General features: G+C 70.2%; 50 protein-coding genes and 2 pseudogenes (2 of these 52 running past the window's edge). 24 read left to right on the top strand and 28 right to left on the bottom strand.

Annotated features, from left to right (window positions below; all coding sequences use genetic code 11):
• Positions 1-1,052: pseudogene (locus JW613_RS09565) on the top strand (MFS transporter) (it extends 288 nt beyond the left edge of the window).
• Between the two features lie 23 nt (positions 1,053-1,075).
• Here JW613_RS09565 and JW613_RS09560 read toward each other — a convergent pair.
• Both JW613_RS09560 and JW613_RS09555 read right to left on the bottom strand, forming a co-directional pair.
• Positions 1,076-1,228, bottom strand: coding sequence for a hypothetical protein (locus JW613_RS09560; protein WP_209210271.1), 153 nt, complete (start codon positions 1,226-1,228; stop codon positions 1,076-1,078).
• 287 nt (positions 1,229-1,515) lie between these two features.
• Complete coding sequence (locus tag JW613_RS09555; protein WP_209210270.1) at positions 1,516-2,010, bottom strand: DUF6314 family protein; 495 nt, start codon at positions 2,008-2,010, stop codon at positions 1,516-1,518.
• Between the two features lie 281 nt (positions 2,011-2,291).
• Here JW613_RS09555 and JW613_RS09550 point away from each other — a divergent pair, with 281 nt between their 5' ends.
• The 10 genes from JW613_RS09550 to JW613_RS09505 all read left to right on the top strand — a co-directional run bounded on the left by JW613_RS09550 (position 2,292) and on the right by JW613_RS09505 (position 13,320).
• Positions 2,292-2,678, top strand: a complete 387-nt coding sequence (locus JW613_RS09550) for a chorismate mutase (RefSeq protein WP_209210269.1) — start codon at positions 2,292-2,294, stop codon at positions 2,676-2,678.
• Entirely contained in the window at positions 2,675-3,925 is a 1,251-nt protein-coding gene (locus tag JW613_RS09545) for a 3-deoxy-7-phosphoheptulonate synthase (protein WP_307865846.1), read from the top strand. The genes JW613_RS09550 and JW613_RS09545 overlap by 4 nt, the downstream gene beginning before the upstream one ends.
• A gap of 115 nt (positions 3,926-4,040) precedes the next feature.
• On the top strand, positions 4,041-5,243 hold the full coding sequence (locus JW613_RS09540; protein WP_209210268.1) for a histidine decarboxylase: 1,203 nt from the start codon (positions 4,041-4,043) through the stop codon (positions 5,241-5,243).
• A 246-nt stretch (positions 5,244-5,489) separates the two neighbouring features.
• Positions 5,490-6,284, top strand: coding sequence for a hypothetical protein (locus JW613_RS09535; RefSeq protein WP_209210267.1), 795 nt, complete (start codon positions 5,490-5,492; stop codon positions 6,282-6,284).
• A 463-nt stretch (positions 6,285-6,747) separates the two neighbouring features.
• Complete coding sequence (locus tag JW613_RS09530) at positions 6,748-7,134, top strand: ectoine synthase (RefSeq protein WP_209210266.1); 387 nt, start codon at positions 6,748-6,750, stop codon at positions 7,132-7,134.
• Positions 7,134-8,717, top strand: a complete 1,584-nt coding sequence (locus JW613_RS09525) for a class I adenylate-forming enzyme family protein (protein WP_209210265.1) — start codon at positions 7,134-7,136, stop codon at positions 8,715-8,717. The genes JW613_RS09530 and JW613_RS09525 overlap by 1 nt, the downstream gene beginning before the upstream one ends.
• Positions 8,714-9,814 carry a hypothetical protein gene (locus tag JW613_RS09520; protein ID WP_209210264.1) on the top strand — a complete coding sequence of 367 codons (1,101 nt, stop codon included), beginning with the start codon at positions 8,714-8,716 and terminating at the stop codon, positions 9,812-9,814. The genes JW613_RS09525 and JW613_RS09520 overlap by 4 nt, the downstream gene beginning before the upstream one ends.
• Positions 9,811-11,115, top strand: coding sequence for an acyl-CoA dehydrogenase family protein (locus JW613_RS09515; RefSeq protein WP_209210263.1), 1,305 nt, complete (start codon positions 9,811-9,813; stop codon positions 11,113-11,115). The genes JW613_RS09520 and JW613_RS09515 overlap by 4 nt, the downstream gene beginning before the upstream one ends.
• A gap of 52 nt (positions 11,116-11,167) precedes the next feature.
• Positions 11,168-12,454 (top strand): MFS transporter, encoded by a 1,287-nt coding sequence (locus tag JW613_RS09510; protein WP_209210262.1) that lies wholly within the window; start codon positions 11,168-11,170, stop codon positions 12,452-12,454.
• Positions 12,455-12,873: 419 nt separating this feature from the next.
• On the top strand, positions 12,874-13,320 hold the full coding sequence (locus JW613_RS09505) for a PLL family lectin (protein WP_209210261.1): 447 nt from the start codon (positions 12,874-12,876) through the stop codon (positions 13,318-13,320).
• 459 nt (positions 13,321-13,779) lie between these two features.
• On the opposite strand, the gene JW613_RS09500 is transcribed toward JW613_RS09505, so the two are convergent.
• From JW613_RS09500 to JW613_RS09485, 4 genes are all read right to left on the bottom strand, one after another.
• Complete coding sequence (locus JW613_RS09500; RefSeq protein ID WP_209210260.1) at positions 13,780-14,892, bottom strand: cattleyene synthase; 1,113 nt, start codon at positions 14,890-14,892, stop codon at positions 13,780-13,782.
• Between the two features lie 118 nt (positions 14,893-15,010).
• The gene (locus JW613_RS09495) at positions 15,011-16,414 is read right to left on the bottom strand and encodes a cytochrome P450 (protein WP_280635121.1); all 1,404 of its coding nucleotides are present in this window, start codon (positions 16,412-16,414) and stop codon (positions 15,011-15,013) included.
• Between the two features lie 449 nt (positions 16,415-16,863).
• Positions 16,864-18,579 carry an ABC transporter ATP-binding protein gene (locus tag JW613_RS09490; RefSeq protein WP_209210258.1) on the bottom strand — a complete coding sequence of 572 codons (1,716 nt, stop codon included), beginning with the start codon at positions 18,577-18,579 and terminating at the stop codon, positions 16,864-16,866.
• Positions 18,576-20,336 (bottom strand): ABC transporter ATP-binding protein, encoded by a 1,761-nt coding sequence (locus JW613_RS09485; protein ID WP_209210257.1) that lies wholly within the window; start codon positions 20,334-20,336, stop codon positions 18,576-18,578. Before JW613_RS09485 ends, JW613_RS09490 begins: the two co-directional genes overlap by 4 nt.
• 77 nt (positions 20,337-20,413) lie before the next feature.
• On the opposite strand from JW613_RS09485, the gene JW613_RS09480 reads away from it, so the two are divergent.
• The gene (locus JW613_RS09480) at positions 20,414-21,277 is read left to right on the top strand and encodes a helix-turn-helix domain-containing protein (protein WP_209210256.1); all 864 of its coding nucleotides are present in this window, start codon (positions 20,414-20,416) and stop codon (positions 21,275-21,277) included.
• Between the two features lie 56 nt (positions 21,278-21,333).
• Here JW613_RS09480 and JW613_RS09475 read toward each other — a convergent pair whose 3' ends face one another.
• Positions 21,334-22,317: an SDR family NAD(P)-dependent oxidoreductase gene (locus tag JW613_RS09475; protein WP_209210255.1), complete on the bottom strand. Its 984-nt coding sequence runs from the start codon at positions 22,315-22,317 to the stop codon at positions 21,334-21,336.
• A 64-nt stretch (positions 22,318-22,381) separates the two neighbouring features.
• Positions 22,382-23,353 (bottom strand): alpha/beta hydrolase family protein, encoded by a 972-nt coding sequence (locus tag JW613_RS09470; protein ID WP_209210254.1) that lies wholly within the window; start codon positions 23,351-23,353, stop codon positions 22,382-22,384.
• A 237-nt stretch (positions 23,354-23,590) separates the two neighbouring features.
• On the opposite strand from JW613_RS09470, the gene JW613_RS09465 reads away from it, so the two are divergent.
• Positions 23,591-24,460 (top strand): MBL fold metallo-hydrolase, encoded by an 870-nt coding sequence (locus JW613_RS09465; protein WP_209210253.1) that lies wholly within the window; start codon positions 23,591-23,593, stop codon positions 24,458-24,460.
• Between the two features lie 186 nt (positions 24,461-24,646).
• Here the strand turns inward: JW613_RS09465 and JW613_RS09460 are convergent, their stop codons facing one another.
• Complete coding sequence (locus JW613_RS09460) at positions 24,647-25,306, bottom strand: TetR/AcrR family transcriptional regulator (protein ID WP_209210252.1); 660 nt, start codon at positions 25,304-25,306, stop codon at positions 24,647-24,649.
• Positions 25,307-25,486: 180 nt separating this feature from the next.
• On the opposite strand from JW613_RS09460, the gene JW613_RS09455 reads away from it, so the two are divergent.
• Together JW613_RS09455 and JW613_RS09450 are read left to right on the top strand one after the other, a co-directional pair.
• Complete coding sequence (locus tag JW613_RS09455; RefSeq protein WP_307865845.1) at positions 25,487-26,629, top strand: serine hydrolase domain-containing protein; 1,143 nt, start codon at positions 25,487-25,489, stop codon at positions 26,627-26,629.
• A gap of 195 nt (positions 26,630-26,824) precedes the next feature.
• The gene (locus tag JW613_RS09450) at positions 26,825-27,445 is read left to right on the top strand and encodes a LysE family translocator (protein WP_209210250.1); all 621 of its coding nucleotides are present in this window, start codon (positions 26,825-26,827) and stop codon (positions 27,443-27,445) included.
• Between the two features lie 171 nt (positions 27,446-27,616).
• Here the strand turns inward: JW613_RS09450 and JW613_RS09445 are convergent, their stop codons facing one another.
• The 5 genes from JW613_RS09445 to JW613_RS09425 are packed head-to-tail and all read right to left on the bottom strand — an operon-like array spanning position 27,617 to position 34,043.
• A complete protein-coding gene (locus JW613_RS09445) occupies positions 27,617-28,612 on the bottom strand; it encodes an ROK family protein (RefSeq protein ID WP_209210249.1) in 996 nt (331 codons plus the stop codon).
• Positions 28,609-30,321 (bottom strand): dipeptide ABC transporter ATP-binding protein, encoded by a 1,713-nt coding sequence (locus JW613_RS09440; protein ID WP_209210248.1) that lies wholly within the window; start codon positions 30,319-30,321, stop codon positions 28,609-28,611. Before JW613_RS09440 ends, JW613_RS09445 begins: the two co-directional genes overlap by 4 nt.
• Positions 30,318-31,223: an ABC transporter permease gene (locus JW613_RS09435; RefSeq protein ID WP_209210247.1), complete on the bottom strand. Its 906-nt coding sequence runs from the start codon at positions 31,221-31,223 to the stop codon at positions 30,318-30,320. The genes JW613_RS09440 and JW613_RS09435 overlap by 4 nt, the downstream gene beginning before the upstream one ends.
• Positions 31,220-32,179 carry an ABC transporter permease gene (locus JW613_RS09430; protein WP_209210246.1) on the bottom strand — a complete coding sequence of 320 codons (960 nt, stop codon included), beginning with the start codon at positions 32,177-32,179 and terminating at the stop codon, positions 31,220-31,222. Before JW613_RS09430 ends, JW613_RS09435 begins: the two co-directional genes overlap by 4 nt.
• 49 nt (positions 32,180-32,228) lie before the next feature.
• Positions 32,229-34,043, bottom strand: coding sequence for a peptide ABC transporter substrate-binding protein (locus tag JW613_RS09425; RefSeq protein ID WP_209210245.1), 1,815 nt, complete (start codon positions 34,041-34,043; stop codon positions 32,229-32,231).
• Between the two features lie 307 nt (positions 34,044-34,350).
• Between JW613_RS09425 and JW613_RS09420 the strand changes: the two genes are divergently transcribed.
• From JW613_RS09420 to JW613_RS09410, 3 genes are read left to right on the top strand one after another with little or no spacing between them, the layout of a single operon-like run.
• On the top strand, positions 34,351-35,640 hold the full coding sequence (locus JW613_RS09420) for an ROK family transcriptional regulator (RefSeq protein ID WP_209210244.1): 1,290 nt from the start codon (positions 34,351-34,353) through the stop codon (positions 35,638-35,640).
• Positions 35,604-37,127, top strand: coding sequence for a M81 family metallopeptidase (locus tag JW613_RS09415; RefSeq protein ID WP_209210243.1), 1,524 nt, complete (start codon positions 35,604-35,606; stop codon positions 37,125-37,127). The genes JW613_RS09420 and JW613_RS09415 overlap by 37 nt, the downstream gene beginning before the upstream one ends.
• Positions 37,124-37,879 carry a copper homeostasis protein CutC gene (locus JW613_RS09410; protein ID WP_209210242.1) on the top strand — a complete coding sequence of 252 codons (756 nt, stop codon included), beginning with the start codon at positions 37,124-37,126 and terminating at the stop codon, positions 37,877-37,879. The genes JW613_RS09415 and JW613_RS09410 overlap by 4 nt, the downstream gene beginning before the upstream one ends.
• A 143-nt stretch (positions 37,880-38,022) precedes the next feature.
• Here JW613_RS09410 and JW613_RS09405 read toward each other — a convergent pair whose 3' ends face one another.
• Both JW613_RS09405 and JW613_RS09400 read right to left on the bottom strand, forming a co-directional pair.
• Positions 38,023-38,361, bottom strand: a complete 339-nt coding sequence (locus tag JW613_RS09405) for a cyclic-phosphate processing receiver domain-containing protein (RefSeq protein WP_209210241.1) — start codon at positions 38,359-38,361, stop codon at positions 38,023-38,025.
• 23 nt (positions 38,362-38,384) lie between these two features.
• Positions 38,385-38,579: pseudogene (locus tag JW613_RS09400) on the bottom strand (inositol monophosphatase family protein); the annotation flags it as partial.
• Positions 38,580-38,720: 141 nt separating this feature from the next.
• Here JW613_RS09400 and JW613_RS09395 point away from each other — a divergent pair.
• Together JW613_RS09395 and JW613_RS09390 are read left to right on the top strand one after the other, a co-directional pair.
• The gene (locus JW613_RS09395; protein WP_209210240.1) at positions 38,721-39,008 is read left to right on the top strand and encodes a hypothetical protein; all 288 of its coding nucleotides are present in this window, start codon (positions 38,721-38,723) and stop codon (positions 39,006-39,008) included.
• Positions 39,009-39,198: 190 nt separating this feature from the next.
• Complete coding sequence (locus JW613_RS09390; RefSeq protein ID WP_209210239.1) at positions 39,199-39,678, top strand: pyridoxamine 5'-phosphate oxidase family protein; 480 nt, start codon at positions 39,199-39,201, stop codon at positions 39,676-39,678.
• Between the two features lie 138 nt (positions 39,679-39,816).
• Here JW613_RS09390 and JW613_RS09385 read toward each other — a convergent pair whose 3' ends face one another.
• The 8 genes from JW613_RS09385 to JW613_RS09350 form a co-directional block, all read right to left on the bottom strand.
• Complete coding sequence (locus tag JW613_RS09385; RefSeq protein WP_209210238.1) at positions 39,817-40,323, bottom strand: metallophosphoesterase family protein; 507 nt, start codon at positions 40,321-40,323, stop codon at positions 39,817-39,819.
• A 74-nt stretch (positions 40,324-40,397) separates the two neighbouring features.
• Positions 40,398-42,215: a bifunctional sugar phosphate isomerase/epimerase/4-hydroxyphenylpyruvate dioxygenase family protein gene (locus tag JW613_RS09380; protein WP_209210237.1), complete on the bottom strand. Its 1,818-nt coding sequence runs from the start codon at positions 42,213-42,215 to the stop codon at positions 40,398-40,400.
• Between the two features lie 89 nt (positions 42,216-42,304).
• Positions 42,305-43,186: a shikimate dehydrogenase gene (locus JW613_RS09375; RefSeq protein WP_209210236.1), complete on the bottom strand. Its 882-nt coding sequence runs from the start codon at positions 43,184-43,186 to the stop codon at positions 42,305-42,307.
• 152 nt (positions 43,187-43,338) lie between these two features.
• Positions 43,339-44,778, bottom strand: coding sequence for an MFS transporter (locus tag JW613_RS09370; protein WP_209210235.1), 1,440 nt, complete (start codon positions 44,776-44,778; stop codon positions 43,339-43,341).
• A 319-nt stretch (positions 44,779-45,097) separates the two neighbouring features.
• The gene (locus JW613_RS09365; protein ID WP_209210234.1) at positions 45,098-45,766 is read right to left on the bottom strand and encodes a TetR/AcrR family transcriptional regulator; all 669 of its coding nucleotides are present in this window, start codon (positions 45,764-45,766) and stop codon (positions 45,098-45,100) included.
• 371 nt (positions 45,767-46,137) lie between these two features.
• Entirely contained in the window at positions 46,138-46,692 is a 555-nt protein-coding gene (locus JW613_RS09360) for an RICIN domain-containing protein (RefSeq protein ID WP_245225250.1), read from the bottom strand.
• 8 nt (positions 46,693-46,700) lie between these two features.
• Complete coding sequence (locus JW613_RS09355) at positions 46,701-47,342, bottom strand: RICIN domain-containing protein (RefSeq protein ID WP_209210232.1); 642 nt, start codon at positions 47,340-47,342, stop codon at positions 46,701-46,703.
• Between the two features lie 256 nt (positions 47,343-47,598).
• Positions 47,599-48,114: a hypothetical protein gene (locus tag JW613_RS09350; protein ID WP_209210231.1), complete on the bottom strand. Its 516-nt coding sequence runs from the start codon at positions 48,112-48,114 to the stop codon at positions 47,599-47,601.
• A gap of 305 nt (positions 48,115-48,419) precedes the next feature.
• Between JW613_RS09350 and JW613_RS09345 the strand changes: the two genes are divergently transcribed.
• The gene (locus JW613_RS09345) at positions 48,420-48,827 is read left to right on the top strand and encodes a YciI family protein (protein WP_209210230.1); all 408 of its coding nucleotides are present in this window, start codon (positions 48,420-48,422) and stop codon (positions 48,825-48,827) included.
• 348 nt (positions 48,828-49,175) lie between these two features.
• On the opposite strand, the gene JW613_RS09340 is transcribed toward JW613_RS09345, so the two are convergent.
• Positions 49,176-50,312 (bottom strand): Rieske 2Fe-2S domain-containing protein, encoded by a 1,137-nt coding sequence (locus tag JW613_RS09340; RefSeq protein ID WP_209210229.1) that lies wholly within the window; start codon positions 50,310-50,312, stop codon positions 49,176-49,178.
• Positions 50,313-51,029: 717 nt separating this feature from the next.
• Here JW613_RS09340 and JW613_RS09335 point away from each other — a divergent pair.
• Positions 51,030-51,542 (top strand): DNA-directed RNA polymerase subunit beta family protein, encoded by a 513-nt coding sequence (locus JW613_RS09335; RefSeq protein WP_209210228.1) that lies wholly within the window; start codon positions 51,030-51,032, stop codon positions 51,540-51,542.
• 362 nt (positions 51,543-51,904) lie between these two features.
• On the opposite strand, the gene JW613_RS09330 is transcribed toward JW613_RS09335, so the two are convergent.
• Together JW613_RS09330 and JW613_RS09325 are read right to left on the bottom strand one after the other, a co-directional pair.
• Complete coding sequence (locus JW613_RS09330; RefSeq protein WP_209210227.1) at positions 51,905-52,441, bottom strand: hypothetical protein; 537 nt, start codon at positions 52,439-52,441, stop codon at positions 51,905-51,907.
• Positions 52,442-52,778: 337 nt separating this feature from the next.
• Positions 52,779-53,558 carry a DUF1963 domain-containing protein gene (locus tag JW613_RS09325; protein WP_209210226.1) on the bottom strand — a complete coding sequence of 260 codons (780 nt, stop codon included), beginning with the start codon at positions 53,556-53,558 and terminating at the stop codon, positions 52,779-52,781.
• A gap of 227 nt (positions 53,559-53,785) precedes the next feature.
• On the opposite strand from JW613_RS09325, the gene JW613_RS35695 reads away from it, so the two are divergent.
• A complete protein-coding gene (locus JW613_RS35695; protein WP_245225249.1) occupies positions 53,786-54,202 on the top strand; it encodes a hypothetical protein in 417 nt (138 codons plus the stop codon).
• Positions 54,124-55,656, top strand: coding sequence for a CASTOR/POLLUX-related putative ion channel (locus tag JW613_RS09320; RefSeq protein ID WP_245225248.1), 1,533 nt, complete (start codon positions 54,124-54,126; stop codon positions 55,654-55,656). Before JW613_RS35695 ends, JW613_RS09320 begins: the two co-directional genes overlap by 79 nt.
• Before the next feature lie 199 nt (positions 55,657-55,855).
• Here JW613_RS09320 and JW613_RS09315 read toward each other — a convergent pair whose 3' ends face one another.
• A protein-coding gene (locus tag JW613_RS09315) for an FG-GAP repeat domain-containing protein (RefSeq protein ID WP_245225247.1) crosses the window boundary here: on the bottom strand, positions 55,856-56,525 show its 3' portion. Its footprint extends 593 nt past the window's final position; only the last 670 of its 1,263 coding nucleotides appear in the window; its start codon lies off the right edge, out of view; it ends in the stop codon at positions 55,856-55,858.

Below are 56,525 nucleotides of genomic sequence, written 5' to 3'. Positions count from 1 at the left end.
CTGTTGGGGGCGGTCGCCGACCGGGCCGGACGGCGCTCCGCGCTGACGCTGACGATCCTGCTCATGGGCGGCAGCAGCCTGCTGGTCGCGGTCACCCCCAGCTACGCGGCAGCCGGAGCGTTCGGGCCGTGGTGCTGGTGATCGCCCGGCTTGTGCAAGGGCTGTCCGTGGGAGGGGAGTTCGCCGCCTCCACGACCTTCCTGGTGGAGTCGGCCGGCCCGGGCCGCCGCGGGCTGTTCTCCAGCTTCCAGTACGTCTCGACGACAGCGGGCCAACTGGCCGCCTCCGGTGTCGCTGCGCTGTTCGTCTCCACGCTGGACGACAGCCAGATGCACCAGTGGGGCTGGCGGGCTCCGTTCGTGATCGGGGCGCTGCTGAGCCTCGCAGGCTTCTGGGTACGGCGGGGCGCGCAGGAGACACGCAGCGACAAGCACGCCGGTGGGCCGCGTCCCGGGCTCTTCGACGCGCTGCGCAGCCACCCCCGCGAGTCCCTGCTGATCGTCGGGATCACAGCCGGCGGGACGATCGCCTACTACGTGTGGACCTCGTACCTGCCGACGTACGCGCAGGTCAATGCCGGGCTCGACAAAGGCGATGCGCTCGTCGCCGGCACGATCTCGTTGGTGTTCTTCATGCTGCTGCAGCCACTGGGCGGGCTGCTGTCCGACCGGGTGGGCCGCAAACCGCTGCTGCTGACCTTCGCGATCGGGTTCGCCGTCGTGTGCGTTCCGCTGCTGCACGCGGTCGGCGATTCTCTCGTATCACTCCTGCTGGTGCAGTGCGCCGGAATGGTGCTGCTCACGGGCTACACGGCCATCGCAGCCGCGGTCAACGCCGAGGTCTTCCCGGCCCGGGTGCGTGCCGCGGGCATCGGCTTCCCCTACTCGCTGGCCGTGGCCCTCTTCGGCGGCACCGCTCCCTACGTCGGCACGCTCTTCGAAGAGCTGGAGATGCCCGACGCCTTCCCGTGGTACGTCACCGCGCTGTGCCTGCTGTCGGCACTGGTGTATCTGCGACTGCCGGAGCGGGCCAAGGAGGACCTGGAGCGGTGACCGGCAGGCGGGTGCGCCGCTTCCTACGGGGCCAGTACGAAGATCCCGAACAGCATGAAGCCCACCCCGAACAGGAAGATACCGCTGAACAAGAACAACTCGGCACGGCGGCTCAACGGATTTTCCCGGAAGTACTTCAGCGGCCCCGTGGGCGCGCCCTGCGGTCCCAACACCACCAGCTGTCCCCCTCTCGTCCTGACAGTCGTCTACCCGCGCCCTTCCAGCTCACCCCCACTCAGCAAGAACTCGGGCAAGAGCAACAGGCCGGCGCGGAGCTGCGCCACTGTCGTGGCCCGGAGCTCTGCCCGGGGCGCGTCAGGTGGCGGTCAGGGCTTTGGCGACTGTGACCGGTCACCCCGCGCGAACGCGGGGTGACCGGGGATCGCTGGGTGCTCTTCGGCGGCTTGCGGAGCACGACCGATCGGGTGCGGGCAGCAGTCCGGTGAAGTGGTCGGGGCGGCTCTCAGGGAACGCGTCGCCGGTAGACGGATTGGAGAAGCTGGTCCTTGGCCGGCCCGGTGATCCGCCACTGAAGGTGCCACTCGTCGGGCGAGCAGACCGTGAACCGCCCCTCGTACCGGTCCGCGGCACAAGGGTGGACGACGGACCAGTCACCGCTGCGCAGGTCCAACTCGTGGAAGTGGCGGCCGTCCGCGAAGGTGACCTCGGCTGTGCCGTCGGGGCGGGGAAGCAGACGCAGCACACGCGTGGCCGGATACGTTCGGCCGCCCCAGGTGAGCTGTCCTTCCTCCCTGTGCAGCAGCGCTCCCTCCGGCGCCCCCGCGGCCCCCGCGGCGTCCGCGGCCCGGAACTCGGCGCTCCCCCGGAAGGAGCCCTCCATCTCCGTTCTCCGGTCGATCACGGTGCGCTCGATACTCCACAAGCCCGCGAGGTACCCGGCTGAATCGGTGACGCGGTACGGACGGCAGCCGGGGGGCTTTCCAGGTGGGTGTGGCATGTCTCCATTCTTCCGTCCGCCTCTCACCACCGTCTCACCGCCGTCTTCGGGCATGGCTTCGGCCGACGGCGGTGCCCTCCTGGGGCTGGGGCGGCTGCTGCCCGTCCGCCACGCCGTAGCTTTCAACGCGCGCACGCTTCGATCGTGCGTGCTCGGTGTCCGGTCGCATGAGGCAGGTAGACGGGGAGGACCAGCACGCAGCGAGACGGAGGCTGCCAGTCATGCCGTACACGCCTCAGCGTCGACCGGGCGAATGCCGGAACCAGCACCGGTCCGAGGCCTTGTCAAAGCCCGAGGTCACATCACAGCCGGAGGACGCCTCGCAGCCGTTGGCGGAAGCCCGCATCGCAGAGCTCCGCCGGTCCATCGACGAGATCGACAGCGCCGTGATCGAACTGCTGCGCCGCCGGGCGCAGCTGTCGCGGCAGGTGCAGAAGGCGAGGATCGGGCAGCGAGGTGCCCGGATCGCGCCCGCCCGTGAGGACAGGGTGCGACAGCACTTCCGCAGCGGCCTCGGCACGAAAGGCGAACACGTCGCCGGAGCTGTCCTGCTCCTGTGTCGCGGAGGCGGTCCCTCCGTAGCGGCTGCGAACGGCGATGCAGCGGCCGCGGACGGCGATGCAGCCGCTGCGGACGGCAACGACACGACCGGACGGAGCTACCGGTGACTGAGCTGCCGAGGGCGGAAGACCGCGCGGCGGTCGAGTTTCCGCGCTCCTTGTCGGACGACGACATGGATCAGTGGCACCGGCTGCCCGCCTTCCAGCAGCCGGTATGGGAAGACGGTGCGCGGGCCCGTGAGTGCCGGCGGATTCTGGCCGGATCACCGGGGCTCGTCACCGTCGACGAGGTCGGTCAGCTGCGTGCTGTCCTGGCCCGGTGTGCCGCCGGCGACCTCAACATCGTTCAGGTCGGCAACTGTGCGGAGCATCCCGAGGACTCGGCCCCCGAGAGGGTCCGGCGGATGGTGGGCCTGATCGACGCTCTGGCGGGCGTGTGGCAGTCGGTGACAGGGACGCCCGCCGTACGGGTCGGCAGGATGGCCGGACAGTACGCGAAGCCCCGCTCGCAGCCGTCCGAGACAGTGGCCGGGCGCCGACTGGCCGTCTACCGCGGTCACATGGTCAACCGCCCGGAGGCCGGGGAACGCAGCCGTCGTCACCTCGCCGACCATATGCTCGAGTGCTACCGGAGCGCGCGCCAGGTGCTGGCGGAGACGAGGCGGCTCAGCACCGGGCCTGCCGGCCAGCCGCGGGTCTGGGCCTCTCATGAGGCACTCGTCCTGGACTACGAGCTGCCGCTGCTCCGCCGCGACGCCGACGGCCGCTTTCTGCTGGCCTCGACGCACTGGCCGTGGGTGGGAGAGCGCACTCGCCAGCCAGAAGGCGCACACGTGCGGTTGCTGGCCTCGGTCATCAATCCCGTGGCCTGCAAAGTGGGTCCTTCCGCTGCTCCGGACGAGGTCGTGGAGCTGTGCGAGACGCTCAACCCCGCTCGCGCCCCGGGTCGGCTGACCCTGATCGCCCGGATGGGGGCGGACCAGGTGCTCACATGCCTTCCGCCCCTGGTCTCAGCCGTGCGGGACGCGGGGCATCCGGTGGTGTGGATGTGCGATCCGATGCACGCCAACACCCACCGCCGCCAGGGTCTCAAGACCCGTCTGGTGGAAGAGATCACTGCCGAACTCCAGCGCTTCCACCGCTGTGTGAGCCGTGCCGGCAGCGTTCCGGGAGGTGTGCACCTTGAAGCCACTCCCGGTGAGGTGACCGAGTGCATTCCGCAGCGCGCGGCGGGGCCGGACCCGCAGCGGTACCGCAGCTTGTGCGATCCGCGTCTCAACACCCACCAGGCACTGTCCGTGCTGAAAGCCGCCGCACAATCCGCAGCCGCCGGCCCGGTCGACCCCGGGACCTGAGGTTTCCGGTCGCCCGCCGGGGAGGCCGGGGAGGGTTGGGTTGCGCTGTCGAAGCCCCCCGGCTTCTCCGCCGTTCCGCAGCCAACCCCGGCACCCGAACCAAGGAGCAGAACTCATGGTGATCCCGCTGGAGGAAGACCTTGCCATCGGCGAGCAGCCCCGCGGCCCTGCAGAGCGGGCGGGTGACGTCGCCCTACTGCGCGCGCTCGCCGACGAGATGCGCCGAGCACAGGACTACATGGTCGGCTTCCCCGTCAACCTGGACTTCGACTACCGCGACCTGGCCCAGTACCTGGCCGTGCACGGCAACAACGCCGGTAGTCCGTGCGCCAGTACGGACTACCACCTGCACAGCAAGTACTTCGAGCGGGCCGTTGTCGATTTCTTCGCCCAGCTCGCCGGAGCACCTGCCGGAGGGGCGTTCGGGTACATGACGAACGGCGGGACGGAGAGCAATCTGTTCGGCGCCTATCTCGGCCGGGAGCGCCATCCCGACGCCGTTCTGTACGCGTCGGCGCGCGCCCACTACTCCGTTCCGAAGATTGCCCGCATCCTGCGTATGGAATACGTCGGAGTGGCCACGGACGAGACCGGGGCCATGGACCTGTCGGCGTTCCGCTCGGCGTGTCAGCAGCACCGTACGAAGGCGGCCATGGTCGTCGCCACGATCGGAAGCACCGAGGAAGGAGCCGTCGACGACCTGCGCGGGATCCACCGTGTCCTGACGGAGGTGGGCATCGACCGGGCGCATCTGCACGCGGACGGGGCGTTCGGCGGCCTGCTGGCAGCGCTCGGCCCGCGCCCGGTGCCCTGGGGGTTCGCCGACGGTGCCGACTCCATCGCCATAAGCGGGCACAAGATGATCGGTTCGCCGGTTCCCTGCGGCATCGCCCTGGCCCGCCCCGGCGATGTGGAGCGCATCCGGGTGCACGACGCGGCAGTGGGAGCGGACGACGACACCATCAGCGGGTCACGGGACGCCTTGTGCCCGATCCTGCTGTGGCAGGAACTGCGCAGGCTCGGACGCCAGGGCCTGGCTGAACGCGTACGCCGGTGCGTGCGGGTGGCCGAGTACGCAGCCGACCGCCTCCGCGACTGCGGTCGGCACCCTGTTCGCGTACCGGGGAGCAACACCGTTCTCTTCGACGCTCCCGACCATGCCACCTGCCGCCGGTGGAACTTGCTCCACGTGGGCGAACGTGTGCACCTGATCGCCATGCCGCATGTCACCGAGGAGCACGTCGATCGCCTCTGCGACGAGCTGGAGGGCACCGGGACGCCTTCTCCTTGGATGGACCGACTCGCCGAGTCCGGTTGACGGAAGGGGGCGGGGGCGCCCTCTGACCTGACGCCCATCAGCTGCAGGAAGGATACGGCCAGCTGCGCAGTTCCGCGCGCCCCCTTCGGGACGCCGAACCAACGATGTGGGGCACCAACTCGGCGTGTCTTCCGGTCAGTTCAGGGGGAGCCTGCTGGAATGGGACACAGGGCGGCGCACGGCGGTCCCTGGAAAGGGAGCCCTATGCGCAGGAGTCAACGGTCGTGGTCCGTTCAGGTCGTCGTGATGGCGCTGACGTTGCTGGCCATGTTGGCCGGGCCCGTACCGGTCGCCTCCGCCGCCGCTCTCCAGGCCCCGCCGGGGGACTGCGCGACAACACTGCGTTGCGACCTGGCCGAGCTTGAGCCCGTGCCCATGGCCGAACGGGTGGAGATGGTCCGCGACCTGCAGCAGCAGCACGGACCGGCATTCGAACCGGGCTTCCGGCGCTGGGCCGCGATCGTCGGCGTGATGTCAGCCGCGCGCGATCGGGGCGTCGGCGGTCCGGGCACCTGGATGTCGGTGACGAACGCGGGCCTGCTGGAGGCGATGGAACGGGGACTCGCCCACGGACTCGATCCGGAAGCGGACGTGTACGGCAACCCCGGTGCCCTGCGCTGGTCCAGCTACCTGACGAACCTGGCGGCCGGCCGCCTCACCTCACGTCCCCGGCACGACGAGGAGTGGAGCAAGGCGGAGCAGGCCTCCCTCGATCACGGGGACCGGATCGCCCGCACACAGTTCGATCTGCGACCCACTCCCTCGGAACAGCGCTTCAAGCAGCTCACCGACCTCTACCGCTGGGCCATGCAGCACGAGAAGGAGCTTCCCGCCCAGCTCGGCGCACTGACCCCGGTCCTGTGGTGGTTCACGGACGTCCGCAACGAGGACTCCTACCGGATCAGCGCCGAGATCGCGATGACGGTCTCCTTCGGCCCGCCAGGCATCGAGAGCCTCACCCGGCTCCTTCTTGAGATCCAGCTCAAATGCCCCGCATGTGCCTCCCCGCTGCCGGTCCCCGCGCAGGCCGGAGCTCGCTGAGCGAACGTCGGGGAGCCGCTGGACGCACGCACCGGCAGCCGCATTCGATACAGCGCACGTTTTCTGTGTGTACGGCCCGGGGATCGCCTCATTGGTTCATGGGAGCCTCATCTCTCACCTGATGCACCACCTCGCCGGGGAGGGACCCTGTCCTTGGCCCGCCCGGGGAGGTGGTGATCTGGACATACGCAGGCCGCTTGCAGGCCGCTTTTGGTAAAGCTTCCCCCCGGCAATCCGGTGGGGAGGGGATTACGGGAGACGGAGCGGCCTTGCCTGTCAAACGCGTGATGGGGTAACGTCCCCTGAAATTGTTCCACGCATCGGTATCGATCCACGTGCCGATGTGAGCGACTTTCGCAGCTCCGTGAACTTCTCGTCGGCGGCCCCGTGTTCCTCGGGAAATCCGACTCTGCAATTCGGCACCACTCCCCCATGCTGGCGACCACCACACTGGAGTGCTCCGATGTTGATCCGATCGCTGAGTGAATTAGCCGGGTCGAAGTACGAGGTCGAGTGGGGAAACGGCACGAGCCTCCGCCTTCTCACCACCGTGGACAACATGGGATTCACCGTGTGCCACACCGTGGTACGCGCAGGCACTTTCTCCCACCTGGAATACCGCTCACATCTCGAAGCCTGCTACTGCCTCTCCGGCACCGGAGAGATCGAGGAGGCCTCGGGCGCTGTCCACCGCATCGCCCCCGGAGTCCTGTACGCACTCGACAAACACGACCGGCACTGCCTGCGCGCGGATCCCGGGTGCGATCTGACGCTGCTGAGTGTGTTCAACCCTCCGTTGCAGGGCACTGAACGCCATTCGCTGGACCTCGCCGAAGCATCGTCCTACTGATGCCGCGCGGACCCGCCTCCGCCCTCCGTACCCCGCTGCACTCGCTGTTCGCACGGCACGCCGCGGAACAGCCCCGGCGAGCCGCCCTCACCATCGACGGAGTGCACACCTCCTACGGGCAGTTGAACACACTGGCCGAGGAGTACGCGGACGCCCTGCCGCGCCTCGGCGCGCGGCCCGGCGACCGCGTGGTGGTGTACGCCGATATCTCGGTGGATGTCGTGGCGGCGGTCCTCGGCATCCTCAAGGCGGGATGTTGCGTCGCCACCACGCACCAGACGTTCGGGCGGAAGAAGCTGGTGCATCAGATCGGCGAGGCCGACGCCGCCGCTCTCGTCACCGACCGGGCGGAGGATCTGGGCGACCTGTTCGGCGACACCGACCTGAACGCCGTGATCCGCCTGGGCGGAGGGACGGTGCTGCGCCGGTCGCGCCCGGTCGAGCGCGACAGAAGGGGCGCGGACATCCCCGTCGAGGGCCCGCTGGCCGCCCTGTTCTACACCAGCGGCTCCAGCGCCGACCCGAAGGGGGTGGCGATCAGCCACGCCAACATGTCCGCCGCCTTCACCGCCGTCACCGAGTATCTCGGGAACACGGCCGACGACGCTGTGCTGAGCTTCACTCCGATCGGCGCGGACTTCGGCTTCTACAACATCATGATGCCGCTGGCCTTCGGCGGTCGGGCGGTGCTCCACCGGCAGCTGCCACACGGGCCGGAGCAGATCTTCGAGACCATCGATCGCGAGGGCGTCACTGCCGTGCACGCCTTCCCCTCGATACTGACACGGCTGTGCGCACGCGGGGACCTCGGCCGGTACGCGATCCCCTCCGTCCGCTATCTGTGCAGCACCGGGCAGCGGCTCCCGCCCGAGCACATCGCCGCGTTGCGCGGCGCTTTCCCGTCGCTGCGCATCCATTCGATGTACGGCCTCACCGAGTGCAAGCGGGTCTGCGGCCTGCCGCCGGAAGAGATCGACCGCCGCCCCGGGTCGGTCGGCAAGCCCATCCCCGGGGTGCGGGCGGCGCTCATCGACGACGCGGGCGAACCGGTGACGGAACCGGACACCGTCGGGGAACTCGCGGTGTCCGGCGACCTGGTGATGCAGGGCTACTGGCGCAGGCCCGAGCTGACCGCCCGTGTGCTGCGCACCGACCCGTCCGGCGGCCGGACGTTCCTCACCGGCGATCTGTTCACCCGCGACCGGGACGGCTACCTGTACTGGGTGCGCCGCAAGGACGACGGCTTCAGCCGGACGCTTCTCCAGGTGGACCCGCACGAGATCGAGGCACTGCTGCGCGGACGTCCTGACGTGGTCGACGTCGCCGTCGTGCCGGTGCCGGACGAGCGGTCGGGCAACGTACCGGCGGCCTGTGTCGTACTGCGCGAGCCGTCCGCCGTCAGCGCGGAGGAGTTGCGGGCCTTCTGCGCCGATCGGCTGGACTGGCACATGGTGCCGGCCCAGGTCGCGCTCTACGAGGAGTTGCCGAGGACCGCGTCAGGGAAGACCGATCGCCTCGCGCTCCGCCGCGCGATGGCCCGCAACGACACCTCAGGGCAAGCGCGGAAGGAGACAGGACGATGACGACGGAGGGAACCACGGCACCGGACGGCGCACCGCGCGGTGCCGGCGAGTTACCGTACGGGGCCGACGAGTTGCCGCACAGCGCCGACAAGTTGCCACGCGGCGCGGGGACTCAGGAGTACGTGGCGACCTCGTCCATGATCGGGCTCGCGGACCGGTTCGACGACATCGCCACGGGCCGGGACCAGGTGCCGCGGGTGCCGGTCCGCTCCACGATCCGGGACGCGGTCCGCGACCGGCGGCTCCTCGACTACCAGGACGCGATGGTTGAGCGCTCCGGTCCCCTTTTCCAGCACTTCCTGGCGAGCGTGCCGGGGATACTCGAAGAGATGTCGCGCGTCGGTGTCGCGCTGTCCCGGCTGATCGAACGCAGGTCGGCGGCCGAGCCGAGAGACTTCACCTTCTACGAGGCAGACGCGTTCGACGGCACCAACGGACGGACCCTGGCTTCCTTCTCCCGAGGGCGGATCAAGACGCTGACGAGCTCGCCGAACAAGGCCAACGAGCCGTGGTTCCACCGCTATGCCGACCCGGCGGTGTCGCGCTACTTCCCCGAGTCGCTCTTCCGACTGACGGCCCGCACACTGCACGAGCGGGACGAGTACGCCCCGTTCCGGGGCGGGGTCGACTTCCTCTACGAAACGGCCGCCTTCCAGTTCTACGGCAAGGAACGCGCGGCGCAGATCGACCACGTCGCCGGCTTGCTGCGGCCGGACGGGCTCGCGTTCTTCCTGGAGAAGCTCAACCACCCCGACCCGCAGGAGTACCAGCGCCGGGAACGGGTGAAGGACGAGGTGCACAAGGCGGCGTACTTCACTCCGGCGGACATCGCACGCAAACGCCGGCAGATGTTACAGCGGATGACCGACGGGCAGGTCGAGTTCGACGATCTGGTGGGCGCGCTGGGTGACCGGTTCAACCACGTCCATGTGATCTGGCACGCCACCAACTTCTACGAGTTCGTGGCCTCGGACGACGCCGAGCGGCTCGCGGAATTCCTCGAACTGGCGGGAGAGCCCCTCATTCCGGAGGAGTTCCGCTTCGAGGACGCCTCCGCGCGCCGGGTGGGTGGTCGCGAGCGGGAGGGGGCCGTATGAGGGGCGAGGGTGCGCCACCGGACGACACGGACGGTGATGTCTGCGCCCGGGTCGAGGCGCTCGCGGGCACCTGGCGGGGGCGGGCCGCCGGCGCCGAGCGCGAGCGCACCCTGCCGAGGGAGACCGTCGACGAGTTGCTCGACTCCGGATTGCTGAGTCTCGCCGCGCCCACGTGCCACGGTGGTCCGGGGAGCGGCTGGCCGACCCTGGCCGAGGCGGCCCGGCGGGCGGCCCGGGCCTGCCCCTCCACGGGGTGGACCATCGGGGTCGTCGGCGGGCACGCCGCGCTGGCCGGGCGGCTGTCACCGGAGGCCTCCGGACTGCTGTTCGCCAAAGGTGTGCGGCAGGTCTTCTCGACGGCCTCAGCTCCGGTCGACGGGCGGATCACCCGAGTTCCCGGCGGCTTCGAGGTGGCAGGGCGGTGGCGGTTCTGCTCCGCCGTCGACCATGCGAACTGGGTCATGCTGAACGGCTGGTGCGAGTCGCCGAGCGCGCCGGAACGCGTCCTCGTCCCCCTCCGCGCCGACCAGGTGACGGTGGAGGACGGATGGCACGTCTCCGGGATGTCCGCGACCGGCTCCAAGAACATCCTGGTGGACGGCGTCTTCGTAGCGGACGCCCTGGTCACCTCCTTCGACGCGTGCTTCGGCGAGCGCTGGCCGAACGGGTCCGGACCCGGCCCCGGAGCCGGGCCCCGAACCGGAACCGGAGCCGGAGCCGGGTCCACCGACTACCTGGGTGGTGTCCCCTATCTGCACTACATGAACAGTGTGGTCATCGGACCGCTGCTGGGCTGCGCCGAAGGCGCGTTCGACCACTATGCCGCGTCGCTCAGCCCCCGTGACGGGGGTCGGCCGCGGGCGCTGGACGATCTACTGGTGCAGGACGGGCTGACGGAGAGCGCGGCGGAACTGGCCTGCGCGCGTCATCTGTACAGCGCCGTGTGCGCCACACTGCACTCTGCGGGTGTCGGCCGACGGGCCCTGACATCCCAGGAAGGTGCCGTGATCAGCAGGGACCGCGCGTATCTGGCGCGGCTGTGCGTCCGGGCCGTGCAGCGGCTGGTCCAGCTGGCAGGCACCGCCGCCCACCACGACGCGTCCGTTGTCGCACGCCATTGGCGGGACCTTCAGATGATGGCTGCGCACCGGGACGTGAGCTGGGCGCTGAATTTCCCCGCCTACGCGGCCCTGGCCATCGAGTCCGGGGGCGCCACGACCGCGGGCTCAGGTGTGCCGGGGCGCTCAGGTGTGCCGGGGCGCGACGACGCGCTCCCGGCAGTCGCGGAGTCGCACCGCTGATGGCCACGTGAGGCGCCCTCCCAAGCGCATGCCCGGGAGCAGGACGAAGCGCATGGCCGAGAGCAGGGCCGAGGACGTGCCCCGGAGCAGTAGCCGAGCACCGGCGACCGGTGGTTTTGCCCGCGGTGACGTGCGGCTGCTGTCCGGGGGCTTCCTGCTCTTCTTCCTCTCGTCCTTCGGCCAGACCTTCTTCATCTCGCTCTTCTCCGACGACATTCGTACGGAACACGAGCTCTCACACGGCACGTTCGGCGGCCTGTACACGGCGGCGACGCTGGTGGGCGCCTTCACCCTGGTCCGGGCCGGCCATGTCATCGACCATCACTCCGCACGCGCGGTGGTCCGCGTCACCGTACCGCCGCTCGCCCTGGGCGCGGTCGCCATGGCCCTGTCACCGCATGTGGCGGTGCTGTTCGCGGCTCTGGTGCTGCTCCGCTTCTTCGGGCAGGGCATGATGACGCACACCTCGTTCACCCTGATGGGGCGCTGGTTCACCCATCAGCGCGGGCGGGCGGTGTCGGTGGCGACGCTGGGGCTGAACACGGGCGAGGCGCTGCTCCCGATGCTGGCCGTCGCGGTGGCTGCCGGGGTCGGCTGGCGGTCCGCGTGGTGGGGGGCCGCCGCGGTGCTGGCCGTTGCCGGCTGCTTGCTCCCGCTGCTGTTCGCGCGGGAGCGCCGGCCGAGCGGTGGCACCGAGGGTGCGGCGGTCACCGCGGCGACCGCTCCCACCTGGACCCGTGCCGAAGCACTGCGTGACCCGTACTTCTATCTGCTGATGCCGGCCGTCGCGGCGCCGGCGCTGATCGGCAACACGGTCTTCTTCCACCAGGCGTACCTGGCCGAGCTGCGCCACTGGTCGCCGGAGGCGAGCGGGTCGGCGTTCGCGGCGTCCGCCGCGACGACCGTGGTCTTCAACCTGGCAGGCGGTCACATGCTCGACCGGCTGACCGCGCTGACCATGCTGCCGTACTTCCTGCTGCCGCTCGGCTGCGGACTGCTCGTCCTGAGTTCGGCGGACGGCCAGTGGAGCGTCTTCGCCTTCATGGCGCTGTACGGCGTCACCAACGGCTTGTCGCTCAGCCTGTTCGGGGCGACCTGGCCGGAGGTGTACGGCGTCGGGCACCTCGGCGCCATCCGCGCGGTCGTGGTGGCGGTCCTGGTCTGCGCGGCGGCGGTGGGCCCGGGGGTGAGCGGCCTGCTGATCGACGGCGGCGTCAGCTATCCGGGACAGATCGCGGCCATGGGCGTCCACTGCCTGGCCGCGTCGGCGCTCATGCTCCGGGTGACGCGGCGGCTGCGCACCCGCGGCCGCACATCTCGCACGCCACTTCCGCAATGAGCGCGGGCCAGGCTGCCGCCGACCCGGCTCCACGGCTCGCTCGTACGGTGCCCGCCCCCTGGCAGAGCCTGCCGACCCCACACTCGCGCGTCGGTGCCGCTCCCGGTCTCGCAGGAACGGCCCGGCGACCGCCGTGATCGGATCAGCCACCCCGAGAGCCTCTCACCCTTGACCAGCAGGTGGGGAATCCTTGGCCGGTGCTCCGGATTTCCATTTCCGGTGGAACGCTGACTGCGCGAGAAGTCTCCCGAAGCGGAATGTCTCAAACGCAAGGCAACCGCATCAGCGTTCATTGCCCGCTGAAAGTTCCCCTGGATATGTTCCCCCCGACACACGCCCGGCCCCCAGCGGGTATGAATCCGGCTTGGCGGCGGGCGTGGGGAAATCAAGGGAGGGGAACCGTGGCATCAGTTCGATCCTTGACCGCTGCAGCAACGGCTGCCTTAGCCATCGGCGTCAGCCTCGCTGTACCCGGGACGGCCGCAGCCAAGGACACACCGCAACTGCGGTCCAAGCCGATCGTCAAGAAGTTCGAAGGCTCCAAGGACAAGGCGTCGGTCAAAGCCGCCTGCGCCATTGACGCCTACGGCCACCGTGGCTACCGCGTATGCGGGTTCGACTACTTCAGGTACGACTGGGGTGGCGGCAACTACGAGTACTTCGTGGTCGGCACCAACTACGCCGTGTGGCACATCTGGAAAGGCGCTAGCGGCTGGAAGAGCCTCGGCGGCAAGGCCCGTACCGCCGCGCCCAATGGCACCTACGCCACCAGCCCGGTCGGCGTGGCGACCATCGGCACAGACAACAATTGCTGGTGGCGTCCGCGCGGCAATGGCAGCTGGCCCGGCGGCTGGCGCCGCTGCTGAACCACACTGACGGAACACGCCCCGGCAGGGCCACCCCTGCCGGGGCTGTGCGTTGACCACCGGAAGACCACGCCTTTGCGCACGCCGCCGATTCGGCAGCACCGAGCTGTCACCGGGTATTTGAGCCCTTTCTCCTTGTGAAGAAATGCAAGTGGTGTGGTCGTCCATTTCGAACAGCAGGACAGCTCGTGGTTTCTCATCACCGACTTCTTCTGGCCGGGTGAAGTCCACGAGGAACTGCCGCGCAAGGCCTGATTCAGCAGTGTGCAGTCCCGGGCCCCGGCCCCCGGTGCTGACCGACGCACACGGGGTGGCCGATGCCGCGCTTCTCGCTTCCCGTCCATGGAAGGCGGAGCCGACCAGCTCGGCCTCGCCCCGGTACCGGGGCGGCGGCCCGGGACCGGATGGGCGGTTCCACGAGGCCGAGGCACCACCCCTTCGTCCGGAGTGTGGGTCGCTTCATTGGTCGAGGGAGTCCCACCACCAGGCGATGGAGGGGATCGGGGGTGGGGAGGTGTCGGCGGGTGGGGTCCGAGTCCAGGATCCCGTGGTGGTGACAGCACCGGGTGAGCGGCCGTCGGGGTTGCGGTAACGGTCGGCGCTCAGGCCCCATTCGAGGTTTCCGGGCAGCAGGTGGTCCAAGTGGTCCAGGTAGGCGCGCAGGGGACGGCTCGCAAGCGGACCGACCTGCTCGCGGAGCTCGATGTAGCGGTGGGTGAGCCGGTTGCACAGCTCCGTCGCCGTCCGCAGTGCTTCCTGCTGGGTGCAACTGCGCTCGCGGCGCAGGATCTCCACGAGCCCGAGTCCGGACGGCGGGGTACCTTCGTGGCGGGCAACCCACTGCTCCTTGCCGTAGGAGAAGAGGTCGTCGTCGAAGGCGGCGGTGGTGAAAGCGAGTTCGGTCAGAGCTCCTACGAGAGGTGAGGACAGCTCCCGGTCGGGTATCTCTTCCCCGTCGATGATCTCCGCCCAGGCCAGCGTGGCGGCACCCGCCGCGGTGTGCCGGCGCAGGTGGGCGTAGTCGTTGAGCGCCGGCGTGCTGTGTGCGGCACGGTGGCCGAACTCCCACAGCATGGCGAGGAACCAGGCCCGGTGTGCTTCGACGCAGCGCCGCACCTGGGCAGGGGTGGCCCACCGGTGCGCTCGCAGTGCCAGGTCCCGTACCGCCGGAATGAAGGTGTCAAACGTGTCATCGGGGCTGTCCACCCGCGCGTCGGGGGCCTCCAGAACCCGTACGAGCCTGGTGGTCAGGTCCGCGAAGCGGCCCGTGCGATCGGCGGCGGATCGTGTGTGCCCTTCGTCGTACGCGTCATCGAGGTGGAACATCAATGTGCACCAGTCCACTGCCAGTCGCAGCCGTTCGGCCGGGGCTCGGGGCATGATCCGCCCGTAGAAGCCGGGGCAGTCGTTGCCGCGCATGCGGGCCTTTTGCCGGGGTGTCAGCGCGGGTGCGAACTGGTTGATCCAGTCGGCGGTGTGTCGGGCCAGGGCTGCCTCGTCGGGATGGCGCGCTGTGGGGAGAGGACAGTAGCGCGGCGGGAGTTCGATCGAGAGAGTGTCGGCGGTGCGCATGCAGTGCCTCGCGGAAGGGCTCTGGGGGTCTGTGGCGCCGTTACGGGGGCGGATTCGAGGGTGGCCGTCAGGGGGTTGATGCGGAGGGAATGCGGCACAGAGGGGTGTGGCGTGGCGTTCACGACTGCCCGTCCTGCGCCGTACGCGCGTGCCGGGTGGAGGTCTCCATCAGCAGACGGCGAGGACGTAGGGCTGTGGACAGGGCCACCGGGCGTACGTCGCTGCCGGGAGCGCGCCGCAGCCGCCACCGGCCGACGACGGCGGCGAGCAACAGCGTGCTCTCGGTGAGGCCGAAGGTGTCGCCGGCGCATTTGCGGGCGCCACCGCCGAAGGCGGCGAAGGCCCCTTTGGGCAGGGTACGGGCGCGCTCGGGCAGCCAGCGGTCCGGGTCGAAGGCGTCGGGGTGGTCGTACAGCCCCGTACGCCGGTGCACCGCGGGGGCGCAGAAGGCCACGGTGGTGCCGGGCGGCAACTGGTGCCCGCCCAGTTCCGTCCGTTCGGTGGTGACCCGGGTGAACAGCCAGCCCGGCGGATACAGGCGCAACGCCTCCATGATCACCTGCCCTGTGTACGGCAGTTCCGGCACGCTCCCGCCTCTCGCGGGCCCGCCACCGAGCACGGCGTCGACTTCCCGCTGGAGCCGGGCCAGCGCCTCGGGGGTGCGGTCCAGCAGGTACAGCGCCCAGGACACGGCCGCGGCGACACTGTCGGAACCGGCAGCCAGCATGGTCAGAACCTGATCGTGGATCTCGGTGTCGTCCAGGCTGTCGCCGCCGGGTGCGGCCTGGTCGTGCGCCGTCTCGTCGCGCGCGGTGATGAGGGCGGAGAGCAGATCTCCGCGGTCCGTGCCGCCACGCCGGTACTCGGCGACCAGGCTCTCGATACCGCGCCGCAGCTCGGCCACGGCGCGGTCGAACCTGCGGTTGGCCGGCAGGGGCAGACGTTGGAGCGTTCGCGGCAGGAACATCCGGGCGGTGAGCTGGTCGAGCACCGTCTCCACCGATTCCCGGAACCCGGCCGCCGCCTCGGCGTCGAGCCGGGTGGCGAACAGGCTCCGCAGCACCGTACGCAGAGCGGCGCCGTACAACGCACGGTAGACGTCGACAGTCTGCCCGTGCTCCCACTCGTCCGTCAGCGCGGCGGCCTCCTGCTCCATCACCGTCGCGTACCGTTTCAGCCGCTCGGGGTGGAAGGAGGGCTGGATGAGCCGCCGCTGTCTGCGGTGCTCGTGGTACGGGCAGCTGCCGACCCCGTTGCCGATCGTGCTGCGTACCCGGTCGAAGAAGGGGCCGCCCTTGTCGAACGTACGGTCGTCGGTCAACACCCGCCACAGCAGGTCGGGATGGCAGGGTACGCAGGCTCGTACCGGCCCCAGACGCACCTCAACCAGATCACCACGGTCGGACAAGGACCCGGCGAACCGCAGAGGGTCACGCATCATCGGCCAGGCATGACCCAGCAGCGGCACTCTTCCCGGCGCACGGGGCAGACCAGTCGTCCGTGACGTCGAGCTGCTGCGCAACGGGGACCACCACCAGTCCGGCTGCCCCCTGCGGGGCAAACCGCTGTAACGACCTGAGCAGACTCTTGCCAGTAGCAACGCAGCGGCAACGGCACAGCCGTCGTTGCTGGGCTTCTCCTCCTTCGTACACCTTTCTCACTGGCGAGCGGAGAGTACAACCCGCTGTCGGCGCGGGTGTGTTGAACGTGTTGAAAGCTGCATCCAGTGATCGGCGACACCGAGCGCCGTGACGCACCATCGCGCGCTCCTGGCTGGGCGCCCACCTTGAGGAACGCCTGCTCTGTCCGCCGGCAGCGCCATCGGCGGCCTGTATGGGCCGCATCCCCTTTTTCTGGTGCTTCGCGCTTGCAGCGGCCCCCGCAGTGCTGTCCGCCGCAACCGTCCTGGTCCGGCCCCGGCGTCCCGTTGCAGGGGCCTCCCCACCCGAGGGCGAAGGGTCGGCTGGGACCTCACGCCGGGCCGGCCGGTGACAGCGTGAGGTCCCAGTACTCGGCGTAACGCCCGCCCCGCCGCAGCAGCTCGTCGTGGCTGCCCTGCTCGACGATGCGACCGCCGTCCAGGAAGGCGACCCGGTCGGCGCGGCGGACGGTGCGCATCCGGTGCGCGACCATCACCACCGTCCGGCCCGCCATCAGCCGCTCGATCCCGGTGTGCACGGCGGCCTCACTGACCGGGTCCAGGGCCGAGGTCACCTCGTCGAGCAGCACGACGGGCGCGTCCTTCAGCAGTGCCCGTGCGATCGCGATGCGCTGCCGCTCGCCGCCGGACAGCAGCGCGCCGCCCTCGCCGACGTGCGCCGACCAGCCGCCGGGCAACCGCTCGACCACCTCGTCCAGCAGTGCCGCGGCTGCGGCGGCACGCACCTCGGCGTCGGTGGCGTCCGGACGGCCGAGGCGCACGTTGTCCTCGATGGTGCCGTCGAAGAGATAGACGTCCTGGAAGACGATGGCGATCCGCGCCATCAGCTCTGCTGTCGCCATCTCCCGTACGTCCACACCCCCCACCCGCACCGCGCCGGCATCCACGTCGTAGAACCGAGCGAGCAGCTGCAGCAGCGTGGTCTTGCCCGCGCCCGACGGGCCGACGACGGCCAGCCGCTGCCCCTCCGGCACGGACAGCGACACCGCGTCGGCCACGGTACGGCCGCCGTGGCGGAAGGTGACGGCGTCGAACTCCACGTCGTGACCCGTCGGTCGGAGCGGTTCGCACGGCTCCGGCAGCGGCTCGGCGTGCAGCACCTCGTCGAGGCACGCCAGCTCGGCGCGGGCGGCGCGCAGGCTTCCGCCGATCTCGGCGAGCGAGAGCAGCGGGTCCGCGCAGCGGGCGGCGAGCACCAGGACGGCCAGGACCTCGGCCGCGCCGATGTCCCCGCCGAGGGCGAGGTAAGCGCCCAGGGCGAGCAAGGCGGTGAACACCGCCTGCACGGTGGCCGCCAGCCCCAGCACACCGGGCAGCGCCGCCAGCGTGGCCCGGCGGGAGGCGTGCTGCTGGTCGGCGAGGGAGTCGTCGAGCAGTTGGAAGCGCTCGACGGTGCGGCCGCCCGCCCGCAGCACCGGCTGGGCCTGGAGGTATTCGATGACGCGGTCGGTGGCCTCGCGCTCGCGGGCGACGCGCTGGGTGTCGGTGGCGGTGGTGGCGCGTGCCGTACGGAGCTGGACCGCGGCGACGACGGGCGCGGCGGCCAAGGCGGCGAGGCCCAGCTGCCAGTTGAAGACGAGCATCACGCCGACGATCGTCAGCGGCGTCACACAGGCGGAGATGAACGGCGCCAGCAGGTGCGCGATCACGCCCATCGCCTGCAGCACGCCTTGGCTCGCGAGGACGGACACCTCGCCGACGCGGCCCGGCCGGTACCAGCCGATGGGCAGCCGGGCGAGGTGATCGCCGAGCCGGTGGTACATGCCGTGCAGCATCGTGGTCCCGGCGCGGAAGCCGGACCGGTCGCTGATGTAGCGCAGCACGGCGTAGCCCACGACCGCGGCGCCGAAGGCGAGCAGCCAGGGCCAGGCGTCGTCGGGCGTGCCGCCGAACAGCGCCCGCAGCACGGGGACCAGCAGGGCGTACGACAGGCCTTCGGCGAGGGCGGTCGCGGTCATGAGGGCGACGGTGCGGCGCACCCGTCCGGCGTACTCGCGGCCGAGCACACGCAGCAGCATGGTGATCATCGGGTCTCCTCCCCTTCGGTCACACCGGTGTGGAACTTCCAGAACGCGGCGAACTCCCCGTCGTGCGCGACCAGTTCCGCGGGTGTGCCCTGCTCGACGATCTGCCCGTCACGCAGCATCACGACGGTGTCGGCATCGGCGATCGTCTCCATCCGGTGGGCGATGACCAGCGTCGTCCGCTCGCCCCGGGTCAGCGTCAGAGCCTCACGGACCGTCGCCTCGGTCCGCGGGTCGGCGAAGGCGGTCGCCTCGTCGAGGACCAGCACCGGGGCGTCGGCGAGCAGGGCGCGGGCGATCGAGATACGCTGCGCCTCACCGCCGGACAGCCGGGCGTCCTCGCCGATCACCGCGTCGTAGCCGCGCGGCAGCTCGAGGATCCGGTCGTGGATGTTCGCCAGCCGGGCGGCGCGGACCACGTCGTCGTGGTCGGCGTGCGGCACGGCCAGGGCGATGTTGTCGGCGACCGAGGCGCGCAGCAGCCGTACGTCCTGGAAGACGAACGAGACCCTCCGGTACAGCTCGCGGCCGGCCACCTCGCGCAGATCGACGCCGCCGAGCAGCACCGCGCCGTGGTCCGGGTCGAAGAACCGCGGCAGCAGCTGCACCAGCGTGGACTTGCCGCTCCCCGACGGCCCGACGACCGCCGTCACCGTGCCCGGTTCGAGTACGAGGTCGACGCCGCGCAGGACTTCGCGGTCGGCCTCGTACCCGAAGCGGACCCCGCGCAGCTCCACCCGGTTCCCCCGCGGCGCGACCGGTTGCGCGGGTTCGGGCAGCGCCTGTTCGGCGAGCACGTCCCGGATCCGGCCGAGCGCGCGCCGCGCGGCCTGCAGGTCGTCGAAGCCGTGCCCGAGCGCGGCCACCGGAGCCGTCAGTCCCAGTCCGAGCAGCAGGAATGGCAGCAGATCGGCCGGCGCGAGTCCACCGCCGGTGATCCGGTACGCGCCGCCGATCAGCACCGCCAGCAGCACGAACGGCGGCGACAGCGCCACCTGCATCCCCGCCGCGACCCCGGACAGGCCGCGCACCATCGCGTAGAAGCTGTGTGTGAAGTCGTCCACGGCGGTACGGAACTCGCGGTGCGCGCGGTCGGCGCCGCCGAACGCCTTGACCACGGCGATGCCCTGGACGAATTCGACGACGGAGGCCGAGATCCGCCCCATGGCCGCGTCGAACTCCTTCTGCTCCCGCAGCCGGGCCGGCGTCATCATCAGCGGCACCAGCGCCACGGCCAGCAGTACGGGGATCAGTGTGATCAGCGTCAGCCGCCAGTCCACGGTGACGAGATAGACCAGCGAGATGAGCGGCACCACGAACGCCGACACCAGCTCCCCGGGCGTATGGGCGATGACCGGATGCAGCGCGCTGACGTCCTCCCCCACCAGCTTCGCCAGCTCACCGCCGCGCCGCCGGGACAGTCGGCCGATCGGCATCCGCCCCAGGCTCGCGGCCAGCTGCCGGCGCAGCGACAGCTGCACATGGCCGTCGAGCAGATGCCCGACGCCGGACGCCGCGGCCGTGAACAGCAGCCGCACGAAGAGCCCGGCCGCGCCCGCGATGACGACGTTGCGAACGTGGCCGTGGGCAGCGGGGCCGGGCGCCAGCAGCGTACGGCCCAGCTCGACGACCGCGAGCAGCGGCACGAGGCCGGCGACCGCGCCGACGATCTGCAGGAGGACGACGGTGGCGAAGCCGCCGGCGTAAGGGCGCAACAAGCGTCTCACGCCCGGCGGCTGGGCGGTTCGGGTCTCAGACATGCGCTCACCTTCGCCGCCGGTGCAAGCCGGTGGATTGGAGAAATGTTTCCGTCAGCGGCCCACGTACCATGGCGCTCATGCCAGCTGCCGTGCGTGAGGGCGACGATGCCGCCGTCTGGGCCCTCGCCCGCCCGACCAGGCCCAGCCGCGTACCCGGTGTCGTGCTGTCCGGGTTCCGCGACCGCGGCCCGGCGCCGGTCGACCACCGGCTCGACCCGCATCCGGTGGTGACGCTGGCACTGGCGTGCGGCGACGGCGCGCCCGTCATCTACGACGACGCCGGGCAGCGGAAGGCGGAAAGCCTGGTCACCGGGGTCGGGTTCGGCTCCGGAGGCGCGGCACGGATACGGGCCGCGAACGTCGAGTGGCTGCAGGTGCGCCTGTCCCCCGCGATGGCGCGTACGGTGTTGGGCGTCGGCCCGGCGGATCTGGAAGGCTCCGTGGTGTCCCTCGCCGACCTGTGGGGCCACCGGCGGGCAGCGCGCATCGCTGAGCAACTGGGCGTGGCCGCTTCCTGGGAGGAACGCTTCGCCCTGGTGGAAACGCTCCTGGCCCGCATGTCCGCCGAGCAGCCCGCCATCGACCCCGAGCTGACCTGGGCCTGGGACCGAATCGTCGCCGACCACAACCACATACGGGTCGGTGGACTGGCCGCCGAACTCGGTTGGAGCCGCAAGCGGCTGTGGTCCCGCTTCCACGCGCAGATCGGACTCACGCCCAAGCGTGCGGTGCGACTCGTCCGCTTCGACCGCGCCGCCACCCTCCTGGCCATGGGCCAGGAGGCGGCCCGGGTCGCGGCCGAATGCGGTTACTCCGACCAATCCCACCTGCACCGGGACGTGGTGGCGTTCACAGGGGTCACGCCCGCGACCCTCGCCGACGTCACCCTGGTGCCGGCCGACGACCTCGCGTGGGCGGACCACGTACCGCGCCTTTCCTAGGCCCCGGCCGGCTGCCCACTCTTCCTCGCCCAGGTCCGCACCGCACCGAGACACCGTCAGAAATCGAGCAGTCGCTCGCTCAGCTCCCAGAGTCGCACGGCGCCGTCGGGGTCGAGAGAGTGTGACGCCGCGTCCGACGGGATGTTGTCCGCCGTCACCGGCTGCTGCTCGTCGTCCAGCGGCGCCACGTCGCTGTCCTTCAGATAGACGCCGCCGATGTCCGAGAGAAGCGGGCTCGCGGCGCCGAACACGATGGTCGCGGCGCCTTGCTGCACCGTCTTCTTCCCGACGACCGGGTCGATGATCGGCCGGCCGTCCGCGTCGATCAGCCCGGCGGCCCGCAACCCGTCCGCTCCGGCCGCGGCGTTGAGCGCCGTACCCACGACCACGCCTGGGTGCGCCGCGTAGCCGCGGATGCCGGCATCCGCCCAGCGACGGTCGAGTTCGACGGCGAAGAGGACATTGGCGCACTTCGACTGGGCGTACGCCAGAAGCGGCGCGTAGTCGCCGGAGTCGAAGTGAGGGTCGTCCCAGCGGATGGTGGACAGTCGGTGGGCGCCGGAGGTGACGTTGACGACCCGGGCTCCGTGAGCGGCTTGCAGAGCGGGCAGCAGAGCGCGGGTGAGCTGGAAATGGCCGAGGTGGTTGACTGCGAACTGCACTTCATAGCCGCGTGCGTCCACCTCCCGCTTCTCCGGTGCCGCAACTGCCGCACAGTTGATCAGAATGTGAAGCGGGCGTCCCGACGCCTTCCATCGGTCGGCGAATGCGTCGACCGAGGCGGGATCAGCCAGGTCGAGCCGGCCGACCTGGACGCCGTCGATCCCGGCCACGGCTTCACGTGCCCGCTCCGGGCTGCGTGAACCGACGGTCACGGAGGCGCCCCGGGCGGTCAGGGCGCGGGTGACTTCGCGACCGATACCCGCGTGTCCGCCGGTGACGACAATGTTCCTGCCGGTCAGCTGCGTTCCGGTGAGGATCTCATCGGCTGTCGACGCCGGGGTGAATCCGGAGCCGATGGGCTTCTGCTGGTGAGTCATGCGAGTTGTCCTGTCGTCGTAGGAAGATTTCCACACCTTGCTGATGTCGGCGGTGGGCCGGTTGCTACTTGCTCTCAAGGCGCCCGACCGCACCGGGGCCGGTCGTCAGTTCGGTCCGGGCCTGCCTCCAGGCGTCGTCGCCACGGTGGAACCGGGCGCGCAGATAGGCCGCGGTGAGCTGGGCGATCGCGGCGACGTGTTGGGGGTTCTCGTCCGACAACTGGGCACTCTCGGCGGCGTCGTATCCCTGGATCCCGCCGAGCAGGTGCCCCGCTCCGAAGACGGTGAGCAGGGTCTTGGGGCCAGGTGCGAGGTGGTAGGGGTCGTGGTGCCAGGTCGGCCCCATGTCCGTGAAGTGCTGTGAGTCGTCCTGGTCGCCGGCCACGACCAGCGCGGGCCGGGTCATCGTGGAGAAGTCGACGGTGCGGAAGGCCGGTACCTGGTCGGCCATCGGTCCGTTGAGGGTGTCGCCGCCCCGGCCGGGCGCGGCCAGCAGCACGCCCTGTTTGATGCGTGGTTCGAGGTACCTCACCCGTTGTCCGGAGTCGGGGTCGGTGACCCCTGCGCCCAGCAGGAGCTCGGCCGTGAAACCGCCCAGGGAGTGGCCGGCGACGGCGATGGCGTCACGATCGATACGCCCGGCGAGCAGCGGCACGTCCTTCTCGATCTCGTCGAGCCGGTCGAGGACGTTGATCATGTCCTCGGCGCGGGAGCGCCAGAACAGCGGCGCTCCCGGGGTGGTCTCCCACAGGTGGCCGAGTCGCCGGGAGCTGAGGTGGGTGGGCTGGACGACGACGAATCCGGCCGCCGCCCAGCGGTGGGCGATCGGCATGTAGCCGTCCTCCGAGGAGAGGTTGAGGGCTCCGCCGTGGCCGTGGGAGAGCAGGACGACCGGGAGGTCGCTCCCGGTCGCGGGCGCGGTGACCCGCAACGAAAGGTCCACGGGTCGTCCGGGCACCCGCAGCGCCACGGGGCTGTAGGAAAGGACCGGGGTGGTCTCTGCGGCGGCGTCGGGCATGGCCGTCGATGCGGGCATGTGGCGTCGTTTCCTTTCGGGGCACCGGCCGGCTTGTGGCCCGGGCGGAGCGGTGGGGAGTGTCCGGTTGCCACCACGCAGGCAATCGGAACGTTGCTCCGCTTAGTTTACGGAACAGCGTTCCGCTTCTCAAGCGGAGTACCGCTCCGAAACCGTCGACCAGGCGGCGGTGGACGCCGTCGACACCTTGAGGGCCCACGTCACCACCCGCGTGGAAGGCATGGCAGGATCGCGGCCATGTCCCCCAGCGTTCCCCGCCTGCGGATCGGCTCGACCGAGATCATCGCCCTCCCCGACGGCGAGGGCCCGTTCTTCGCCCCGCGCGCCGAGGCCTTCCCCGAGGCCACGGCCACACAGTGGGACGAGGTCGACCGCTACGACCCGGGCGCGGTCGACGCCGAGGGCCGCTGGCACCTCCAGTTCCGCGCATACGCGATCCGGGGCGACAAGGGCCTCACCGTCGTGGACGCCGGAATCGGTCCGGCGGACAGCCCGGCCGGCTCGTGGGCGCCCGTGCCCGGTGTGCTCCCCCAGTCGCTCGCCGCCGCGGGCATCGACCCGGCGGAAGTCGACACCGTGGTGCTCACACATCTGCACACCGACCACGTCGGGTGGGCGGTCGTGACCGAGGCGGCCCTCCCCTCAGCAGGCGACGCGGCAGGCGGCAACACCTCGACCGAGGGCGCGACCAGCGGCCGCCGCCCTTACTTCCCCAACGCCGAATACCTGCTCCAGCGCACCGAGTTCGACGCTCTCGACATGCTCAACCCGCAGCTTCGCGAGGCCCTCACCGACCCACTCGCAGCCGCTGGCCAGCTCCGGCTCCTCGACGGGGACACGCCACTGCGCACCGGGCGAGCGGTCGCCACGCCCGGTCATACGCCCGGACACCAAAGCGTGCTGGTCGCCGACGGGCGCGAGCTGGCACTGGTCACCGGCGACCTTTTGGTGCACGCGCTCCAGCTGCTCCACCCCGGGCTCGCCTACGCGCCGGAGGTCGACCCTGACGCGGCCAGGCAGTCGAGAGAGCGCATGCTCAGCCGCGAAACCGACACCACCCTGCACCTGGCGACACCCCATCTGACGGAGCCGTTCCTCCCGCTGTGATCACGGCATCACCGGAATCCAGCATCACGGCGGCGCGGAGCCGGTCAGGCCCTGAGGGCACGCGAACGCCCCACCGGGCTGCGACTGCATCCGGTCGCGGGTAGGCCCAGCACGCCGAACGCCTGGAAAAGGCCGGGCGGGACGCGAAGCTCGAACCGACCGGGCCGGGCCGGTCGGTCAGCTCGGTCAGCTCGGGGGCATCGCGGCCTCGATGTGGGCGAGGTGGTCGGCGAGGATCTCCTCGAACGCGGCACGGCGATCGACCCCGAGGGGTCGGACGTCGCGGGCGAAGTGGGCCAGGGCCGGGAAGCGCTCGGGGTCGGCACCCAGCACCGCGACGCGAAACAGTTCCAGGCCCTGTTCGTGCTCTTCGGGGGTGACGGTGCTGACCCCGGCCTCGGAGGCGATCAGCGCGGCGAGGAGGACCACGATCCGGTGGTAGCGCACCGGGATCTCCTCGTCGGGCAGTCCCGACGCGCGCAGGGCCTGCAGCACCTCCTCCATGACCAGCCGGGACCCGGTGCCGCTCGACGCGTAGCGCCCCCAGACCGAGGCGAGCTGGGGCTGCTGCCCGAAAGCCTCTCTGACGCGCAGGGCCAGAGACGTGATGCGCTGCTTCCAGTCGCCTTCGGGGCGGTAGCCGTCCATCGCGGCCAGGAGGATCCGGTCGGCGACGGCGCGCAGCAGTTCGGTCTTGCTGCGGAAGTGCCGGTACAGGCTGGAGGAATCGGTCCCCAGGGTCGCGGCCAGCTTGCGCACGCTGAACGAATCCGCGCTGCTCGTGCGCAGCAGCTCCGCCGCCGCATCCAGAATCTCTTCGGTCGACCAACGCCTTCGGCCTGCCATTCTGCTCCTCTCGCCGGACCTCACCCTACCTGTGCACGCGCTGTTGCACGCGCCGCGTGCTCACCGCGTGCATAATGAGGACATGCGGATGCCGGGCAGGCCGGCATGCCACTCGTGCCCTGTTGTCCGGGCCAGGCGACCGATGCGGAGCCCACCCGGGAATACGGAAGGACGCATGACGTGAAGAACTTCCTGGATTCCGCGGCGCTGAACGCAGCCGTCGAAGACGTCCACCACGCCGGGATACCGGGCCTGTTCGCGGAGGTGCGAGACGGCGACCAGGTCTGGCGCGGCGCGGCCGGGGTCGCCGACGTCGTCACCGGCCATCCCGTCACCGCCGACATGCGGCACCGGGTCGGCAGCATCACCAAGACCTTCACCGCCGCCGCGGTCCTGCAACAGGTCGAGACGGGTCGGATCAGTCTCGACACACCGATCGGCCGGTACCTTCCGGAACTCGTTCCCGGAGAACGCGGCGACGCGGTCACGGTCCGGATGCTGATCAACCACACCAGCGGCCTCGCCGAGTACCTCCCGTACGCCTACCCCTCCCTCAAGGCGTTCCCGGCCCTCGCCGACACCGGGCCCCAGAGCCTGGACGAGCACCGGCACACCCGGTTTCACCGCGCTGACCTGATCGAGCTGGGGGTCACCGCACCTGCCGTCGGCACCCCTGGCGGTCGGCCGGGGGTGTACTCCAACACCAACTACCTGCTCCTCAGCGAACTCCTGGAGCAGGTCACCGGCGCTTCGGCCGAGCAGTACATCACCAGGAACGTCATCGAGCGCGCAGGGCTCCGGGACACCGGCTTCCCCGCCGGACCGCACGTCGACGGTCCGCACTCGCGGCTCTACGAGGCGTGGTTCGGCATGATCGACCCGCCGCGCGACTACAGCGTTTACGACATGTCATGGGTGGGGCCGTCGGCCTCGCTGATATCAACCGTCGCGGACCTCAACCGCTTCTACGGCCTGCTGCTGGCCGGGGAGATCGTCAACCCGTCGTCGCTGGCGCAGATGCAGCGCACGGTCCCGGTCATCTCCCAGGAGGGCAAGACGATCGACTACGGCCTCGGCCTGCACCCGATGGAGATTCCCGGCCAGGGCCCCGGTCAGGATCAGGGTCGGGGCACCTTCTGGGGGCACGGCGGCACGGTCTGGGGTGGTGGAGCGCTGGCCATGACCCGTGCCGACGGCAAGCGGCAGCTGGCCGTCGCGGTCAATCTGCAGAGGTGGAACAGGCTCGATTCCTCCGGCAGGCCGCAGCCCCACCCCATCGACGACGCGCTCGCGACTCTGTACCGCGTGGCGATGTACGGCTGACCGGCCGGAGAGCGGCACAGGAGAGGCGTTCAGGGCCACGCCTGCCAGCGCCTGCCCGCACCGCCACGCCTGGCGCTGGTGCTGACCCAACGCGAACCGCCCACCGTGCACCCCGGTCCGGAACGGCGGGGCGGCTGGCTGGTTCAGGCGACACCGGTTGTCCGCTCCGTCCGCCATGGCTGTGAGACTGGGGAGATGCTCATACAGTTCTTGACCGCGGTCGGTGTCCTGGCTGTGCTGACCATGGTGCCCGGGCCGGACATGGCCGTCGTGACCAAGCGGGCCGTTGCCTCCGGCTGGCAGGACGGGCTACGGACAGTGGGCGGGATCACCGCGGGACTGCTGGTCTGGGGCGTGCTCGCGGTGGCCGGTCTCGCCGCTGTTCTGGCCGCGTCCGCGACCGCGTACACGGTGGTCAAACTGGCCGGTGCCGGCTACCTGGTCCTCCTCGGTGTCCAGGCGCTTCTCCAGAGCCGCCGAAATCGGTCGCAGGAACCGGCCGCGGCCCTCACCCCGCCTCGCGGCAACCCCTGGCGGACCGGTCTGGTGAGCAACGTCCTCAATCCCAAGATCGCTGTCTTCTACACAGGTCTGCTGCCGACGCTCGCCCCGACCGGGCTGCCTGCCCACAGCGGCATGGCCCTGCTGGTCCTCGTACACGCGATGCTCACCGCGGTCTGGCTCGGCGGGTACGTACTGCTGCTGTCCAAGGCACGCGCCTTCTTCGAGAAGCCGGCCGTACGCCGGGGCATGGACCGTGCCACCGGAACGGTACTGATCGGGTTCGGACTGAAGGTCGCCACCACCCAGCCCTGAGGTTCTGCGGTGGTCCTGCGCATCTGGCCACGGTCCCGCGGGCCCGGGCCCGCCGATGCGGAACCCGACCACCCGGCGGCCCGGCGGCCCGACCGCCGGGCCGCCGGGATAACCAAGGCAAGCTCGCGAAACGTTCACGCGGCAGCCCGTGCAGCAGCACGACGCGATGTCTCACTGCCGGCTGGCCGCTCCGGCCGGTTCGACGCCTGACGTTGAGGTTGCACAACCGGCTCGGACCAGGGCTCCCGTGCTCAGCTCGCGGCGGGCCCTGGCGGCCGCGCCCACCGGGATCGCGTCCGTGCCCAGCGCGGCCCGTACCAGCCGGACCGGGTGGCCGCTGACCGGCGGTTCGGCGGCCAGCGCCTCCCGCACCAGAGGCTCCAGCAGCGGCCAGGCGCCGCTGACGCCGCCGCCGACCACGACTGTGGTGACATCGACGACGCCCGCCGTCATCACGATCGCCCGGGCGATGCCGCCGGCGGCGGCCCGGTACACCGCAAGGGCGTCCCCGTCCCCGTGCCCCGCGGCCTCCGCGATCTCACGGGCCGTCAGCCGGCGGCCGGTGCGCTCGGCGTACCGGGCGCACAGCGAACGCCCGGAGGCGAGGGTCTCCAGGTGGCCCCGGCCGCCGCAGGTGCAGGGCAGGTCGCCGAATCCGGGGATGTGCCCGATCTCGCCCGCCGCACCGTGCGGCCCGGCGAACAGCGCGCCGCCCATCCACAGCGCCCCACCGACACCGGTGCCCAGGGTGATGCCGAGGACGTCGGACTCGCCGCGCACGGCGCCGCCGTACACCTCCCCGTACAGGAAGGCGTTGACGTCGTTGTCCAGATAGGCCGGGACGCCGAGTGCCGCCTCGACGGCGTCGGCGACCGCGAAGCCCGCCCAACCGGTGAACGAGTCGCTGGCCACCAGGATCCGTCCGGCCGCGGAGTCGACGACGCCGGCCGCACCGGCGCCGACGCCGACGAGCCGCCCAGGGGTGCGCTCCAGCAGCGGGGCCAGGGCGCCGAGCGCCTTGCCGACCATGGCCGGGCCGCCGTCGGCCGCCGGGGTCGCGGTCCCGGCCCGGTCCAGTACCGTCAGATCCTCGGCGCAGAGCACCACTTGCGTGGTGGTGCCGCCGATGTCCAACCCGGCGAAGAGGGTGCGGTCGTGGGAGGTCAAGCCGTCGCCTCCGTCCGGCCCGCCGCCAGGGTGGCCAGGCGTTCGGTTCTGCGGCTGCGCTGCACCACCGGGTCCGGAACCGGCACGGCGGCCAGCAGCCTGCGCGTGTAGTCGGTCTCCGGCCGCAGCAGCGTCGTGCCGGTGTCGCCCTGCTCCTCGACCCGGCCCGCCCGCATCACCGCGACGCGCTGCGCGAAGTGCTGGACGACGGCCAGGTCGTGCGAGACGAAGAGGCAGGCGAAGCCCAGCTCGGCCTGCAGCTCGGAGATCACCTCCAGGACGGCCTCCTGCACGCTGACGTCGAGCGCACTGGTGGGTTCGTCGGCTACCAGGAGGCGGGGCTCCAGCACCAGGGCGCGGGCGAGGCTGACCCGCTGGCGCTGCCCGCCGGAAAGCTCCCTGGGAGCCCTCCGGGCGACCTCGCGCGAAAGTCTGACCCGGTCCAGGACGGCGGCGACCCGCTCCTGGCGCTCCCGTGCGGAGAGCGCGCGGCGGTGCACCCTGAGGGGTTCGGCGACGCACTCGCCGACCGTCATCCTGGCGTCCAGCGAGGCCACCGGGTCCTGCAGCACCACGCCGACACCGGCCCGCAGCGCCCGGCGGGCCCGGGAGCGGGTGCGAGCCAGGTCGGTGCCGAACAGCGAGACGGTGCCCTCGTTCGGCGTGATCAGGCCGAGCGCGACCCGGGAGGCGGTCGACTTGCCGGAGCCGGACTCACCGACCAGGCCGAGGGTCTCGCCGTGGCGCACGGTGAGGGAGACACCGTCCAGGGCGCGGACGGCGCCCCGGCCGCGCCCGAAGACGACGGAGACGTTGTCGAGCTCGACGACCGGCTCGGCCTCGATGGGAGGTGCGGCGGCCCGTGGCGTCTCCGAGAGGTCCTCGCCGTCGACAGAGAGGCGCGGCACCGCGGCCAGCAGGCGCCGGGTGTACTCGTGGGAGGGGCGCAGCAGCACGTCTTCGACGGGGCCGGTCTCCACGATCTCGCCGTGGTACATCACGGCGACCCGGTCGGCGAAGTCCGCGACGACGCCCATGTTGTGGGTGACCAGCAGTACGCCGGTACCGGTCTCCGCGGCGAGACGGCGCAGCAGGTCGAGGATCTCGGCCTGGACGGTGACGTCCAGCGCGGTGGTCGGCTCGTCGGCGATCAGCAGCGCCGGCTCGTTGGCGATGGCCATGGCGATGACGACGCGCTGGCGCTGTCCACCGGACAGCTGGAAGGGGTAGGCGGACGCCCGCTTCTCCGGTTCGGGGATGCCGACCCGGCGCAGGAGCTCCACCGCCTCCGCGGCCGCGTCCTTGGCAGACATCTCGCGGTGGTTGCGGACGACTTCGGCAATCTGCTTCCCGACCCGGGTCAGCGGGTCGAGGGCTGTGGCCGGCTCCTGGAAGACCATCGAGACGGTCCGGCCGCGCAGGCCCGCCAGGGCGGCCTCGCCCGCGCCGACCACCTCGGTGCCGGCGACGGTGGCGCTCCCGGTGGCACGGGCGTTGTCGGCGAGCAGGCCCATCGCGGCGAGCGCGACGGTGGACTTGCCGGAGCCGGACTCACCGACGAGGGCAAGCGTCTCGCCGGGCTCGACCAGCAGGGACACGCCGCGGACGGCGGGCACCTCGCCGGACTGGGTGGTGAACACGACGCCCAGGTCGTCGAGTCGAAGGATCGGCCCGGCCGCCGGTGCGGCGGGGCGCTGGTCGGCGGTCATCCGCGTCCCCTCACATCGAATGCGTCGCGGAGCCCGTCCCCGATCGCGTTGAACGCCCACACCACCAGGATGATGGCGAGGCCCGGCGGCAGGATGAGCCACCAGTAGCCGGAGTAGGCGGCGGTGAGGCCGGCCGACAGCATGCCGCCCCAGTCGGTGGCCGGTGGCTGGACGCCCAGGCCCAGGTAGGAGACGTAGGCGACCAGCAGGATAGCGTCGGCGATCTGGAAGGTGGCCGCGACGACGATGGTGGAGACCGAGTTCGGCAGAATGTGCCGGGTGATGGCCCTGGCGTGGGTGCCGCCGATGGCGCGCAGCGTCAGGATGTAGTCGCGGTTCTTCAGGGTCAGCGTCTCGGCGCGGACCAGCCGCGAGGGCACCAGCCAGGAGACGAAGCCGAGGATGACGACGAGGCCGCCCAGACCCGGCGTGGTGATGGCGGAGACCACCAGCAGGATGAAGAGCGCGGGGATGGCGATGCCGGCGTCCACGACCCGCATCATGACCGCGTCGATCCAGCCGCCCGCGTAGCCTGCGGCGGCACCCCACAGGGTGCCGATGACGGTGGCCAGGACGCCTGCGGCGAGGCCGACGATCAGCGACACCTTGCCGCCGTACATCAGCCGGCCGAGCTCGTCGTGGCCGACCGCGTCGGTGCCCAGCCAGTGTGCGCCGCTGGGGGCCAGGTTGACCTGGTGGAGCATGGTGTGGGTCTGGTCGGTGGAGTACACCAGCGGGCCGACGAAGCAGAACAGCACGAAGAAGACCACGACGCCGAGGCCGACGACCGCGAGCCGGTTGCGCAGGAACCGGCGGACGGCCAGCCGGGTCCCCGACGCAGCGGCGGAGTCCGGGGCGGTGGCCGTGCCAGGGGTCCGGCCCGGCTGTATGACAGTGCTCATGACCGGCCTGCCTTCACTCGGGGGTCGATGATCCGCTGGACGATGTCGGCGATCAGCGTGCCGGTCACCGTGGCGACCGCGATGATCAGCACGCAGCCCAGCAGCACCGGGTAGTCGGAGGATTGCGCGGCGGTCCAGAAGAGCAGGCCCATGCCCGGGTAGTTGAAGAGCTGTTCGACGACGAGGGCGCCGCCGAACAGCACCGGCACGTAGTAGCCGAGCATGGCGACCACCGGGGTCAGCGAGTTGCGGAACACGTGCCGCCACAGGATGGCGCGGGAGCGGGAGCCCCCGGCCCGCGCCGTCCTGACATAGTCCTCGGAGAGGTTCTCCAGGGTGGCGGCCCGCATGTAGCGGCTGAACACCGCGACCATCGAGGCAGCACCCGCGGCGATCGGCAGCACCAGCCCCTGCGGGTCGGAGAGCACCTGCCCCAGCGTGTGCCCCTGCGGGGCCTGGGAGGGGAACCATGGCAGCGCCTGGCTGAAGACCAGCACCAGGATCAGCCCGAGGAAGTACACGGGGGTGGAGTAGGCGATGAAGCTCAGCGTGGTGATGACGTAGTCGACCGGCTTGTTGCGCCGCACGGCCTGCCACATGCCCAGCGGCACGGCCAGCAGCAGGCCGACGATCGCCGACAGCACGGTCAGCAGCAGGGTTTTCGGCAGGCGCTCGGTGATCAGCTGCGACACCGGCTCGTTGAGGGTGTACGACGTGCCGAGGTCGCCGTGTGCCAGCTGCCCCAGGTAGTAGAGGTACTGCACGGGGAGGGGCTTGTCGAGGCCCTGCTCGTGGTTGAAGGCCTCGATCTGCTGCGCGGTGGCCTGCGGGCCGAGGATCCCGCGAGCGGGACCCCCGGGCAGGGAGTGCAGCAGGGCGAAGACCACGACTGTCACGATCAGGATGACCGCGGCGGCCTGCAGGACCCGTCTGAACAGGTATGTGGGAGTGCTCATGTGGTTTCCGGTCGCTCGGGCTCAGTGGTGCGCGCGGTCGCGGGGCGGCCTACTTGGTCCACTTCCACATGGCGGGGTGGAAGTTGGCGAGTGAGTCCTGCGAGAAGCCGCCGAGGCCCTTCTTGACCACGGAGACCTGGTAGTCGGGCTCCGGCAGCCACACCACCGGCAGCTTCTCGGCGAGGGCGGCGCTGTACTGGCGCATGGCCTCGTCGGAGGAGGAGGTGGTGGTCCGGGCGATCAGCTTGTCCACCTCGGGGTCGGAGTAGCTGCCGAAGTTGGAGCCGCCGCCGGTGGCGAAGAGCGAGTCGCCGCTGGGGTAGGCGGGGAAGTACCAGCTGCCCGCGGTGCCGAAGAACGACAGCTGCCACTTGCAGCTCGACTCGCTCGCCTTGCACTGGCCGGACTGCGACAGGACGGAGTTGACCGGTGCGGTCTTGATGTGGAAGTCGATACCCGTCTTGGCGAACGACGACTGCAGGGCGCTCATCATGTTGTCGGTCACGGTCGAGCCGGACTGCGAGAGCACCTGCATGGAGAACTTGGTGCCCTTCTCGACGCCCTTGCCGCACTGGCCGTCGCCGCTGCCGGGGCTGGTGCACACCATGGTGCCGCTCTTCTCGGTCCAGCCGTGGTCCGTCAGCAGCTTGCGGGCCTTGGCGGTGGAGAACGGGTAGGGGTTGTCCTGCTGCTTCCGGGAGACGAAGGAGGACTTCTGGCCCTGCGGGATCGGTCCGTAGGTGGGGACTGCGGTGCCGTTGAAGACGACCTTGGCCAGCGTCTTCTGGTCCACCGACAGCTGGATGGCCTGGCGGGCGTAGAGCTGCTTGAAGACCGGGCCCATCTGCGGGTTGTTGAAGTTGTAGGGCATGTAGGTGATGGCCCAGCCCTGCCACGGCTCGATCTTGTAGCCCTTGGCCTCGAACGACGCCTTCTGGCTCAGGTCGGTGGCGTTGATGTAGCCGTAGTCGACCGTGCCGGCCCGCAGCGCGTTCTTCTCGGCCTCCGAGGTGGTGAACGGCAGCAGGTTCACGTTCTTGATGTGGGCCTTGCCGCCGCCGTCGTACTTGGCGTTGGCGGTGAGCTGCACTTTGCCGGCCGTGGAGAACGACTTGAGGGTGTAGGGGCCGCTGACGGTCTTCCACAGCGGGTCGGTGGCGTAGCCGGAGATCTTCTTGGCGGCACCGTTGAGGTACTTCCAGACCTTCTTCGCCCCGGCGGCGCTGCGGTCCAGGTCGGAGACGGAGCCGGAGTCGCCGGCCTTGTCCCAGACGTGCTGCGGCATCGGCCGGATCATGCTCAGCTGGTTGGCGAGCATCCACTGCTGGTTGTAGGCCCGGTCGAAGGTGATCTTGAAGTGGGTGTCGTCGACGGCCTTGAAGGAGGTCCAGTTGTCCGGCGCCTTGCCGGGGCTGTAGCTGGCCCAGTCCGACTTGTTCGCCTTGACGACGTTGAACCAGAACTCCACATCGCGGGAGGTGATCGGCTTGCCGTCGCTCCAGTGCCGGTCGCCGAGGGTGATGGTGACGCTCTTGCTGTCGTCGGCGAAGTCCGCGGCGGTGGCGAGCGAGTTGTCCTTGTTCCAGCCGACCTTGCCGGCGGAGCCGTCGTAGGCGATCAGCGGCTCCCACAGGGACTGGGATATGGAGGAGTTGTTGGTGTTCAGATGCGCGGCGGTGCCGATGGGGAGGATCCAGTTCGGCGTGAAGTTGGCCGGGAGCGCGTAGTTGATCGTGTCCGACCCGCCGGAGGCGGACGACGAGGCGCCGCCGCCGGAACAGCCGGCCAGCAGCGCCCCGGTGGTGACGGCGACGCCCGCGACGAGGGCCCAGCGGCGGCCAGGGACCGTGTGAGCAAGGGACATGGCTCTCCTTGGGAGGTGAAGCCCCATAGGGGGATCCCGGTGGACCGGGCTGGCGCCGTCGGACCGGCGCTGTGTTCACGACAGCTAACGCCTGCCGCGCCGCGCGCACAAACAAAGTTCTGTAACAAGTAAGTATCTACGGTTCTGGAAAAAGTCTCACCGGCCTCACGAGGCCGTCCTGGTGCGGGTGTTTGTGGCGTATTGCCCGGATAGTGCGCCGGGAAAGATCACCCGGAGCCGTTCCGCGACGCATCGGCCGGGCGTACTGTCTCCGTCACACCTACTCATCGCGGAAGTTACTTCGTCCATGACTGAAATAAGTACGGGAGGATCGAAGGCAGCGAAGGGCGCCTCGGCCCTCGCCCCGCGGATCCTGGAGCTCGTGGCGTCGGGGCAGGCGTCCTCGCGTGCCGAGCTCGCCGGGCTTCTCGGCGCCGCCGCCTCCACCGTCTCCCTCGCCGTGAGCCAGCTCGTCGAGCGCGGGCTCATCGCCGAGGAGGGCACCCAGCCGTCCACCGGTGGGCGGCCCCGCAAGGTGCTGCGGCTCGGCGGCGCCGACGGGTTCGCCGTCGCCGCCGACCTCGGCGGTCGGCACGCCCGCGTCGGCGTGGTGCTGCCCGGCGGCGGCCTCACCAACGTCTCGACCGTCCAGTTCGCCATCGCCGACGGACCCGAGGCGGCCCTGCCGCGGCTCGCAGAGACCCTGCAAGCACTGGCCGAGGACCACGGCCGCGGCCGACTGCGCGGCGTCGGGCTCTCGCTGCCCGGCCCGGTCGACGTCGCCTCGGGCACGGTCGTCATGCCGTCCCGGATGCCCGGCTGGAACCGCTTCCCGATCATCGACTGGCTCCAGGAACGCTTCGGCGTCCCGGCCGCCGCCGACAACGACGCCAACTGCATGGCCGTCGGCGAGCACACCGTGCGGCCCGCCGAACACCGGCAGTCGATCATGGTGAAGATCGGCTCCGCGATCGGTGCCGGCGTCATCGCGGACGGCCGTCTCTTCCGGGGCGCCACCGGAGCCGCCGGCGAGATCACCCACATCCGCGTCGACGGCGGCGCCGACACCCCCTGCTCCTGCGGCAACACCGGCTGCCTGGAGACCGTGGCCTCCGGCGCAGCCCTCGTGCGCATCCTGCGCGAACGCGGCGCCCAGGTCGACCGTCTGGAGGACGTGGTGCGGCTCGCCACCCACGGCGATCCGGAGGCCACCCGCGCCGTCCGCAAAGCGGGCGACTACCTGGGCCAGGTGCTCGCCACCAACGTCAACTTCTTCAACCCCGACGCCGTATACCTCGGCGGCATCCTCTCCACCCTGGAACCGTTCGTCGCCGCCGTGCGCAGCCAGCTCTACGAGAGCTGCCACCCGCTGGTCACCGAACACCTCACCATCGAACGCGTCAGCCTCAGCGCCGACGCCGGACTGGTGGGCGCCGGGCAGTTCGCCCTGCAACGCGCCCTCGCCGACGCCCTGCGCGAGGTCGGCCGCACCGACCTGGCGTCCGACCGCCTCCCCTCCCCCGCCACCCCGGGCCCCCGCACCACCGTAGGAGAACAGCCGTGTCACGACCCCGCACCCCCGCCGCCCACCCGGTGATCGCGATAGCCGGACTCGGTATCGAGTCCTCCACCTTCTCCCCCGCCCGCACCCGGGCCCCCGCCTTCCACCCCGCGCGCGGGGACGAGATCCTGGAGCGCTACCCCTTCCTCGCCCCCGGCCGGGAGCTGCGCGAGGCCGCCGAGTGGCACGGCGCCCTCGTCGGCAAGTCGCTGCCGGGCGGAACCGTCACCGCCGCCGCCTGGGAGGAGCTGACCGGTGAGCTGATCGAACGGCTCGCCGCCCTGCCCCAGCTGGACGGCCTCTGGTACGACATCCACGGCGCCATGACCGTCGAGGGCGTCGACGACGCCGAGGCAGTGCTGCTGGAACGCATCCGCGCCACGGTCGGCCCCGATGTGATCGTCTCCACCTCCATGGATCTGCACGGCAACGTCTCCCGTGAACTCGCCCACCGCAGCGACTTGATCACCTGCTACCGGATGGCGCCCCACGAGGACCATATGGAGACCAAGGAGCGGGCCGTCCGCAATCTGGTGGATCTGCTGGCCTCCGGCGCGCCCCGCCCGGTCAAGGCGTGGGTGCCGGTGCCGGTGCTGCTGGCCGGCGAGCAGACCTCCACACGCGTCGAACCCGCCAGAAGCGTGTACGCCGCCGTCGACGAGGTCGAGGCCGCGGAGGGTGTCATCGACGCCGCGATCTGGGTCGGCTACGCCTGGGCCGACGAGCCGCGCAACCGCGCCGCCGTCGTCGTCACCGGCCCGGACGAGGCCGCAGTCGCGGCCGGTGCCGAACGCCTCGCCCGCGGATTCTGGGACGCCCGCCACGACTTCGACTTCGTCGCCCCCACCGGCACCTTCGACGCCCTTCTGGACGAGGCGCTCGCCTCCGACCAGCGGCCCTCCTTCATCAGCGACACCGGTGACAACCCGACCGCCGGCGGCGCCGGCGACGTCACCTGGGGCCTGACCCGGCTGCTGGAGCGCCCCGAGTTCCAGCAGGACGACGGACCCACGGTGATCTACGCCTCCGTGCCGGGACCGGACGCGGTCGAGGCCGCCGTCGCGGCGGGCGTCGGCGCCACCGTCACCGTCACCGCCGGCGCCGAGGTCGACGACCGCCACGCCGGCCCGGTCACCCTCACCGGCGTCGTACACGCGATCCGGCACGGCGACCGCGACGCCGGGACCGAGGTCGTCGTCCGGGTCGGCAGCGTCCACGCGATCCTCACACGGCTGCGCAAGCCCTACCACCACGAGCACGACTTCACCGACCTCGGCCTCGACCCGCGGCGCGCCGACATCGTGATCGTGAAGATCGGCTACCTGGAGCCCGAACTCGCCGAGATGTCGGTGGGCTGGAAGATGGCGCTCACCCCCGGCGGCGTCGACCAGGACCTGGTGCGCCTGGGCCACCACCGCATCCGCCGCCCGATGTTCCCCTTCGACCGCGACATGGCCGAGCCCGACCTGACGGCCCGTCTCATCCCCGCCTCCGACCAGCCGCTGACCGGGGACGACGAGTGACGGCTCGCCCCGCCCTGGAGATCGCCGTCACCTCGCCGGCCGGCGCCCGCACCGCCCGGGAGCACGGCGCCGACCGGGTCGAGCTGTGCACCGGCCTGGAGCTGGGCGGCCTCACCCCGTCCGCGGCGCTGATCGAGGCCGCGGTCGAAGCGGGCCCACCGGTGCAGGTGCTGGTCAGATGCCGACCGGGCGACTTCGTGCACGACGCGGAGGAGATCGCACTGATGGCCACCGACGTGCGGTCCGCCGTCGCCTCCGGAGCGGCCGGGGTGGTGATCGGCGCGCTCACCGCCGACGGCCACCTCGACGTCCACGCAGTCGCCGCGCTCGCCGAGGCCGCCCACGCCGCGGGCCGGCCGGTGGAGGTCACCCTGCACCGCGCCGTCGACCAGGCCGCCGACCCGGTCGCCGCCGCCGCGCTCCTCCCCGGGCTCGGCCTCACCCGGGTCCTCACCTCGGGCGGCGCCACGACGGCGGTCGAGGGCGCCGGGCGGATCGCCGCGATGGCCGCCGCCGCTCCCGGCGTGGAGGTGATGGCCGGCGGCGGAGTGCGCCCCGACACCATCGCGGAGCTGGTCGCCGCAGGCGCCGCCGCCGTCCACCTCTCCGCCAAGACCCGGGCCGCGCCCCGGCGCGGCGGCGACTGGGTCCCGCTCGGCGCCGGTGGCGCCTCGGCCGAGCAGGACACCCACTTCGTCACCGACCCCGCCGTCGTCGCCGAGGCCCGACGGATGCTGGACGCCGCCGGCTGACCGCCGAACCGGCCGCCCACGGCGGCCGGTTCGTCCGCCCTGCACTCACTGACCGCCCACGAACACCGACCCCCTGGGAACCGACGCCGGTATCCACTGTGCCGACATATGGGCACAAAGGGGTGTCCACTCAGCATGGATTTCTAGGCGGTTGCTCGCCGGACTTGGTAGCTCCAGTGCGTGAGCGCCCGGACGATGGTCTCGGCGCCGACGGGGTTCGCGCTGTGAATGAAGATCGTTCCGATGTGGAAAGGCCGTCCGCTGAAGGCAGCTTCTTCCAAGAGAGCCACCACGGGCATGATGGTGTCGTCGCCACCGAGGTCGTGGTCGAGCCAGAGTTCATCGATGAAGCTGTCGCGGTGCTCCCGCAGAAGCTGGATGCCCTCGCAGCTGGTGCGGGCGACCCATGCGGCCCCGGGGAGCTGCCGAAGGTCGTCGATGCCGAGAACGACGCGCCCGCGGGCGGCTGAGTCGTCTTTCACCCGATCATCATGACAGTGCACCGGTTTGGCCGTGCGGCACGGATGACGTCGAGAATCCTCTCCTCGGCCTCCACATCGGCGGCGGTGGCGAAGTCTCCGGCGGCTTTGTCGATACGGGGAAGCCACTGGCCGTACATGTCGCGGACCACGTCGGCGCCGGCGCGCGCCCCGGCTATCGCGACTTCAGCATCGTCGGAACCACTGTATGAGTTGAGCACGTCGCGGTGGACGTTCACTCATGCGGGTGGAGCGCTGCTGCGATCAGGTCCACCAGCCAGGGGTTCGGGCACCGAAGAACCGAGGCTTCAGCGGAGCCGCCGGCCGGTCGGCGGCTCGTCTTTTGAGGGAGGTACATGCTTATGCAACGTTCAGCATCCATCCTCGGTGCACTGGCCGCGGCTGCCGCGCTCGCGGTGACGGTGCCCGCCTCGGCCAACGCGGCCAATGGCTACCTACTCATCGACGGCAAGCGCTACGTCGATCCCAGCGGCTGCTACGAGCTTCCACAGGACGCCGAGGTCGAGAATCACACCGACCAGCCGGCTGATGTCTACTCCGACGGCAACTGTGAGGGACAAGTCATGGAGACCATCCCTGCCGGCGGCAGCAGCTTCACCGACTGGGGCTACAGCCTCCGCATCGAATAACGCCCCGCGGCCTCCAGGCTTGTGGGCGGTTTCTTCAGCGAGGACACGCGTGACAGAGCACCCCCCGGTGGCCGCTCCGAGCAGCGAAGTCGGCCGCCCGCCTGCGCCAAAAGTTGAGGGGTCATCGGTCGCTGGGAGTAGGTCCCGCGGCTCAGGCGCGCTTCGTGTCTGCCGGTTAGGTTCGGTCCTCATGGAGACCACAGGAGCCGTTCGTCGCCGGACGGCGGAGCGTATGCGTGATGCTTTGGAGCGGCTCGTCACCGAACGCGATGTGTGGGTGTCGACGGCCCACCCCCACCATGGGCCGCACCAGGTGCCGCTGTGGTTCTTGTGGGACGGGCGAGCAGTGTGGATGTGCACCAGCGCCATTTCCGTGACCGCGCGGAACGCCCGTGAAGAGCCGCGCGTGCGCCTGGCGCTGCCGGACACCTCCGACGTGGTGCTCCTCCAGGGTGAGGCGGAGTGCTTCGCGGACCAGGAGGTGCCCGAAGACGCGGCGGAGGCGTTCGCCGACAAGTTCGGGTGGGACCCACGGGAGGAAGAGGATTCCTTTCTGTATATACGCGTGGCCCCCAGGACGGTGCGCGCCTGGCGCGGCGAACCGGAGCTGCGCGGGAGAGTCATCATGCGCGACGGGACGTGGCTGGAACAGCAGTCGTCGGCCGTATGACCCGGGGTTCCGTCACCTCGTGGCCCGCACACGGCACACCGTCACTCAGGCCGCCGACCTCGCACCCGAGCCGTTCGTGGCAGCGGCGTCGAAGACGCCTTCGTCACCTGCCATTCGTCACCTACCCGGTATTCCGATTCACCGGCGCGGCGGGAGACGGTGCAACTCCACCCCGCGTAGACGTCCGGCCGCCGCCTCTGCGGTCATGTAGGTGCAGTACGGCTGGCGCCGCCGGTCCGTCGGTGAACCGGGGTTGAGCAGGCGCAGCCTTCCGTCCTCCGTCGTGGTGTCCCACGGGATGTGGCTGTGCCCGAAGACCAGGACGTCCAGGTCGGGGAAGCAGGCTGCACAGCGGCGCTCCCGCCCCTGCGCCGCGCCTGTCTCGTGGACGACGCCCAAGCGCAGGCCTGCCAGCTCGGCGTACGCCACCTCGGGGAGCCGGGCCCGCAGCTCGGGGCCGTCGTTGTTGCCGTACACGCCGATCAGCTGCCGGGCCTGCGACTCCAGCAGGTCGAGGGTGGCGGTGTCCACCCAGTCGCCCGCGTGCACGACGACATCGGCGCGGGGGATCTCCTCCAGCAGCTCCTCGGGCAGCCGCTTGGCCCGCTTCGGCAGGTGGGTGTCGGACATGAGTAGGAGACGCACCCGGCGACGGTACCGGATGGCGTCGCGTCTCCCTCGGACATGTGCCGTCTTTTCGCGTGACCTGCTCACCTGCGTTACCCCGGCCGCAGGCCCAGCTCGGCGGTGTGCTGAGCCGCGAGGCGGACGGTGGCGTTCGGCGCTCCGTAACCGCGGTACCCGCCGGTGCGCTGGACCAGTTCGAAGAAGACCCGGCCCAGGGTGACCGTGTAGCAGTGATGGAACTCCCCGTACTCGTCGCGGTCGTAGAGGATGCCCAGCTCGCGCAGCGTGGCCAGGGTGTCGTCGGCGAGGCCGTGGCGGGCCCTGAGGTCGTCGTAGTAGTTGCCCGGGATCGGTAGGAGTCCACCGCCGTGGTCACGTACCCGGCGCGCGGTGGTGACGATGTCGTCGGTCGCGAGCGCGATGTGCTGCGGGTGCGTCTCCCGCTCGCCGGGCACCGGCGCCACGTTGAGCGCGATCCGCAGCGTGCCCTCGGGGTTGGCGACGGCGCGGCTGCGGAAGAGCCCGTAGGGGTCGGCGAGGTCGAGGCTCTCGTTCGGCTGGAGACCCAGCACGCTCGGGTAGAACAGGGACGCCTCGTCGAAGCGGTGCCAAGGCTGGGTCAGCGCGACATGGTCGATCCGCGTGACAACAGTCCCTGGTTCGGGGCCGGCTGTGTCCTCCAGGGGCAGCACGGGCGCGAAGTCGTCCGTCCAACTCGGGTGGTCCTCGCGCCTGGTGCGGCAGAAGAACAGCTCGGTGCCGTCCGGAGCCTCGACCGCCTCCAACGGCACGTCCCCGGCCGCACGGCGGCGCGGGATGACAGGTGTCAGAAGGGACTCCGCGCGCCGGGTGGCCGCGCCCGGGTCAGGTGTCTCCAGGCCGAGCGCTGTCAGCGCCGGGCCCTCGCGACGGCTTGCGCCCGCGGTGTTGACGACGAGTCGCGCCTCGCCCTGCTCCCACAGCTCGACCGGCTTGCCGCCGTGCCGCCCCGTCCGTACGAAGCCCAGCGCGCCGAGCAGCGCGCGCAACGGCTCGGTGTCGGCTGCGGCCAGCTCGGCGAAGGCGAACGAGGAAGGGACGACGCGTCCGGGCGGCGAGGCGAGCCCGACCGATTCCTCCAGGGTGAGCAGCGAGCGCATCGCGTCGACCGCGGTGCGCGAAGCGTCGGCCTGCCGGAACACGTCGTTGAAGACCTCCAGCGACAGCGGCCCGGTGTAGCCGGCCCGGAGCGCGGCGTGCACGAGACCCGCGACGTCGAAGCCGCCCTGGCCGGGGAAGCAGCGGTAGTGGCGGCTCCACTGGAGGACGTCCATCGCCACCCGGGGCGCGTCCGCCAGCTGGAGGAAGAAGATCTTCTCGCCGGGTATCCGCTCGATGCCCCGGGGATCGGAGCCGCGGGAGAGGATGTGGAAGCTGTCGAGGCAGGTGCCCAGCGCGGCATGGTCGGCCAGCTCGACGATGCGCCAGGCGTGGTCGTAGGTGCTGACGTGGCGTCCCCAGGCCAGCGCCTCGTACGCGAGCCGGATGCCGTGCGCCTCCGCGCGCTGTGCGAGCAGACGCAGCTGGTCGGCCGCGAGTTCGTCCTCGTCGATCGAGTCGGGGGACACGCTGGAGCAGACCAGCATCGTGTCGGCTCCGAGCCGCTCCATCACGGAGAACTTCTGCTCCGCGCGCCGCAGGTTGTTCTCCAGTACGTCCTCGGGTACGGCCTCGAAGTCCCGGAACGGCTGGTAGAGATCGATGCGCAGCCCCAGGTCGGCAGCGCGCTTCCGGATGTCCTCGGGGCCGAGCGGACTGGCGAGCAGGTCGTTCTCGAAGATCTCGACTCCGTCGAACCCGGCGGCGGCGACGGCCCCGAGCTTCTCGGAGAGAGAGCCGCTCAACGACACCGTGGCGATGGACTTGCGCATGGGGGAGTGCTCCTCCTGGTCTCTTCTCGGGGTGCGGGCGCGGCCCCTTGCCTCCGGGCGCCGTCGTACCGGGTGGCCGGGTGGGCCCCTCATCCCGCCGGGGCGCCGACGAGGTCGGCGAGGTCGGCGAGCATCCGCTCCGGGTGGGGTTCCCTGCCGGTGAAGAGGCGGAATGCGTCGGCAGCCTGGAAGACCGCCATACCGCCGCCGTCGAGCGTGCGGCAGCCCAGGTTCGTGGCCGCGCGCAGCAGGGCGGTCTCCAGCGGCCGGTACACCACCTCCGCCACCCACAGCTCCGGCCGCAGCAGTTCCACGGGTAGGGGGAGGCCGGGGTGGGTCTCCATCCCGGTGGGTGTGGCGTGCACCAGGCCGTCCGCTTCCACGAGTCGGCTCTTCAGCCCGGCCGGGGAGAAATGGTCGGCACGCCCCTTTCCGAAGTGGGAGCCGAGCGCGCGGGCGAGCGATGCGGCCCGCTCCTCGTCGGTGTCGACCACGGTGAGCCGGTCGGTGCCCAGGGTGAGCAACGCGTGGGCGACGGCGGCTCCGGCCCCGCCCGCGCCGAGCTGCACCACGCTGCCGGTCGGCGCGCCTGGCAGACCGCGCGCGAAGGACTGGGCGAAACCCGTGACATCGGTGTTCTGCCCGACAGCGAGCCCGTCACGGAACACCACCGTGTTGACGGCGCCGAGCCGGGCCGCCTCGGGGGCCAGTTCGTCGAGGTGCGCGGTCACGACCTGCTTGCAGGGGTGCGTGATGTTGAGGCCGTCGAAGCCGAGGAGGCGCGCTGCGCGCAGCACTTCGCCGACGGCCTCGGGGCCGGCCCCGAGCACGTCCAGGTCGAGGATGCGGTACAGGAGACGCAGCCCGTGCCGGTCGCCCTCGCGCTCGTGCAGCGCCGGGCTCAACGAGGGGCGGATGCCGGTTCCGATCAGGCCGGTGAGGTACGAGGGGGCGGGTGAGGGCGTGGTCATCGCTGCTCTTTCCTGGTGACGAGTGGGCACCGGGTGCGGGTGGGCGGCGGCACGGGCGCCCTGTGCTGTTCGTGTCCGGCACCTCCGTGACCTGACACCTGGCCGTCCCCCAGGCACGGTCGGGGGGGACGGCCACGGACGCGGGGGCGTACTCAGGCCGAAACCGACTTCGCCGCGCTGGTGGAGCCGTTCGGTTTCGTCGAGCCGTTCGGCCTCGTGGAGCCGCTGGGTGCTGCGCTGTCCGGCTTCTCGCCGAGCCGGCCGGTCGGCACCCGGTACGTCTCGCGGGCGCTCGCGATCGTAAGGGAGCACACGGCGCAGATGGCGGCCGTGAAGATCGCGACGCCGAGCCAGTCGTCGCCGTCCGGCCCCGCGATCTGTTCGGCGAAGGTGACGGCGAATCCGGCGACGGCGAAGCCGATCTGTGTGCCGATGGCCACCCCCGAGAGCCGCACGCGAGCTGGGAACATCTCTCCGTAGAGCGAGGGCCAGATGCCGTTGGCCGCGCTGTAGACGACGCCGAAGAAGAGGATGCCGGTGAGGAAGATCAGCGGGTAGCTGCCCGCGGAGATCGCCCACAGATAGGCGAAGACCAGGATGCCGGAACCGAGGGAACCGGTGAGGAAGACCGGCTTGCGCCCGATCCGGTCCGCGAGCTTCGCCCACAGGGGGATGGCGAGCAGCGCGACAGCGTTGGAGACAGCGCCGACCCACAGCATCGTGGACTTCTCCAGTCCGACGGTGTCGCCGGTCGCGAACGCCAGGGCCCAGACCGTGAAGACGGTGCTGACGGTCGCGATGAGCGCCCCGCCGATGACGCGCAGCACGTCGGCCCAGTGGTGGCGCAGCAGGTCTGCGAGGGGAAGCCGGGAGACCTCGTCGCTCGCGGACACCTCCTCGAATACGGGGGTCTCCTCCAGATTGCGGCGGATGAGATAGCCGACGACCGAGACGGCGATGCTCAGCAGGAACGGGATGCGCCAACCCCAGGTGTAGAGCTGCGCGTCGGGCAGGGCCGCCACCGGTATGAAGACCAGGGTCGCCAGAATCTGACCGGCCTGGGTGCCGTTGAGGGTGAAACTGGTGTAGTAGCCCCGGCGGTGCTCGGGAGCGTGTTCCAGCGTCATCGAGTTGGCGCTCGCCTGCTCGCCCGCGGCAGAGAGCCCCTGCAGGACGCGCATCAGGACGAGCAGCACGGGTGCGGCGGTACCGATCTGCGCGTAGGTGGGAAGGCAGCCTATGACGAAGGTCGACAGGCCCATGAGGATCAGGGTGAAGACCATGATCTTGCGCCGTCCGAGCCGGTCACCGACGTGGCCGAGGATCAGTGCCCCGATGGGGCGGGCGGCATAAGCCACGCCGAAGGTCGCCATCGAGATCAGCGTGGCGGTTGCCGGGTCGTCAGGGTCGAAGAAGACCTTGGGGAAGAAGAGTGCGGCGGCGCTGCCGTAGATAAAGAAGTCGTAGTACTCCAGCGCGCTGCCGATCCACGCGGCGACGGCCGCCTTGCGGGGCCTGCCACGTGTTGCCGCGGGCGGCGCGGCGGAAGGGTCCGGGGGCGGTTCCGACGGGGCATGCGAGCGAGGGGACACACGTGCTCCTGTGGGGACGGCCACCTGCGCTCCTCGCTCTTTCTCTTCGCTGGGAGCTGCCTGGTGGGTCGGGTGAAAAGGACGGCGGCGGGGCCCGCCCAGGGGTTTCCGTGGCGGGCCGGAACCGTCGGTGGCCTCCGGTCCGGGCGGGCGCGGGGCAAGTAACGTACTAGTTAGTTAATTGCGCTGGCACGGATCGTGGACCTCCCCCTGCCCGCTGTCAAGACATCGTGCGGGAACAGCCCTATCGGGAGCGCGGAGACGCATATGGCCGGGCGGGGGTCGGCTGAACGGGCGGGGGTCGTCCGTCCGGACGGGCTCAGCGCTCTCGCGCAGTGTCCCCGGTGAGATAGGCGAGGACCATGTCGCCGAGCATCGTGCGGTAGTGCTGCCGCCGGTCGGCCGCGGTCAGATCGCGGCCGAAGAGGGCGCCGAAGGTGTGCCGGTTCGCGACCCGGAAGAAGCAGAACGAGCTGATCATCGCGTGCAGGTCCACCGCGTCGACGTCAGCCGTGAACACGCCCTGCGCGCGGCCCTCTTCGAGGATGCGGCCGATGACCTCGATGGCGGGCGAACTGAGTTCGCTCAGCGTCGCGGAGCCGATGATGTGCTCGGCCTCGTGGATGTTCTCGATGCTCACCAGCCGGATGAAGTCCGGGTGCTCCTCATGGTGGTCGAAGGTCAGCTCGGCCAGACGGCGGATGGCGGCGACCGGGTCCAGGTGCCCTACGTCGAGCCCCTGTTCCTGTTGCCGGATGACCGCGTAGGCCCGCTCCAGCACCGCCGTGAAGAGCTGCTCCTTGCCGCCGAAGTAGTAGTAGATCATCCGCTTCGTGGTGTGGATACGGGCGGCGATCACGTCGACGCGGGCGCCGGTGTATCCGAGCCGAGCGAACTCCTCGGTCGCGACGTCCAGGATCTCCGCCCGCGTACGGGCCGCGTCGCGCTGCCGTCCGGAGGAATGCGTCGGCGGGGGCGCGGCGGTCATGCGGCTCCTTGCGGGACGGGGATCGACGCGGCCAGTCTAAAGACTGTCCGACGGAGCACCCGAGGAGCTTTCGGTGGTGCGGTGGGCTCCATGCGCCTCGCGGGAGCGATCATCGCTTGCGACAGACCTATGCCGAAGAGCTCCCGGCGGTCGGGCCGGGCGACGACGAAATGCCGTACCAGTCGTCGGAAGCGGCCCGCATCCGTCAGCGCACGGAGCAGCCCGAGGCTCCGGGGATGAGCGCTCGTGCGGCCCCGCGCGGGACCGCGCGAGCGACGCGCGGTGGCGGCGTACGGGCCGGGCCGACCTGTACGCCGCCGGTGCCGCCCGTGTGAAGCGGGCGGGTCAGACGACCGCGCCGAGCAGCGGGGTCAGGCGCTGCGGGTCAGATCCCATTGCTGGTTCGCCTTCCGGTGACACGACCACTGGATGACGTTGGCGTTGTTCGCCTTGCTGGCTCCCTGCACGTCCACGCACTTCTTCCGGCTGAGCGGCTTGGCGTACAGGGGCGTCCGGCTCATCCGGCCCGGGGTGAAGGCGAAGGACTGGTTGGTCGCGCCCACACAGGTGTATTGGTTGATGTTCGCCCCGTTGGCGCCGCTGGCACCGTGGACCGTGAGGCACTTTCCGCTGTTGACGTTCTGCAGGACCACGCTCGCCAGCGACTGGTCCCCGCCGGTCATCACCATGCGCCACTGCTGGTTCCGGGCGCCGACACACTTGTACTGGTTGACGGTCGCATTGTTAGCCCCGCTGGCCCGGTAGACGGTCAGGCACTTGCCGCTGTTCTTGTTGACGATGTACCTGACCGTACTGTCCTGCACAGCAGTCGACCGGTCAGGCGCGGCGTCCGCGGCGCTGCTGCCCGACGCGGCCAGCGAGACCGTCGCCACGGCCGCGGCCAGGACCGTTCCGGCTCGTTTCATCCCCGAAGTCATCCGCGCCCCACCCACTTCTGGTTGTTCCTGCCGTTGCAGCTCCACACGATCACCTGTGCGTTGTCCGCCTTGCTCGCTCCCCGTACGTCCAGGCAGCGGTCCCCTGTGCTGCTGCCTGCGCTGGGGTTCATGGACCCTTCCGCGTAGGGGGCGAGCGAGAACCAGATCTGGTCCCGGGAGCCGCCGCAGGTCCGCTGGACCGCCGGGGTGCCCTTGGCCGTGCTGCCTCCGCGGAGGGCGAGGCACTTGCCGCTGTGGTAGGCCATGAACCGGCGGGCGACGCCGCCCTGGTTGTAGGTCACCCACCACTGGTTCCTGGCGCCGGACACGCACCGGTACTGGTTGACGACCGCGTTCTCCGCCTTGGACGCGCCCCGCACAGTCAGGCACTTACCGCTGTGCTTCACCCTGAGATAGAAGATGTTGTCGTTCCCGGCCACCGACTTCATCTCGGTGCCGGCGAACGGACTCCCCCGTTCTGCCGCCTTGTCCACTCCCCCGGTCCCCGTGCGGGCCCCGGCGGTACGCTCTTCGGCCGGAGCGGTCCCGCCTTGTTGAGGCAGGGCCGCGGCGGACCCGGAAAGCGTCGCCACCGCGACCGCGCCTGTCGCAGCCAGCAGCGCTGCTGTTCTGCGCATATGTGTCCATCCCCCTCTTTCTCCGGTCTCACGATCGTCGCCAGACACTACGAGGGGGCAACGCACCCGACATCCGGTGTGGGGTTGAACCACGAGGTAAACCTGGGCGGTACCGGATGAACCCGCAGCGGTACCGGTGACGACTCCCGCGGGGATCGCTCCTACATGCGCAGACGCGGTTTCGAAACGAAAGTTCCGGTACCAGCGGACCGTCTCCGAGAGGAAGCGCCCGCCCCACAGCCTTCTGTGACGCGCCTCAGTCGGCGCGGCCCGTCGTGGCTGCCACGGCGGCCCGGATCTCCGCGGAGAGTTGGGCCGCGTCCTCGGTGTAGCCGGTCAGCAGTAGCCGACCGCCGTCCCGCAGCCGAATGACCAGGTGGACGTTCCATCCCATGAGTCTGCCCAGGGCGTGATCCTGCCCGCGCTCGACCACGCGGCGGACCACCGTCCATGGCAGCACCAGGGTTTCCCCCGTCCGCCGGTAGACCAGCCCGTCCTCTCGCAGCACGAACACCTCGCCGTGCCGCCGCAGGGTTCGCAACCCGCTGGAGACTCCGCCGTAGAGCCCGACGAGCGCACCGCCCCACAGGAGTCCGGCCACTGACGCGCCGCTCCCGTCCTCGGAGAAGACGGCGATGGTCACCGGGAAGGCGATGACGGCGAACACCAAGCCGACCAACAGCGCGACGATCGATACGCGCCCGCGACGCCCATTGTCCGTCGGGTGGTTGCGGATGAAGGCGCCCAGCGCGCGCTCCGCCTCGGTGGCCATGGATTCCCCCCTTGGAGCCCTGACTCCAGACTTGCCAGTCTGCGGGGCGGCAGAGTGGAGGACAAGGGGCCGGGGCGCCCCCCGCGAAGCCTTCCGCCTTTCCGTGTTTGATCGGTGCCGGGCTCCGCAGCCCTCCCCTCCGTCACGCTGTGCGCCGGGCTCATCCATGCTCAGCCGGGCTCACCCAGCTCCTCCACAAGAGCCGGGAAAAAAGATCGGACGGTGATGTCGAGAATCGGTGTCCTGCTCCGTCCCAGGGGTGAACGCGACCACAATGGGCCGCACGAGCACCGAGGAGAGCCACGATGGCCAAGTATCTGCTGCTGAAGCACTACCGAGGCGCCCCGGCCGCGATCAACGACGTGCCGATGGACCGGTGGAGCCCCGAGGAGATCTCGGCACACATCCAGTACATGAACGACTTCGCGGCCCGGCTGGAGAAGACCGGCGAGTTCGTCGACGGCCAGGCACTCGCCCCCGAGGGAGCCTGGGTCCGCTACGACGGCGAGGGACGCCCGCCGGTCACCGACGGACCCTTCGCGGAGACCAAGGACCTCATCGCCGGCTGGATGGTCATCGACGTCGACAGCTACGAACGCGCCGTCGAACTGGCCGGGGAACTGTCGGCCGCCCCCGGCGCCGGCGGCGAACCGATCCACGAGTGGCTGGAACTGCGCCCGTTCCTGACCGAACCGCCCACCATCACCGAGTGACACCACCGATGGACGAGGCCTTGCCCAGGAGCCCGCGACACGATGCTCACGAGTGCATATGGGCCACGGCGTCCGCGAGGGGTTCGAGCGGCTCGAAAAGTGCTCGGCGCACTGCCCGGTGCGCCCGGTTCCTCGGTCCAGGTGATGCTGCCGCTCGACGACGTGCTTCGGCGAGTGGGCAGTACGGACTGCGGGCCGAGGTGCTGGGAGGCGCCGGGTGGCGCCGACGTCCAGTCCCGCTTGCTCGCCTTCATCGGCCGCGCGCCCTGGTGGACCAGACGGTCGGTCCTGCCGACGGGCGGCTGCCTCACCACTGGCCCTGTGCTGCGTTCCTCGCGGGGCGCTGCCTCAGACACCCAGGGCGGGGCCGCACGCGGCTGCTCCGCTGCTGGGGCGCAACGGGACGCCGTTGCCGCGCAGCACCTCGCGGACGTCCAGGATCAGGGGGAAGACCTCGTGGTTGCGGTCTTCGTTCTGCTCCTCCCACGCCCGCTGCTCGGCCTCGACGGCCATCCGGTCCTCGGCGAACACCCGCTCGGTGAAGCGCCGGATGAGCGGCCAGGCCAGGTGCAGAGCGCCCGGGATACGTGGCTTGGCGATCATGAGGAGGCCGTAGGCATGACATGTGCGCTGCTCGGCGCCTTCGGGAACATATACGGCCCATAGACGGAAGGCTGGGCGTTCGGCGTTCTGCGGAACCAGGTCGAGAGTCTGGTACGGGTAGTCCGTACGGATGATCATGGTGTCGGAGGAGCCTCTGCGGCCGGTGCCCTCGGTGGCCAGCAGTTCGGCGCCGCGGTTGCGCTTCCCGCCGACGTGCGTGAACAGGTAGCGGGCCTCCACCGACCGCGTTCCGGTCCGGGACTCCAGCAGTTGGGGGTGAAGCTTTCCGACGACGCCCCGGTGGAGGAACTGGTGGTTCATGTCCAGCAGATTCTCGTGCATGAACGAGTAGTGGCAGCGCACCGGTCGGCAGAAGGTCATGGTCTTGTACGCCGGTGAGCCGAACGCCGGCAACTCGGGCAACGCGGTGAGCGCCGCCTTCTCCGGGGCCCCTGGAAAGACGAACACCAGCCCGTAAGCCTCACGAACGGGGTAACCGCGCACCCCGCGCGGCGGCCGGCCGTCACCCTTCGACAGATACGGGATCTGTGAGATGCGCCCGTCACCGCGATAGGCCCAGGCGTGATAGCAGCAGCGGAGTGTCTCACCTTCCACGACGCCCATGCTCAACGGCACCTGCCGGTGGGCGCACCTGTCCTCCAGCGCATGGACGGCGCCGTTCTCCCCGCGGTAGAGGGCGATGCGCTCGCCGGCGAACGCGGTCGCGATCACCTGGCCCGTACGGACCTTCCGGGACAGCGCGACGGGATACCAGTAGTCCGGATTCGCACCGACACGTCTGAGGTCGGACAGGCCGGATTCCGGCTGGGGATGCACCGGGCTCCGACCACTGCCGGCCCGGTCGGAATCGATCTCGGTCATGCCTCACCCCTACAGCGGAGATGTACCGTCAGCTGCGGTCACCGGGCACGGCATGCACCAGCCATTCACGGGTGCGACCGAGGTCCCTCGTCTGCCATCCTCGCGGGTTCCCGCCGCCATGTCGTCCTCGGCACGCCCAGCGGGGTGAGCCGGAGTGCCTGGAGCCGTAGCGGGGGCCGGTACGCCGGTACGGGGGTGGTTTCCGGCCCCGTCCACCCGTTCACCCGTCCGCCCCGCGCGCGGCGGTACGCCACTGGCCGCCACGCCGCGGCGGCGCCCGCCGGGGCGCGGCATCGCCGCCTTACAGCCCGACCTCAACCCGGTCGAGGGCACCCGGTCCGCCCTGTGACGCACCACCGCGGCCAACCGCGCCTTGGCCGACCTTGATGAAAGGTCAGTACTCACGAAACTGCTGCCGTTCGGCGGCCGGCCCGCCTCCCTGTGCACCGCGTGCCCAGGTCGTACCGCAGGGAGGCAACAGCCCGTCAGCCCTTTGGGCCCCGCAAGTTCAACCACAGTAGGAGCCGCCCGCACGCAGTTCCATCGACCGATCTCGATTATGAATCGTCTCTCTTTTACGTGTCACCTACTCGTGCGACCTTCCATGTTTACACCCCCTGCTTCACTCTTGCAGGCTTCTTGAGGTGTCTGCGAGTTTGTGTCCCTACTTCGCGGGGAGATTTGTGATGTTGAAATCGTCAAGCGGAGGAGGTGCGCATGAAAGCCAAGATGGCGGGAGCTGCGGCTTTCCTCGTCGTTGCGACAGCGTTGTCGGCGCCCGCAGAGGCATACAGCCCTTTGCCGACGCCCAACAAGAATTACCGCCTAGTTAATGCGAACCTGGGAACGGCACAATGCTTCGAGGACCGGGGGCGTGCCGAACAAGTGTACTTGGTTTCGGGGGATGCATGTAAAGGCGATCAAGCCGTCTGGTCCTTCCTGCAAGAAACCCCTGCATTTGTAATGCGCTTGAAGAATGCCCGTTGGCACGGATGCATTGACTACCGGGACAAGGAGGACGTGCACACAGGAACCTGCGATCCTGAACAGGGGAATCCGGCGACGCTGCGGCTCGAAAAAAGGACCGATTGGACGACGGGTCAAGGTTTCTGGATCATTGCGGAGGGCAAGTGTCTCACGCCACAGACAGATTTTCCCCCCGCAGGCGTGCGATTCATGAAGTGTGAGGAAGGTATTGGCGCTCAAGAATGGATTGCGCTGCCTGTCTGACGCTCGGTCTTCGGTGCCGGAGGGGGGCATCGATGGCCTGCTCCACGCGGAAGCCTTTACTGGCCTTGAGCACATGGTGAGTTGCTGGTGGGGTGCGGATGAGCCCAGTTCCTGCACGGCAGCCGTCGAAGGTCGGCCTGGGCGGGGTGCGGCACAGGATCGACCGGACGCCCTCGGCCGGTTCAGATCGGGCGGCCGGGGCAGGAACTGGTGGACGGCCGACCAGTCGCTTGGAGTGCGAACGCCCCACCTCGGTGGTCAGACGAGCCGAGTCGTCACCATGAGCAAACCAGTCAGCCGCCCGAATCCACACTCGCTCCCACCCCCGAAACGCCGAGGCGCAGCTCGCAGTGCGCCTCGGATCAACGTGGTTTTTCGAAGATCTCGATCTCTTTTCCGCAGAACCCTGAAACGGCATTACCCGCGACACAGAACCTGACCACGACGCTCTTTCCGTGGGTAGGACTATATTTACCCCTCCCGGCCAAAGTATCCGTTGTCCGCTGGAACCTTCCGTTTGAAGGATCGTCGCGGCCTGGATAAATGTACGTCGTACGCTTGATGTCGCTCCGCCCACCACCATATTCACGGGACCAGTGTTCGATGTAGCCGTAGGTGGCGTCGCTCCGGTACAGCAACTCCACGTCTGCGGTTACCAGGTAGCTGTCCTTTCCGAACCGGACCTCGCCGCCAGGGTCTCCGATGGTGTGAAGGCACCCCGGGAAGATCCAGCCGTTGCAGTGGCCTCCCTGGAAGGGCCGCACCGTGTCGGCATCGGCAGATGTTGCGGTCGCCACTGAGAGCAACAGGGCAGCCCCTACGACGCCGGTCGTATGACGGACTTTACGCAGGACGCTTACCATCCGCACCCCCTCGAATTTTTGCGTGAACACCGGCACCCCGGTATTCCCATCGAGAGAGACATTCCCTGGTGAAACAGCTCATGAAACATGCAGCGAGCAAGGCGCTCTCGGAAACCAGACCACTGATCTGGTTTTCTTTATTTCCGGCTTGATGGTTGTTGCTGCGCACGACTCGCGGTGTCGAGGAACTGACGGCTGTTCATTCACCGGCGTTCCACTCATGTGCGAGGCCGCTGCAACCGGCCCCCGACGGCCCCGGACGGCATGTCCGGGGCCCCGAAGGTAGGCAGGAGCAGGTTTCAGGCAGGCGGAAATCGCGGCGCGGCAGGTGGGTCCCAGCCGGTTGTGCTTCCAGGGCGGACGCGGGCGGTTGTCACATGCCGACATGGCCGTAGACGCGGTCGAACCGCAGGGACGCCAGATCCTGTCGGCGGATCAGCCAGCTGATGACGCCCAAGTCCAGTTCCGCCACGTCCGCGTCGCACCGCCAAGTGGCCAACAGCACCCATTCGTCGGCGTCCTCGGCCTCCGGCTCGCTGTCGCGCGCCAGGACGAGCGGATCGTCGTTGATGACGATCGGGTGGCCGCCGAGCGCGAACGTCCAGACGGGCCACGAGCCCCCTACGTGCGTCCAGGCGCTCTGCAGCTCGTCGGCGAGTTCGTACTGTTCGTCGTCGGGCTCCTCCCACCGTGCTTCGGCGAAGCTCTCCGGGTCGGGCGGGGAGAGGTGATGCCAAGTCGTGCACATCTCCTGCGGCGCGAACGGCTCATGCCCGGTGTCGGCACGGGCGGCTGTCGGCGTATGCGCGGAGACATGGCGCACGGCGTCGGAAACCGGTCCGGTGAAGCCCGGGTCGGGATCCGCGAAGAAGAGCAGGTGGCCGTCGGAGGGGAGGGGAAGTCCGGCGGCGCCGGGCGGGAGGAGCGCGCAGTCGACGGAGGCGACGAAGGGGAAGGACGGATCGGGCGCGTCCACCGGTAGCAGCGGGGCGCCGCCCAACCGGGCCGAAACCGGGCCGTCACCGCCACTCGCCCAGTACACGCCCGGCAGGGCCCGCCGTATCCATGTGTCCACCTCGTCCGTCGGCAACCCCCGGGAGGCTGCCTCGGCGCGGAAGCGGTTGACTCTGTCGGTGTTCCAGTCATCGAGCACGGCGTCACCCTAGACGGTGAGTTCGATCTAGGTGGTGCGTTCGATGTCGGTCGCGGCCGCAGCCATGGGGAAGAGTGCCCGTCGGCTCGGGTGGGCAACAGGGCTCGACCGCACCGCCTCTGACCAGGGCGGCCGAGCGTCCGGTGCCGACCCGGGGCGCGCCCCGAACCCTTCCGCATGGCAAGATCGTCGCGGGGCGGGCAGTCAAGGTCGGGATGGGGCTCGGGGTGCGGTTACGCGAACGGTTGCGGTACTGGTTCGACGGCACGATGGACCGGGGTACGCCCGCGCTGATCGGCTGGTTGGCGCTCGCCTCCGCCGGGCTGATCGTGGTCGTCGCCACGTCGGTGATGCTCTTCACCGACGAGGACACCGAAGCGCACGGCGGATGGCTCGGTGTGGCGTGGATGAGCCTGCTGCGCACGCTCGACCCGGGCACCATGGGTGACGACACCGGACGTCCGGTCTTCCTGGCCCTCATGCTGACGGTGACGATCGGCGGGATCTTCATCGTCAGTGCGCTGATCGGTGTGCTGACAACGGGACTGACGCCCGGATCGAGCAGTTGCGGAAGGGCAGGTCGCGGCTCTTCGAGCGGGGTCACACGATCGTCCTGGGCTGGTCGGAGCAGATCTTCACGGTGATCGATGAGCTGGTCGAGGCCAACCAGAGCGAGCGCCGCTCCTGCGTGGTGGTGCTCGCCGACCGGGACAAGGTCTCCACGGAGGAGCAGATCCGGCTTCGGGTGCCCAGAACGGGAAGGACGCGGGTGATCTGCCGATCGGGCAATCCACTCAAGCGCGCGGACCTGGAGCTGGTCAGCCCGGACACCAGCAAGGCCATCATGGTGCTGCCGCCCACGGATCTCGAGGCGGACACCATGGTCATCAAGACGCTGCTGGTGCTGAACAACCGCGCCTGGCGCAGCCCACGGCCCCATGTGGTGGCCGCGGTACAGGACTCGGACAACCTCGCGGCAGCGCGTCTGGCGGCGGGCGAACACGGTGTGGTGATCGACGCCGACGACATCGCCGTTCGCTTCATCGTGCAGTCCCACCGGCAGACCGGCCTGTCCACCGTCTGCAACGAGCTGCTCAGCTTCTACGGCAGTGAGCTCTACATCCGCGCCGAGCCCTCCCTCACCGGGGTGACGTACGGCGAGGCGCTGCACCGCTACGAGCTGGGCACTCCCGTGGGGCTGCGCCGCACCGACGGCCAGCTCCTGCTCAACCCGCCGATGGACACCGTCATCGGCGAGGACGACGGTGTCATAGTGCTCGCCGAGGACGACCTGTTCATCAAGCTCGCGACCAGGCACCCGGCCCGGATCGTCGAGGAAGCGCTGGCCTGCGCCGAGCCTCCGGATCTGACTCCGGACCGCACCCTGCTGATCGGCTGGAACGGACGCGTTCCGAAGATCATCGAGCTGCTGGACAGTTTCGTCGAACCCGGCTCGGCGCTGGACATCGCGGCCTCGCACCGTCCGGCGGCGGATGTGCTGGGTCCGTACGAGAACCTCACCGTGGGCTACAAACCCTGCCGGCCCACCAGCAGGCGCTCGCTGGAGGCCCTCGACCCGGGCAGCTACCAGCACGTCCTGATGCTCTCCGACGAGAGCACCGACGCGGAGCAGGCGGACAACCGCACCCTGGTGACCCTGCTCCACCTGCGCGACATCGAGAACCGGCTGGGTGACCCGTACTCGATCGTCACGGAGATGAACGAGGACAGCAACCGCGAGGTCGCCCAGGTCACCAGGGCCGACGACTTCATTGTCAGCTCGAAGTTGATCAGCCTGATGCTGGCGCAACTCACCGAGAACCGGCACCTCCACGACGTGCTGATCGATCTCTTCGACCCCGCGGGCTCCGAGATCTACCTCAAGCCCGCGACCCGCTACCTCAAGTCCGGCGCCAAGGCGAACTTCGCGACGGTCATCGAGGCCGCCCGCCGCCTCGGTGAGACCGCCGTCGGGTACCGGCTGGGCGCTGAGCGTGGCGCTCCCCCGGCCTACGGCGTGCACCTCAATCCGCCGAAGGCCGCTCGGCTCCGCCTGACGGAGGAGGACCACATCATCGTGCTCGCCGAGGAGGAATGAGGCGGAGGCCGCCGCCCCTCGCCGTCCAGGTGGTCGACGGCGACGATGTGTCGAGGTTGTCGACGATGTGCTGGACAGGCAACTCGGCGGGGTCGCACCGGCACTTCCGCCGCATGCTCGAGGAGGCCGGAGTGGGCCACGTTGTCGGGCTGCCGGGATCGCAGCAGGTCGCGTCGCTCACAGGGGCCTGGCGCCTCGCTCAGCCGGCCGGCGACGCTCCTGAGGACGGAGTGCGCGCAGCGAACCCTGTGGTGGCGAAGGACGCCTTGTCCCGGGACGTCGTGCCGTCGGTGATCCACCAGTGCGTCGGGACATCACCGTAGAGGCCGAACGTGGTACCGGACCCCCAGTTCATGATCAGCTCGTCTTTGCCGTCGCTGTTGAAGTCCGCCGCCCCCGCGGGCCGGGCGTGCCGCCATTTCGCGGGCGTCTTCCGACCGTTCGCCCGCGCAGGCCCGTCGCGCCGGACGCGGGTGCGTTCATCGCCGTCGATGAGCGTGCCCCCTTCGTACGTGGCGACCAGGATGCCGTCGCGGCCGTCGCCGTCCGGGTCGGCGGCCACGAAACCGCCGGGTCCGTAGCCGGTGGCCGCGCCCTTGGGTGCCTTGGGCAGCCGGTGGGTGACCGGTGCGCCGCCCTTGCCGGGGTATACGGTGAGCGATCCGTCGACTTCGGGTGCCTCCGTCTCAAAACCTGGCTCGTTGTTCCGGCTGCCGTCGTCACCGATCACCACGTCGCGCTGCCCGTCGCCGTCGAAGTCGCCGAACGTGTGGGCGTTTCCACGGCGCAGCTGCTTTCCGTTCTGGGACAGGCCGGTGCCGCGGCGGGCCGTATAGAGGGTGTTGCCGGACTGCTCACCATCGCCGACC

The sequence above is a fragment of the Streptomyces smyrnaeus genome, from assembly GCF_017676345.1.
Lineage (GTDB): Bacteria > Actinomycetota > Actinomycetes > Streptomycetales > Streptomycetaceae > Streptomyces > Streptomyces smyrnaeus.
The sequence above is the reverse complement of the archived record's forward strand: the minus strand, read 5'-3'. Positions and strand labels throughout refer to the sequence as shown.

What these genes read in the sequence shown, in the direction of transcription:
- JW613_RS09555 (WP_209210270.1), bottom strand. Translation starts at nt 2,010, where the DNA reads ATGCCACACCCACCTGGAAAGCCCCCCGGCTGCCGTCCGTACCGCGTC.
- JW613_RS09540 (WP_209210268.1), top strand. Translation starts at nt 4,041, where the DNA reads ATGGTGATCCCGCTGGAGGAAGACCTTGCCATCGGCGAGCAGCCCCGC.
- JW613_RS09535 (WP_209210267.1), top strand. Translation starts at nt 5,490, where the DNA reads ATGGCGCTGACGTTGCTGGCCATGTTGGCCGGGCCCGTACCGGTCGCC.
- JW613_RS09530 (WP_209210266.1), top strand. Translation starts at nt 6,748, where the DNA reads ATGTTGATCCGATCGCTGAGTGAATTAGCCGGGTCGAAGTACGAGGTC.
- JW613_RS09525 (WP_209210265.1), top strand. Translation starts at nt 7,134, where the DNA reads ATGCCGCGCGGACCCGCCTCCGCCCTCCGTACCCCGCTGCACTCGCTG.
- JW613_RS09520 (WP_209210264.1), top strand. Translation starts at nt 8,714, where the DNA reads ATGACGACGGAGGGAACCACGGCACCGGACGGCGCACCGCGCGGTGCC.
- JW613_RS09515 (WP_209210263.1), top strand. Translation starts at nt 9,811, where the DNA reads ATGAGGGGCGAGGGTGCGCCACCGGACGACACGGACGGTGATGTCTGC.
- JW613_RS09510 (WP_209210262.1), top strand. Translation starts at nt 11,168, where the DNA reads ATGGCCGAGAGCAGGGCCGAGGACGTGCCCCGGAGCAGTAGCCGAGCA.
- JW613_RS09500 (WP_209210260.1), bottom strand. Translation starts at nt 14,892, where the DNA reads ATGCGCACCGCCGACACTCTCTCGATCGAACTCCCGCCGCGCTACTGT.
- JW613_RS09490 (WP_209210258.1), bottom strand. Translation starts at nt 18,579, where the DNA reads ATGATCACCATGCTGCTGCGTGTGCTCGGCCGCGAGTACGCCGGACGG.
- JW613_RS09485 (WP_209210257.1), bottom strand. Translation starts at nt 20,336, where the DNA reads ATGTCTGAGACCCGAACCGCCCAGCCGCCGGGCGTGAGACGCTTGTTG.
- JW613_RS09480 (WP_209210256.1), top strand. Translation starts at nt 20,414, where the DNA reads ATGCCAGCTGCCGTGCGTGAGGGCGACGATGCCGCCGTCTGGGCCCTC.
- JW613_RS09475 (WP_209210255.1), bottom strand. Translation starts at nt 22,317, where the DNA reads ATGACTCACCAGCAGAAGCCCATCGGCTCCGGATTCACCCCGGCGTCG.
- JW613_RS09470 (WP_209210254.1), bottom strand. Translation starts at nt 23,353, where the DNA reads ATGCCCGCATCGACGGCCATGCCCGACGCCGCCGCAGAGACCACCCCG.
- JW613_RS09465 (WP_209210253.1), top strand. Translation starts at nt 23,591, where the DNA reads ATGTCCCCCAGCGTTCCCCGCCTGCGGATCGGCTCGACCGAGATCATC.
- JW613_RS09460 (WP_209210252.1), bottom strand. Translation starts at nt 25,306, where the DNA reads ATGGCAGGCCGAAGGCGTTGGTCGACCGAAGAGATTCTGGATGCGGCG.
- JW613_RS09450 (WP_209210250.1), top strand. Translation starts at nt 26,825, where the DNA reads ATGCTCATACAGTTCTTGACCGCGGTCGGTGTCCTGGCTGTGCTGACC.
- JW613_RS09440 (WP_209210248.1), bottom strand. Translation starts at nt 30,321, where the DNA reads ATGACCGCCGACCAGCGCCCCGCCGCACCGGCGGCCGGGCCGATCCTT.
- JW613_RS09435 (WP_209210247.1), bottom strand. Translation starts at nt 31,223, where the DNA reads ATGAGCACTGTCATACAGCCGGGCCGGACCCCTGGCACGGCCACCGCC.
- JW613_RS09430 (WP_209210246.1), bottom strand. Translation starts at nt 32,179, where the DNA reads ATGAGCACTCCCACATACCTGTTCAGACGGGTCCTGCAGGCCGCCGCG.
- JW613_RS09425 (WP_209210245.1), bottom strand. Translation starts at nt 34,043, where the DNA reads ATGTCCCTTGCTCACACGGTCCCTGGCCGCCGCTGGGCCCTCGTCGCG.
- JW613_RS09420 (WP_209210244.1), top strand. Translation starts at nt 34,351, where the DNA reads ATGACTGAAATAAGTACGGGAGGATCGAAGGCAGCGAAGGGCGCCTCG.
- JW613_RS09395 (WP_209210240.1), top strand. Translation starts at nt 38,721, where the DNA reads ATGCAACGTTCAGCATCCATCCTCGGTGCACTGGCCGCGGCTGCCGCG.
- JW613_RS09390 (WP_209210239.1), top strand. Translation starts at nt 39,199, where the DNA reads ATGGAGACCACAGGAGCCGTTCGTCGCCGGACGGCGGAGCGTATGCGT.
- JW613_RS09380 (WP_209210237.1), bottom strand. Translation starts at nt 42,215, where the DNA reads ATGCGCAAGTCCATCGCCACGGTGTCGTTGAGCGGCTCTCTCTCCGAG.
- JW613_RS09375 (WP_209210236.1), bottom strand. Translation starts at nt 43,186, where the DNA reads ATGACCACGCCCTCACCCGCCCCCTCGTACCTCACCGGCCTGATCGGA.
- JW613_RS09365 (WP_209210234.1), bottom strand. Translation starts at nt 45,766, where the DNA reads ATGACCGCCGCGCCCCCGCCGACGCATTCCTCCGGACGGCAGCGCGAC.
- JW613_RS09360 (WP_245225250.1), bottom strand. Translation starts at nt 46,692, where the DNA reads ATGAAACGAGCCGGAACGGTCCTGGCCGCGGCCGTGGCGACGGTCTCG.
- JW613_RS09355 (WP_209210232.1), bottom strand. Translation starts at nt 47,342, where the DNA reads ATGCGCAGAACAGCAGCGCTGCTGGCTGCGACAGGCGCGGTCGCGGTG.
- JW613_RS09350 (WP_209210231.1), bottom strand. Translation starts at nt 48,114, where the DNA reads ATGGCCACCGAGGCGGAGCGCGCGCTGGGCGCCTTCATCCGCAACCAC.
- JW613_RS09345 (WP_209210230.1), top strand. Translation starts at nt 48,420, where the DNA reads ATGGCCAAGTATCTGCTGCTGAAGCACTACCGAGGCGCCCCGGCCGCG.
- JW613_RS09340 (WP_209210229.1), bottom strand. Translation starts at nt 50,312, where the DNA reads ATGACCGAGATCGATTCCGACCGGGCCGGCAGTGGTCGGAGCCCGGTG.
- JW613_RS09335 (WP_209210228.1), top strand. Translation starts at nt 51,030, where the DNA reads ATGAAAGCCAAGATGGCGGGAGCTGCGGCTTTCCTCGTCGTTGCGACA.